Source organism: Streptomyces sp. NBC_00096 (assembly GCF_045041305.1).
Classification (GTDB): domain Bacteria; phylum Actinomycetota; class Actinomycetes; order Streptomycetales; family Streptomycetaceae; genus Streptomyces.
In genome coordinates this window covers 5597883-5655072 of sequence record NZ_CP108221.1, presented here as the reverse complement: position 1 = coordinate 5655072, position 57190 = coordinate 5597883, and the positions used below count along the sequence as shown (strand labels likewise).

General features: G+C 72.5%; 47 protein-coding genes and 1 pseudogene (1 of these 48 running past the window's edge). 26 read left to right on the top strand and 22 right to left on the bottom strand.

Annotated elements, in window-relative coordinates; all coding sequences use genetic code 11:
* Positions 1 to 100: 100 nt before the first annotated feature.
* Entirely contained in the window at positions 101 to 646 is a 546-nt protein-coding gene (locus OG904_RS24960) for a hypothetical protein (RefSeq protein ID WP_405494564.1), read from the bottom strand.
* A 553-nt stretch (positions 647 to 1199) separates the two neighbouring features.
* Between OG904_RS24960 and hmgA the strand changes: the two genes are divergently transcribed.
* Together hmgA and OG904_RS24950 are read left to right on the top strand one after the other, a co-directional pair.
* A complete protein-coding gene (gene hmgA / locus OG904_RS24955) occupies positions 1200 to 2534 on the top strand; it encodes a homogentisate 1,2-dioxygenase (RefSeq protein ID WP_405494562.1) in 1335 nt (444 codons plus the stop codon).
* A gap of 79 nt (positions 2535 to 2613) precedes the next feature.
* Entirely contained in the window at positions 2614 to 3363 is a 750-nt protein-coding gene (locus OG904_RS24950) for a GntR family transcriptional regulator (protein ID WP_405494560.1), read from the top strand.
* Positions 3364 to 3593: 230 nt separating this feature from the next.
* Here OG904_RS24950 and OG904_RS24945 read toward each other — a convergent pair whose 3' ends face one another.
* Complete coding sequence (locus tag OG904_RS24945) at positions 3594 to 3755, bottom strand: hypothetical protein (protein ID WP_405494558.1); 162 nt, start codon at positions 3753 to 3755, stop codon at positions 3594 to 3596.
* A 161-nt stretch (positions 3756 to 3916) separates the two neighbouring features.
* On the opposite strand from OG904_RS24945, the gene OG904_RS24940 reads away from it, so the two are divergent.
* Both OG904_RS24940 and OG904_RS24935 read left to right on the top strand, forming a co-directional pair.
* Entirely contained in the window at positions 3917 to 5074 is a 1158-nt protein-coding gene (locus OG904_RS24940) for a type ISP restriction/modification enzyme (protein ID WP_405498246.1), read from the top strand.
* A 257-nt stretch (positions 5075 to 5331) separates the two neighbouring features.
* Complete coding sequence (locus OG904_RS24935) at positions 5332 to 6552, top strand: CaiB/BaiF CoA transferase family protein (protein ID WP_405494556.1); 1221 nt, start codon at positions 5332 to 5334, stop codon at positions 6550 to 6552.
* 63 nt (positions 6553 to 6615) lie between these two features.
* Here OG904_RS24935 and OG904_RS24930 read toward each other — a convergent pair whose 3' ends face one another.
* Positions 6616 to 6885, bottom strand: coding sequence for a hypothetical protein (locus tag OG904_RS24930; RefSeq protein WP_030720225.1), 270 nt, complete (start codon positions 6883 to 6885; stop codon positions 6616 to 6618).
* A 301-nt stretch (positions 6886 to 7186) separates the two neighbouring features.
* Between OG904_RS24930 and OG904_RS24925 the strand changes: the two genes are divergently transcribed.
* Positions 7187 to 8884, top strand: coding sequence for a serine/threonine-protein kinase (locus OG904_RS24925; protein WP_405494554.1), 1698 nt, complete (start codon positions 7187 to 7189; stop codon positions 8882 to 8884).
* Positions 8885 to 8962: 78 nt separating this feature from the next.
* On the opposite strand, the gene OG904_RS24920 is transcribed toward OG904_RS24925, so the two are convergent.
* A complete protein-coding gene (locus tag OG904_RS24920; protein ID WP_405494552.1) occupies positions 8963 to 9763 on the bottom strand; it encodes an SGNH/GDSL hydrolase family protein in 801 nt (266 codons plus the stop codon).
* Positions 9764 to 9982: 219 nt separating this feature from the next.
* Here OG904_RS24920 and OG904_RS24915 point away from each other — a divergent pair, with 219 nt between their 5' ends.
* Positions 9983 to 11089 (top strand): DUF5925 domain-containing protein, encoded by a 1107-nt coding sequence (locus OG904_RS24915; RefSeq protein WP_405494550.1) that lies wholly within the window; start codon positions 9983 to 9985, stop codon positions 11087 to 11089.
* 161 nt (positions 11090 to 11250) lie between these two features.
* The gene (locus OG904_RS24910) at positions 11251 to 11793 is read left to right on the top strand and encodes an FABP family protein (RefSeq protein ID WP_405494548.1); all 543 of its coding nucleotides are present in this window, start codon (positions 11251 to 11253) and stop codon (positions 11791 to 11793) included.
* Positions 11794 to 12034: 241 nt separating this feature from the next.
* Here OG904_RS24910 and OG904_RS24905 read toward each other — a convergent pair whose 3' ends face one another.
* On the bottom strand, positions 12035 to 12427 hold the full coding sequence (locus OG904_RS24905; RefSeq protein WP_405494547.1) for a GntR family transcriptional regulator: 393 nt from the start codon (positions 12425 to 12427) through the stop codon (positions 12035 to 12037).
* A 72-nt stretch (positions 12428 to 12499) separates the two neighbouring features.
* Between OG904_RS24905 and OG904_RS24900 the strand changes: the two genes are divergently transcribed.
* From OG904_RS24900 to OG904_RS24890, 3 genes are all read left to right on the top strand, one after another.
* Complete coding sequence (locus OG904_RS24900; RefSeq protein ID WP_405494545.1) at positions 12500 to 13444, top strand: GNAT family N-acetyltransferase; 945 nt, start codon at positions 12500 to 12502, stop codon at positions 13442 to 13444.
* Positions 13441 to 13923 (top strand): DUF402 domain-containing protein, encoded by a 483-nt coding sequence (locus tag OG904_RS24895; RefSeq protein WP_405494543.1) that lies wholly within the window; start codon positions 13441 to 13443, stop codon positions 13921 to 13923. Before OG904_RS24900 ends, OG904_RS24895 begins: the two co-directional genes overlap by 4 nt.
* 253 nt (positions 13924 to 14176) lie before the next feature.
* Positions 14177 to 15232, top strand: coding sequence for a lytic polysaccharide monooxygenase (locus OG904_RS24890; protein WP_405494541.1), 1056 nt, complete (start codon positions 14177 to 14179; stop codon positions 15230 to 15232).
* A gap of 152 nt (positions 15233 to 15384) precedes the next feature.
* Here the strand turns inward: OG904_RS24890 and OG904_RS24885 are convergent, their stop codons facing one another.
* Positions 15385 to 16245, bottom strand: coding sequence for an esterase/lipase family protein (locus tag OG904_RS24885; RefSeq protein WP_405494539.1), 861 nt, complete (start codon positions 16243 to 16245; stop codon positions 15385 to 15387).
* A gap of 247 nt (positions 16246 to 16492) precedes the next feature.
* Here OG904_RS24885 and OG904_RS24880 point away from each other — a divergent pair, with 247 nt between their 5' ends.
* From OG904_RS24880 to OG904_RS24870, 3 genes are all read left to right on the top strand, one after another.
* Complete coding sequence (locus tag OG904_RS24880) at positions 16493 to 17611, top strand: DUF3533 domain-containing protein (RefSeq protein ID WP_405494537.1); 1119 nt, start codon at positions 16493 to 16495, stop codon at positions 17609 to 17611.
* Complete coding sequence (locus OG904_RS24875; protein WP_405494535.1) at positions 17608 to 18270, top strand: acetate uptake transporter; 663 nt, start codon at positions 17608 to 17610, stop codon at positions 18268 to 18270. Before OG904_RS24880 ends, OG904_RS24875 begins: the two co-directional genes overlap by 4 nt.
* Positions 18271 to 18394: 124 nt before the next feature.
* Positions 18395 to 19579 carry an AAA family ATPase gene (locus OG904_RS24870; RefSeq protein WP_405494533.1) on the top strand — a complete coding sequence of 395 codons (1185 nt, stop codon included), beginning with the start codon at positions 18395 to 18397 and terminating at the stop codon, positions 19577 to 19579.
* 134 nt (positions 19580 to 19713) lie between these two features.
* Here OG904_RS24870 and OG904_RS24865 read toward each other — a convergent pair whose 3' ends face one another.
* The 3 genes from OG904_RS24865 to OG904_RS24855 all read right to left on the bottom strand — a co-directional run bounded on the left by OG904_RS24865 (position 19714) and on the right by OG904_RS24855 (position 24475).
* A complete protein-coding gene (locus OG904_RS24865; protein WP_405494531.1) occupies positions 19714 to 21129 on the bottom strand; it encodes an MFS transporter in 1416 nt (471 codons plus the stop codon).
* 246 nt (positions 21130 to 21375) lie between these two features.
* Complete coding sequence (locus OG904_RS24860) at positions 21376 to 23028, bottom strand: amidohydrolase (protein ID WP_405494529.1); 1653 nt, start codon at positions 23026 to 23028, stop codon at positions 21376 to 21378.
* A 49-nt stretch (positions 23029 to 23077) separates the two neighbouring features.
* Positions 23078 to 24475, bottom strand: a complete 1398-nt coding sequence (locus OG904_RS24855; RefSeq protein ID WP_405494527.1) for a purine-cytosine permease family protein — start codon at positions 24473 to 24475, stop codon at positions 23078 to 23080.
* A 222-nt stretch (positions 24476 to 24697) separates the two neighbouring features.
* Between OG904_RS24855 and OG904_RS24850 the strand changes: the two genes are divergently transcribed.
* Positions 24698 to 25255, top strand: a complete 558-nt coding sequence (locus OG904_RS24850) for a TetR/AcrR family transcriptional regulator (protein WP_405498244.1) — start codon at positions 24698 to 24700, stop codon at positions 25253 to 25255.
* A 164-nt stretch (positions 25256 to 25419) separates the two neighbouring features.
* Here OG904_RS24850 and adhE read toward each other — a convergent pair whose 3' ends face one another.
* Positions 25420 to 28053 (bottom strand): bifunctional acetaldehyde-CoA/alcohol dehydrogenase, encoded by a 2634-nt coding sequence (gene adhE / locus OG904_RS24845; RefSeq protein WP_405494525.1) that lies wholly within the window; start codon positions 28051 to 28053, stop codon positions 25420 to 25422.
* 300 nt (positions 28054 to 28353) lie between these two features.
* On the opposite strand from adhE, the gene OG904_RS24840 reads away from it, so the two are divergent.
* The 8 genes from OG904_RS24840 to OG904_RS24805 all read left to right on the top strand — a co-directional run bounded on the left by OG904_RS24840 (position 28354) and on the right by OG904_RS24805 (position 40412).
* On the top strand, positions 28354 to 29256 hold the full coding sequence (locus OG904_RS24840) for an alpha/beta fold hydrolase (protein ID WP_405494523.1): 903 nt from the start codon (positions 28354 to 28356) through the stop codon (positions 29254 to 29256).
* Between the two features lie 732 nt (positions 29257 to 29988).
* Positions 29989 to 30204 (top strand): hypothetical protein, encoded by a 216-nt coding sequence (locus tag OG904_RS24835; protein ID WP_405494521.1) that lies wholly within the window; start codon positions 29989 to 29991, stop codon positions 30202 to 30204.
* A gap of 361 nt (positions 30205 to 30565) precedes the next feature.
* Positions 30566 to 30730 (top strand): FxSxx-COOH cyclophane-containing RiPP peptide, encoded by a 165-nt coding sequence (fxsA, locus tag OG904_RS24830; protein WP_405494519.1) that lies wholly within the window; start codon positions 30566 to 30568, stop codon positions 30728 to 30730.
* A 29-nt stretch (positions 30731 to 30759) separates the two neighbouring features.
* Positions 30760 to 33036, top strand: coding sequence for a radical SAM/SPASM protein FxsBH, inactivated beta-hydroxylase extension form (gene fxsBH, locus OG904_RS24825; RefSeq protein WP_405494517.1), 2277 nt, complete (start codon positions 30760 to 30762; stop codon positions 33034 to 33036).
* Positions 33033 to 33947 (top strand): aminoglycoside N(3)-acetyltransferase, encoded by a 915-nt coding sequence (locus OG904_RS24820; protein WP_405494515.1) that lies wholly within the window; start codon positions 33033 to 33035, stop codon positions 33945 to 33947. The genes fxsBH and OG904_RS24820 overlap by 4 nt, the downstream gene beginning before the upstream one ends.
* Positions 33948 to 33990: 43 nt before the next feature.
* On the top strand, positions 33991 to 35424 hold the full coding sequence (locus tag OG904_RS24815) for a TIR-like protein FxsC (RefSeq protein ID WP_405498242.1): 1434 nt from the start codon (positions 33991 to 33993) through the stop codon (positions 35422 to 35424).
* Complete coding sequence (gene fxsT, locus OG904_RS24810) at positions 35408 to 39424, top strand: FxSxx-COOH system tetratricopeptide repeat protein (RefSeq protein ID WP_405494513.1); 4017 nt, start codon at positions 35408 to 35410, stop codon at positions 39422 to 39424. The genes OG904_RS24815 and fxsT overlap by 17 nt, the downstream gene beginning before the upstream one ends.
* A 91-nt stretch (positions 39425 to 39515) precedes the next feature.
* Complete coding sequence (locus tag OG904_RS24805) at positions 39516 to 40412, top strand: DUF4231 domain-containing protein (RefSeq protein WP_405494511.1); 897 nt, start codon at positions 39516 to 39518, stop codon at positions 40410 to 40412.
* Between the two features lie 18 nt (positions 40413 to 40430).
* On the opposite strand, the gene OG904_RS24800 is transcribed toward OG904_RS24805, so the two are convergent.
* From OG904_RS24800 to OG904_RS24780, 5 genes and pseudogenes are all read right to left on the bottom strand, one after another.
* On the bottom strand, positions 40431 to 40910 hold the full coding sequence (locus OG904_RS24800; RefSeq protein ID WP_405494509.1) for a hypothetical protein: 480 nt from the start codon (positions 40908 to 40910) through the stop codon (positions 40431 to 40433).
* Between the two features lie 101 nt (positions 40911 to 41011).
* Positions 41012 to 41835, bottom strand: a pseudogene (locus tag OG904_RS24795) (S1 family peptidase).
* Positions 41836 to 42036: 201 nt separating this feature from the next.
* Positions 42037 to 42882 (bottom strand): DUF1684 domain-containing protein, encoded by an 846-nt coding sequence (locus tag OG904_RS24790; RefSeq protein WP_405494507.1) that lies wholly within the window; start codon positions 42880 to 42882, stop codon positions 42037 to 42039.
* A gap of 123 nt (positions 42883 to 43005) precedes the next feature.
* Positions 43006 to 43839, bottom strand: a complete 834-nt coding sequence (locus OG904_RS24785; RefSeq protein ID WP_405498240.1) for a S1 family peptidase — start codon at positions 43837 to 43839, stop codon at positions 43006 to 43008.
* 405 nt (positions 43840 to 44244) lie between these two features.
* Positions 44245 to 45399, bottom strand: a complete 1155-nt coding sequence (locus OG904_RS24780; RefSeq protein WP_405494505.1) for a DUF5685 family protein — start codon at positions 45397 to 45399, stop codon at positions 44245 to 44247.
* A 283-nt stretch (positions 45400 to 45682) separates the two neighbouring features.
* Between OG904_RS24780 and OG904_RS24775 the strand changes: the two genes are divergently transcribed.
* Positions 45683 to 46135: a cell division protein SepF gene (locus tag OG904_RS24775; RefSeq protein ID WP_405494503.1), complete on the top strand. Its 453-nt coding sequence runs from the start codon at positions 45683 to 45685 to the stop codon at positions 46133 to 46135.
* A gap of 37 nt (positions 46136 to 46172) precedes the next feature.
* Here the strand turns inward: OG904_RS24775 and OG904_RS24770 are convergent, their stop codons facing one another.
* From OG904_RS24770 to OG904_RS24760, 3 genes are all read right to left on the bottom strand, one after another.
* Positions 46173 to 47342: an acyl-CoA dehydrogenase family protein gene (locus OG904_RS24770; protein ID WP_405494501.1), complete on the bottom strand. Its 1170-nt coding sequence runs from the start codon at positions 47340 to 47342 to the stop codon at positions 46173 to 46175.
* Positions 47343 to 47884: 542 nt separating this feature from the next.
* A complete protein-coding gene (locus tag OG904_RS24765; protein WP_405494499.1) occupies positions 47885 to 49012 on the bottom strand; it encodes a phosphatase PAP2 family protein in 1128 nt (375 codons plus the stop codon).
* Between the two features lie 237 nt (positions 49013 to 49249).
* Entirely contained in the window at positions 49250 to 50365 is a 1116-nt protein-coding gene (locus OG904_RS24760; RefSeq protein ID WP_405494497.1) for a hypothetical protein, read from the bottom strand.
* 267 nt (positions 50366 to 50632) lie between these two features.
* Between OG904_RS24760 and OG904_RS24755 the strand changes: the two genes are divergently transcribed.
* On the top strand, positions 50633 to 52336 hold the full coding sequence (locus OG904_RS24755; protein WP_405494495.1) for an MFS transporter: 1704 nt from the start codon (positions 50633 to 50635) through the stop codon (positions 52334 to 52336).
* A 168-nt stretch (positions 52337 to 52504) separates the two neighbouring features.
* Here OG904_RS24755 and OG904_RS24750 read toward each other — a convergent pair whose 3' ends face one another.
* The gene (locus OG904_RS24750) at positions 52505 to 53221 is read right to left on the bottom strand and encodes a transglycosylase family protein (protein WP_405494493.1); all 717 of its coding nucleotides are present in this window, start codon (positions 53219 to 53221) and stop codon (positions 52505 to 52507) included.
* 286 nt (positions 53222 to 53507) lie between these two features.
* Here OG904_RS24750 and OG904_RS24745 point away from each other — a divergent pair, with 286 nt between their 5' ends.
* Together OG904_RS24745 and OG904_RS24740 are read left to right on the top strand one after the other, a co-directional pair.
* Positions 53508 to 54302, top strand: coding sequence for a hypothetical protein (locus tag OG904_RS24745; protein ID WP_405494491.1), 795 nt, complete (start codon positions 53508 to 53510; stop codon positions 54300 to 54302).
* A gap of 216 nt (positions 54303 to 54518) precedes the next feature.
* Positions 54519 to 54992, top strand: coding sequence for a hypothetical protein (locus tag OG904_RS24740; RefSeq protein WP_405494489.1), 474 nt, complete (start codon positions 54519 to 54521; stop codon positions 54990 to 54992).
* An 11-nt stretch (positions 54993 to 55003) separates the two neighbouring features.
* Here OG904_RS24740 and der read toward each other — a convergent pair whose 3' ends face one another.
* From der to cmk, 3 genes are all read right to left on the bottom strand, one after another.
* A complete protein-coding gene (gene der / locus OG904_RS24735) occupies positions 55004 to 56464 on the bottom strand; it encodes a ribosome biogenesis GTPase Der (protein WP_405494487.1) in 1461 nt (486 codons plus the stop codon).
* 75 nt (positions 56465 to 56539) lie between these two features.
* Positions 56540 to 57187 carry a lysophospholipid acyltransferase family protein gene (locus OG904_RS24730; protein ID WP_405494485.1) on the bottom strand — a complete coding sequence of 216 codons (648 nt, stop codon included), beginning with the start codon at positions 57185 to 57187 and terminating at the stop codon, positions 56540 to 56542.
* Positions 57184 to 57190: the end of a (d)CMP kinase gene (gene cmk, locus OG904_RS24725; RefSeq protein ID WP_405494483.1), read on the bottom strand. 728 nt of this gene lie beyond the right edge of the window; only the last 7 of its 735 coding nucleotides appear in the window; its start codon lies beyond the right edge, outside the window; it ends in the stop codon at positions 57184 to 57186. The genes OG904_RS24730 and cmk overlap by 4 nt, the downstream gene beginning before the upstream one ends.

Sequence of the window (57190 nt, the reverse complement as noted above, 5' to 3'; positions counted from 1 at the left end):
GGGGGCCGGGGGCCGGGGGGCCGGGGGGGCCGGGGGGCCGGGGGGGCCGGGGGCCCGGGGGCCCCGGGGTGGTGCGGAGCGGTGGACCAGTGCGTGGGGCCTACTCGGGGGCTCCCGGTCGGTGGCGTGGGGTGCGGTGGCGGCGGTGGTAGGAGAACGTGACCGCGGCGAGGAGCGGGCCCCAGAGGAACATCGGTTGGTAGAGGATGCCGACGACGAGGTTTCCGGTGGGCGTCATGTCCTCGTGCGGGAAGGTCCACCACCAGGGGGTGGCGGCCCAGAGTGCGGTCAGGGTCGCCGCGCCGAGGGCGGCGGGGACCACGGCGGCGACGGGGCGGACCGTTCGCCCTCCGATCAGCGGTATCCAGTGGGGCGTGACCTCGCCCCATGGCCGTACCAACCCGATCGTGAGGAAGGCCGCGAGCTCGCAGAGCACGCTGAGCGTCAGCATCCACGCCTTCGCGCCGATCGTCTGGAAGCTTTCGAAGCCGGCCTCGGTGTATCCGGCCGGGTATCCGAGCACCAGGGCGATGCGCCACAGTCCGCTCGGCAGCACCACCCAGGTCGTCAGACGCGCGGCGCAGACAGCCCAGCGGGGCGGCGCTGCGGCGGAGCCGACCGTCGAGTCGCTCGCTTGAATGCTCATGTCACACATCGTCACGCGCCGCCGACCGGACTTCGTCAGCCTGCGCGGCGGACCCGGACGGGCCTGTGGAGCGAGAAGGGAGGGTGGCCTCCCCCGTGCGGGGGAAGCCACGGTCATCCCCCGTGGCCATGCCCCGGCCCCAGCCCCCGCATCAACATCCACAGCCGCCGGATTCGCACCCGTACGGCCACCGGCCCTGCGATTGCGCGCCCCGGCACCGGTCGCTCCGCCCGCACCACGACCGAGTGAGGACCGAGTCGCGAAAACCCAAGTGAGGACCCCTGACCGCAGAACGCCCCGCCTCTGCCGACGCCGCAGCCCACAGAAGGGACGGCCCCACCGGCCGGGCCCGCACCGCACCGCACCGCACCGACCCACACCGCGCTGCCCCGCCCGTACCGCCCGACACCACACCACGCCACGCCACGCCACGCCACGAACCCCGCACCGCCCCACCCCGCCCCGGCCGACTGACCGGAATCTCCCGTTGACGTGTCGCCCCAGGAATCCTACTGTCAGGCATAGGATTCCTTCGGCAGACCGGGAGCGTGCAATGAGCGTCGGCAGCAGCGGCGGCAGCGAGCAGGCGAGGAAGACGGCGGAGGCGTTGGAGTACCTCACCGGATTCGGCAACGAGCACAGCTCGGAGGCGGTTCCCGGCGCGCTCCCGGTCGGGCGGAACTCGCCCCAGCGCTCCCCCCTCGGGCTCTACGCGGAGCAGCTCAGCGGAAGCGCGTTCACCGAGCCGCGCTCCCACAACCGCCGCTCCTGGCTCTACCGGATCCGCCCTTCGGCAGCGCACCCGCCCTTCACCCGGACCGGGAACGGCGCCCTGCGCACCGCGCCCTTCACCGAGGCCCCGGCGGACCCCAACCGGCTCCGCTGGAACCCGCTGCCCGAGCCGGCCCCCGGCACGGACTTCCTGGCCGGCCTCTGGACCCTGGGCGGCAACGGCGACGCCGCCCAGCGCACCGGCATGGCCATCCACCTCTACTCCGCCAACTCCCCCATGACCGACCGGGTGTTCAGCGACTCCGACGGCGAGCTGCTGATCGTCCCCGAGCAGGGCGGCCTGCTGCTGCGCACCGAGTTCGGCCTGCTGAGCGCCCGCCCGGGCGAGGTGGCCCTGATCCCGCGCGGGGTCCGCTTCCGTGTGGAGCTCCAGGACGAGACCGCCCGCGGCTACGTCTGCGAGAACTACGGGCAGCCCTTCGAGCTGCCCGGCCTGGGCCCCATCGGCGCCAACGGCCTCGCCGCCGCCCGCGATTTCCGGGCGCCCGTGGCCTCGTACGAGGACAGCGAGCGTCCGACCGAGGTGGTCAACAAGTTCTGCGGCAACCTCTGGACCGCGACCTACGACCACTCCCCGCTCGACGTGGTCGCCTGGTACGGCACGCACGTCCCGTACGTCTACGACCTGCACCGTTTCAACGTCCTGGGCTCGATCAGCTACGACCACCCCGACCCGTCCATCTTCACCGTGCTGACCTCGCCCTCCGACACCGCGGGCCTGGCGGGCGTGGACTTCGTGGTCTTCGCGCCGCGCTGGCTGGTCGGCGAGGACACCTTCCGCCCGCCGTACTTCCACCGGAACGTGATGAGCGAGTACATGGGGCTCATCGAGGGCGCCTACGACGCCAAGGCGGAAGGGTTCGTCCCCGGCGGCGGTTCGCTGCACAACATGATGTCCGCGCACGGACCCGACCGGGAGACCTTCGACCGGGCGAGCGCCGCGGAACTGAAGCCGCAGAAGATCGACGACGGGCTGGCCTTCATGTTCGAAACGCGCTGGCCGATCACGGCGACGGCCCAGGCCGCCGGCGCGGACCACCTCCAGAGCGGATACGACGACGTCTGGCAGGGGCTCCAGCGCCACTTCCGCGCCTAACATCACGAGCACGCCGCGCGGCCCCGCCACCGCGCGCGCCGTGCCCACCGCGCCCGCCCCGTCGTACGGAGAACCACCCGTGACCGCCTTCGCCCCCGACTCGCTGGTACTGAACCGGAAGCTGCCGCTCTGGTACCAGGTCTCCCAGTCGCTGCGCGCCTCGATACTCGGGCGCACCGCGGACGCCTCGCTGCGCCTGCCCACCGAGGAGCAGCTCGCCGAGCACTACGGGGTGAGCGTGCTGACCATGCGGCAGGCCCTCAAGGAGCTGGAGACCGAGGGGCTCATCAGCCGCCACCGGCGGCGCGGGACCTTCATCGAGCCGGGGGCGGTGCGCGGGGCCCCGGTCCGTCTCCTCGGCTCGGTCGACGCGATCGTGGCGCAGCAGTCGGGCGACCGTACGACGATCCTCGGCCGCGAGCGGACGCCCGTGTCCGGGGAGCTGCTGGAGCACTTCCCGGACACGCCCGAGGTGGTCACGTACCGCAGGCTGCGGCACGACAGCGAGAGCGGCGAGCCGACCAACTGGGCGGAGAACGCGGTGCGTCCGGAGCTCGCGGACTCCATCGACCTGGCCGATCTGGAGCGTTGGCCGATGACGAAGGTGCTGCGCGACATCGTGAAGGTCGACATCAGCCGGATCACCGACACCGTGGAGGCGCGGCTCGCGGACCCGCTCACGGCCGAGCTGCTCCAAGTGCCGCTGCTGAGCCCGATCCTGCACTACACGGGCGTGACGTACGACGGCAGCGGCCGGGTGGTGGACGTGGCGCGGATCCGCTACCGCGGCGACCGCTTCTCCTTCACGGTGACCGTCGACGCCCACTGACCGGACCCGGGCAGAGAGCAGAGACACGAGCAGGGGCAAGGCCACGGGCACGGGCAGGGGCACGGGCACGGGCAGGGGCACGGGCACGGGCACAGACACGAGCGCGGGCGCAGGCACGGACACAGGCCCGAGCACGAACACGGGCGCAGGCACAGACCCGGCGGGGACGCGAGCCCGTGCACCGGCCCGGCCGCCCGAACGGCCACCCGCCACCCGCCACCCGCCACCCGCTACTGCCGGTCGTCCTCCGCTCCCCGCTCCCCCTCCGCCTGGGAGGGAGTGGTGCGCGTCGTCTGGGCGTGGCGCAGCTTGCGCTGCTTCTCGTCCAGGTCCTCGTCGAGCCGCTCCCCCTCGGCCTGCGACGGGGTCGAGTACTCGTCGTACTGGCTCATGACCGCCTCCCGGGGCGCCTGGTTCGGCGCAGATCGCGCAGATCCATACATATGGAGCCTAACTCTCCGGCCTGGACACGGCCCGGCCGCCGACCGGCGTCGCTACCATCGGCCGGGTGAGCTCTGACGCACTTGGGCGGGACCCGCTGCTGGACGAACTGATGCCCTGGAGCGTGGGCTCCCTGCGCCTGGGCCGGTCCTGGGTCGCGGCCCCCGACCCGGCGACCCTGCGGGCCCGCTGGGCGACCCTGGCCGCCGCCGACGGCCCCGAACGGGAGCGGCTGTTCCGCCCGACCCGGGCCCGGACCCCCGCCGCCGGGGCAGCCGCGCTGCCGGGCCAGCGCGCGGGCTCCACGGCCCGCTTCGCGGACGTGCCCGGCCCCCGCCCCGACCCCGTACGGATCCTGCGCGAGCCCTTCGACGAGCAGTGGCTGCTGCCCGACCAGCGGCTCATCGACCTGGCCCGCCCGGAGCTGTGGCGGGTCCTGGACGAGCACCAGCTGTTCGCCGTGGAGCCCCCGCAGACCCCGCGGAGCGCGGCGCTGCTGGTCACCGCACACCTCCCGGCCGGGCGGCTCGGCCGGATCCGCCCGCTGCACCGCCGCCCGGGCGGCGCCGAGCCCAATCTCGCCCCCGGGCTGCAGCACGTGCTGGGCGAGCGCTACGGGACCTGGGTCACCCCCGAGGACGTGCTCTGCTGGATCCTGGCCGCCGGCCGCCCCGGCCCCCGGGGGTACGAGGTCCCGCTCACCGCCGACGCAGGGCGCTGGCGGGCCGGGCTGGAGCTGGGGCACCGGCTGCTCTCCGTCCAGCTGCGCGGGGCGCGCGGCGGCGAGGCACCCCGGCTGCCCGGCGGACGCAGGCCCTACGTCCGCTCCGCGCTGCCGGCCTGGCCGCGCGAGCTCTCGTACGACCCGGAGAGCGAGACGCTGAGCATCGGCGACGGTGCCGGGGACCCCGGCACCGTCTCGCCGGTCCCCGCCGCGGCGTGGGAGTACGAGGTCCAGGGGGTCCGCGTCCTGGAGGCGTGGTTCGCCGCCCGTCTCGCCCACCGGGACCCGGCCGCGGAGGGACTGGACGCGCTGGGCCCGGCCCAGTGGCCGCAGGGCTGGACCTCGGAGCTGCTGGCCCTGGTGACGACCCTGGCGCTGCTGACCGAACTGGACCCGGAGCGCGCCGCGTTCGAACCCGGTCCGCCGCTGACCGCCGCCGGGCTCCGGGCTGCCGGTGTGCTGCCGGCCCCGGCCTGGGCGCGCCGCCCGGCCTCGGTCCTGGACCACCAGGAGGAGGGGCCGGGCGGCCAGTTCGCGCTGCTCTGAGCCGCACGGCCGGCCCCCGGGACGGGCCCCCTCGAGCCGCCACCCCGGCCACCCCGGCCACCCCGGCCCCCTCGAGCCGCCACCCCAGCCGCCCGACCCGGCGCTCCGGCCCACCCAGCCCGGCGCTCAGACCCACCCAGGCCGCACTCAGATCCACCCGGCCCAGCGCTCAGACCCACCCCGCCCCGCGCTCCGATCCACCCCCGGCCGCGCGGCCGGGGGTGACAGCCGGGGTTCCGATCGAGTAGGCAGGGCCCATGGCTACCGATCCCCTCCCCGGACCCGCCCCCGAGCCCCTGCCCCTCGACGGCATCACCGTCGTCACCGTCGAGCAGGCGGTCTCCGCCCCCTTCGCCACCCGTCAGCTCGCCGACCTGGGCGCCAGGGTGATCAAGGTCGAGCGGCCCGACGGCGGTGATTTCGCCCGCGGCTACGACACCGCCGCGCACGGCCTGGCCTCGCACTTCGTGTGGGCCAACCGGGGCAAGGAGTCGATCGCGCTCGACCTCAAGGACCCGCGCGGCCGCAAGGTCCTGCACGGGCTGCTCGACGGCGCCGACGTGTTCGTACAGAACCTCGCCCAGGGGGCCGCCGCCCGGCTCGGGCTCGACTCGGCCGCGCTGTGCGCGCGTTACGCCCGGCTGGTCGCCGTGGACGTCTCCGGGTACGGACCCGAAGGCCCGTACGCCCACAAGCGCGCCTACGACATGCTCGTGCAGTGCGAGGCCGGTCTGGTCTCGGTGACCGGAACCCCGGAGCGGCCCGTGAAGGCGGGGATCCCGGCAGCGGACATCGCGGCCGCCATGTACGCCTTCTCGGGGGTGCTCGCGGCCCTGCTGCGGCGCGGGACCACGGGGCGCGGGGGCCGGGTGGAGGTGTCGATGCTGGACGCGCTCGCCGAGTGGATGGGGCATCCGCTGCACCACACGATGCACGGCGGGGAGCAGCCGGTGCGCACCGGGCTCGCGCACGCGGTGATCGCGCCCTACGACGCCTACGCGACGGCGGACGGGGACAGGGTGCTGCTGTCGGTGCAGAACGACCGGGAATGGCGGCGCCTGGCGGAACAGGTACTGGAGCGGCCGGAGTTGGCGGAGGATCCCGGGTACGCGACGAACTCGGCGCGCACCGCGAACCGGGAGAAGACCGACGCGGTGGTGGCCGACGCCCTGGGCCGGCTGGGCGCGGACGCGGCGATCGCGCGGCTGGAGGCGGCGGGCATCGCCTGCGCGCGGCTGAACTCGGTGGCGCAGCTGGTGGCGCACCCCCAGCTGGAGGCCCGGGACCGCTGGCGGGAGGTGGGCTCGCCTGCGGGCCCGCTGCGGGCCCTGCTGCCGCCGATCGGGCTGCCCGGCGGCGCGGCACCGCACATGGGTGCGGTGCCCGCGCTCGGCGAGCACACCGAACCGCTGCTGCGCGCCCTGGGGATGACGGGCGAACAGATCACGGCGTTGCGCCGGGACGGCGTGGTCCGCTGACCGGGAAGGGTCGATCGGGCCGGGAACGAACGGCGGCGGCGCCGCCGGGTCGGACGGGGACGGTTACGAACGGCGACTGCCGAAGAGCGTGCGCCGCAGCCTGCGCAGGGGCGCGAAGAGCGACACGCGCGCACTCCGGCTCCGCAGACGGTGCGTGTGGTCGCGCGAGGTCAGCTCGCGCATGAGCAGAGTCGCCTCGGCGGTCTCGCGGTGCGGGACGGCGGGACCGCCCAGCACGGCGAGGTGGCGGTCGAGGCGCGAACTGGTCGCACCGCTGCCGCAAGTGATGGCAGGCACGCGTGGCGGCCTGCTGCGCATTGCTATCTGTTCCATGTCTCTCCCCACCCGTACGAGGGCACCCGGCCCACCGGGCAGGGTAACCCTATCGTCCCCACGTCGTGCGCGTGTATCCCGGTCGTGTGAATTGCCCGTGTGGCGAGCGGGAGTTGACGATTACTCAGCGGAGTCGACCGTCACTCTCCGCGAAATTTCCGATGGGGCCGGGACGCCGTCCGCCCGCACCGGAGACGAGCGGCCGACTCCTGTCGCGACCGGCGCCACGCGACGCCCTCTGCGCTAACTTGGAGTGATCGTCCGGTAACGCTCCTGGGGGCGCGCGTGAATGAGGCTCGCGGTGACTGATTCTGCGTCATACGAAGGCGGCAGCGCCGAGAGGGTCATCGCCGGGCGCTACCGCCTGCTGGGCCCGCTGGGCCGCGGCGGGATGGGATTGGTGTGGCGGGCCCGGGACGAGGTCCTGGGCCGCGAGGTGGCGGTCAAGGAGGTGCACGCGCCGGCCGGGATGGACGAGGCCGAGGTGGCCCGGATGTACCGGCGCCTGGAGCGGGAGGCCTGGGCCGCGGCCCGCGTCTCGCACCGGGGCGTCGTCACCGTCTACGACGTGGTCACCGAGGACGGCCGGCCCTGGATCGTGATGGAGATCGTACGGGGACTCTCGCTCGCGGAGGTCCTGGAGGGCGACGGGCCGCTCACCCCGCAGCGGACCGCGCACATCGGCGAGCAGGTGCTGGCCGCGCTGCGCTCCGCGCACGACGCGGGGGTGCTGCACCGGGACGTCAAGCCCGGCAACGTGCTGATCGCCAACGACGGCCGGGTGGTGCTCGGCGACTTCGGGATCGCGAGCCTGGAGGGTTCCACCGCCATCACCATGACGGGCGAGGTGGTCGGCTCCCCCGAATTCCTGCCGCCGGAAAGGGCGTTGGGGCAGGAGCCCGGCCCCGAGTCGGACCTGTGGGCGCTCGGGGTGATGCTGTACATGGCCGTCGAGGGGGTATCCCCCTTCCGCAAGGACACCCCGGTGGCCACGCTGCGGGCCGTGGTGGACGCGGGGTTCCCGCCGCCGTTGCGGGCCGGGCCGCTGACGCCCGTACTGGAGGGGCTGCTGGTCAAGGACCCCGCGGGGCGGCTGTCCGCGGCGGAGGCGGCCCGGATGCTGCGCATCGTCGGCGCGGGCGGGACCGTACGGAGCTCCGGCGGGCCGGGGTCCGGGCCCGTATCGGGTCCGGCGGCGGGGCCGGTGCCGGGGGCGGGGGCGGACGCCCCGACCTCCGTCGCACGGCACGGGCACGGGCACCCCACCCCGCCGCTGCCGGTGCCTCCCGCGACCGCGGCGGCTCCGATGGGGACCGCTGCGCCCGGGCCCCGGCAGAACCGGGCGGGGCTGGTGCTGACCGGCGGGATCGTGGTGCTGCTCGCGGTGGTGGTGCTGCTGGGCTGGCTCCTGCTGAAGGGGCGCGGCTCCGGCACGGACACCGGAGCGGGCCGGACGCCCACCCCGGCCGTGACGCAGAGCGATCCGGCCTCACCCAGCCCCTCGCCGAGCGCGTCGCCCTCCCCCACGCCTTCGCCCTCCCCCTCTCCTTCTCCTTCCGCCACGCCCCCGCCGAACATCACCGTGTCCGCCGTCCAGGCCGTCCGGGACGCCTACCGCGGGACCTGCCCCGCCCCCGCCGCCCAGGCGCCCGCCTTCACCGCGACGGTCGCGGTGGACCGCACCCCGACGGTGGTCGAGTACCGGTGGGCCACGCGCAGCGGGCAGACCTCCGGTCCCGGCTGGCAGACCCTCACGTACCCGGCGGGAGGACCGGGGAGCGTACGGCTCGACCACACGGAGCTGACGCACTATCCGGGCGCCACCTTCGAGGACGCGGTGCGCCTGGAGATCCGGACACCGGCGGAGGCGGCTTCGGCCTGGCTGGAGTTCTCGGTGACGTGCGAGGAGGAGACCCCGACGAGCGGGGCCTCCTCCCCCGGCGCCTCCGGACCGACCGGTTCCCCGTCACCCGAGCCGGGGCCGACCCTCAGTCCGTGAGCGCCGTCAGTGCGTGGGCGCCGTCAGTGCGTTGGCGCCCTCAGCACGTTGGGGCCGTCAGCACGCGCCCCTCCTCCCTCAGGACGCGCCGGTGAAGGCGGGCAGGTAGCCGCCGGACTGCCCGGCGGCGTTGGGGTGGTACGACTCGCCGATGTTCAGCCAGTTGAGGCTGTGCAGCCACTCGCTGCCGGAGCAGATCTCGTGGCCGGTGAAGGTGCCGGCGACCGAGGCGAAGGCGAAGCCGTGGTTGGCGGCGCGTTTGGCGAGGGCGGCGTTGAGGTAGTCCGAGCCGCCGTTGATGGCGGTGCGTTCGCCTTCCGTGAGTCCGGCAACGCAGTTGCCGTTCAGCTTGTAGAAACGGGGATAGCCGAGGACGACCACGCGGGCGCCCGGGGATCGGCTGTGGATGGCGTTGTAGACCTGGTCGAGCTGGCCGGGGAGCGTGGAGTCCACGTACGCCTTGGCCTGGTTGACCCGGCTGACGCAGGTGGACTCGGACTGGAGCACGCAGGTGGTCATGACGTCGGAGAATCCGGCGTCATTGCCGCCGATGGTGATGCTGACCAGGTCGGTGCCGGTGTTCAGCGGTCCGAGCTGGTTGTTCATCACATCGCCGGTACGGGCGCCCGAGCAGGCGACGAAGGAGAAGGTCTGCGGGGAGTGCGCGGCGGCCCAGAGCGCTGGGTAGGCGCGGGCCGTGCGCTTGCAATCTCCGCTGGAGCTGTCGTAGTTGCCGGCGCCGACGCCGGAGGAGTACGAGTCGCCGAGGGCGACGTAGCCGAAATCGGCGGCGGCGGTGGCCTGGCCGGCACCGAACAGGGCCGCGCCCGCGGCGAGTAACAGTGCGGAGGCCGAGGCGGCGAATCTTGGCATTCTCATGCTCATGTGTGCGGCTCCTCGTGGGGGGGGTGCGCCGGAGTTACTCCTGAGTCCGTGGTACAAGGAGCCGAGGTCCGCTGGAAGTGTTCATGCCAAGAATATTCGGCGCAGAGATGCGGCCGGAATCTTCACCCGCACGGCGTTTGAAGAGGGAATTCCGCCACCCGATCCGGCGAAACACGGGTGCATGAGGGCAGTTCGTGCCGGATCATGGGCGCCATGCCAGCCAACCCTCAGGACGCACTGCCGATCAGGCTCAACGTCGACGACAGCGACTCCCCGTCGGACGTCGTCGACGCGCTGTTCCTCGGCCGCTTCGCGTCCGGCGAGCAGCCGTACTCGCACAGCGTGTCGATCGACCGGGTCAAACCCGGCGCGACCCTGCTGCCGCCCGCGGCCACGGTGCTGCGCTCGGCCCGCGACAGCGACCGCAGCGCGACGCTCGCCGAGGGCGAGGGGTGGACCATGCTGGTCTCCCGCTGGAGCCGGGGCGCGGACGTCACGGTGACGGCGGTCAGCGACGAACTCGCCGCCGGCGTGCTGGGCGAGGCCACCGAGGACGCACAGGACGAACCCGAACCGCAGCCCACGAGCGTCGCGATGGGGTTCTGGTACGTCTCCCCGCGCCGCGGTCCCTACCGCACGACCCGGCAGATCGCGGCCGGCACCTGGGCGGAGGTGCGGCCCAACTACACGGCTCCGGTGGCCGGGGCGATGGACCGGCTGATGAAGGTCACCCCGGACGACATCGCCGGGCGGCTGCTCCTGCTCCACGGCCCTCCCGGCACCGGGAAGACCTCGGCCCTGCGCACGCTCGCCCGGTCCTGGCGGGACTGGTGCCAGGTGGACTGCGTACTGGACCCGGAGCGGCTGTTCAACGACATCGGCTACCTCATGGACATCGCGATCGGCGAGGACGAGGGCACGGCGAAGAGCCGCTGGCGGCTGCTGCTGCTGGAGGACTGCGACGAGCTGATCCGCGGCGAGGCCCGGCACACCGCCGGGCAGGCGCTGTCCCGGCTGCTCAACCTCACGGACGGCCTGCTCGGTCAGGGCCGCAACGTCCTGGTGGGCGTCACGACCAACGAGGACCTGGAGCGGCTCCACCCGGCGGTGGTCCGGCCGGGGCGCTGTCTGGCCCGCATCGAGATCGGCAAGCTGACCCACCGGGAGGCGGTGGACTGGCTCGGCACCGACGAGGGCGTCTCCCGCGAGGGCGCGACGCTGGCGGAGCTCTACGCCCTGCGCCGCGGCGCCTCGGGCCCCTCCGCGCTCCTCCCGTTGCAGGGTCACGACTCCTCCTCCGAGGCGGGCCTCTACCTGTAGGGCCGGCACCTGCGGAGCCTCCCGCGCCGAACGTGCGGGGTGTACGGCGTGTGCGGGGCGCGCGCGGGTCCGGCGCGCGCGGCGACGACAATGGGGGCGCGGCCGGAGGCCCCCGCCGGCCGCGCGCACCCCCGGGGACCCACGAATCAGGAGAACGCACCGTGCTCGAACCGGCGCAGGAGAATCCCTTCCCCGACAGCCACGTCCTCGGGGAGGGCCCCGAGCCGCATCCGCAGCTCCAGCCGGTGCTCGGCCTCATCGGACGCTGGCACGGGCAGGGCAGCGGCGAGTACCCGACCCTGGAGCACGGTTTCCGGTACGAGCAGGAGCTCACCTTCAGCCACGACGGCAGGCCCTTCCTCCGCTACGAGTCCCGCGCGTGGCTGATCGACGGCTCCGGGGCGGCCCTGCGCCCCGCGGGGCGGGAGAGCGGGTGGTGGCGGATCCTCCCGGACGCCTCCGTCGAGGTCACGCTCGCCCACCCCACCGGCATCACCGAGACGTACACCGGCCGCGCGTCCGGTGCGGAGATCGAGATGGAGACCGGGACCGTGGGGCTGACGCCCCGGGCCAAGGAGGTCACCGGCATGCGACGCCGGTACGTGCTCCAGGACGGCGAGCTGACGATCGTGCAGGAGATGGCCGCGGTGGGGCAGCCCATGCAGCACCACCTCCGGGCGCACCTGCTGCGCCGCAAGGACTGACGGCCAGGGAGCCGAGTCCCGCGGGGCCAACCCGGCAGGGCGTGGGCCCGAGCGGCCCGCCCGGCAGGGCGTGGGCCCTGTAGGCCTCCGCCCGGCGCAGCACCAGCCCGAGTGGCCGGCCCAGCAGGGCGTCGGCCCGATCGAGCCTCCGCCCGGCAGAGCACCAGCCCGCGCGGCCGGCCCGGTAGGGCGTCGGCCGGGTCGACCCCCGGCCCGGCAGGGCGGCGCGCCCGGCAGGGTCTCAGCCCGCGTACCGTGCGCGCAGCGCCTCCAGGGCCGCCGCGGTCGCCTCTTCGAAGGTCAGGCCCAGCCGCCGGGCCCGCTCCGCGTAAGCCTGCGCGGCGGTGGCCGCCTCCCGGGCGGGACCGTCGCCGACCGCCGCCACGAAGCTGCCGGCCCGGCCGCGCGTCTCGATGACGCCGTCCGACTCCAGTGCCCGGTACGCCTTCGCGACCGTGTTCGCCGCCAGTCCCAGCTCCTCGGCGAGACCGCGCACCGTCGGCAGTTTGAACCCGGCCGGCAGCCGCCCCGTCCGCGCGCCCGCCGCGATCTGGGCGCGCAACTGCTCGTAGGGAGCGGCAGCGCCCGCCGCGCCGTCGATGCGGATCTTCAGGTGCGTGGGAGTCGGGGTCACGCGGCCGATTCTCCCCCATCGGCCGTGAAATTCGCAGGCGCTCTCTGCCCTGCCGCCCATACCGTCACACACATGACCACAACCATCCGCGACCTGCGCCCGGACGACCCGGACGACGCCGGGGCCGTCGTAGGGGTGCGCCGCGCGGCCCTCCCCTTCATGATCAGCACCGCCCGCGGGGTGGCCTTCGAAGTGACCTCGGCCCACCCCGACAAGCGCTACCGCCTGCTCGTCGCCGAGAACGGCGAGGGCCTGGTCATCGGCACCGCCCAGGTCGGCATCGTCCACGACAGCCCCGAGCCCGGCCAGGGATTCGTCAACGCCTACGTGGACCCCGCCCACCGCGGGCTCGGCGCCGGGAGCGCGCTGCTGCGCACGGCCGAGGAACACCTGGCGGCCGAGCGCGCGAAGGACTCGTACGCCTGGGTCCTCGACGAGCCGCCGCACCGCGCCTTCGCAGAGCGCCACGGGTACCGCGCCTCCCGCTCCGCGCACTTCCTTCGGCGCGACCTGACCGCGGCCGGGCTGCCGGCCCTCCCGGGGAACCTGCCGGCCGGGGTGGAACTGCGCACCGGCTCGGCCTTCGCCGCCGATCCGCGCCCCCTCTTCCAGGCCGACGCGGCGGCGAGCCTGGACGAACCGGGCGACACTCCGACGGAGCTCGACGACTACGAGGACTGGCTGCGGCACGTCTGGAACCACCCGTACCTGGACCGGGAACTCACCACCGTGGTCCTGGTGAACGGCCAGGTGGCCGCCTTCACCGCCGCCCACACCGACGGAGCCACCCGCTACTCCTCCGCCATGACCGGCACCCTGCGCGCGTTCCGCGGACTGGGTCTGGCCCGGCTCGCCAAGAACGACTCGCTGCTGCGGGCGCGTGCGGCCGGCTACACGGAGGCGTTCACCGGCAACGACACCGGCAACGCGCCGATGCTCGCCGTCAACACCTGGCTCGGCTACGGGGTCTGCGCCACCGAGACCCGCTTCACGAAACCACTGGAGACTGCGCGATGAGCGACCGGCTGACGGTAACCCTCACCAAGGCGGGCCGCACCAAGATCCGCTACCCGGCCGAGCTGGTGGCCGACTCGGGTACCCGCATCACCGTCCGGGCCCCCTGGGCGGCCCCGGGTGTACGGGACTTCGGGTTCGTGCGCTTCGAGCCCGGTGACGTGTTCACCGAACACTTCTGGCGCGACCGCTGGTACGCGGTGAAGGAGGTGCGGACCGGCGGGGGCGTCCTCAAGGGCTGGTACTGCGACGTGACCCGTCCGGCCTCGGTGGCGGACGGCGTGATCCTGGTCGAGGACCTGGACCTCGACCTGTGGGTGTCGGCCGACGGGACCTGCGTACTGCGGCTCGACGAGGACGAGTTCGCCGCGAGCGGGCTCGCCGCCACCGACCCCGAGGCGGCCGCACAGGCCGTACGGGCCCTCGACGCCCTGGAGGCCCGGGCCCGCTCGGCCGCCGGACCGGCCGCGCTGCTGAGCTGACCGGCGACGTGATCGGTGACCTGATCGGGGCTCTTTCTGTGGGCCCGCTTAGTGGCTCCTTAAGTGCGCCCTAAGGATCGGGGCCCGGGGCGTCGACCCGGTGGAACACGGGTTCCGGGCGGTTAGTTTGGCTGGGCCAGGGAGGGCCGGAGGCGGCGCCGCGCACCCGTGAGGGGGCGGCGCCGCACTGCCCCGCCCCTCCGGCCCAGCCACCACTCGCGCTGCCCTGTGCCGTGCCCAGAGGAGATCCGCCATGCCCGCACGCCGTACCGCCGCCCGCATCGCCGCCGCCGGCCTCGCCCCGCTCGCCGTGGCCGCGTACGCCACCGCGCCCGCGGCCGCCCACGGCTCGATGACGGACCCGGTCAGCCGGGTGGCGGCGTGCTACGCGGAGGGGCCCGAGGCCCCGAAGTCGGCGGCCTGCAAGGCGGCGGTCGCGGCGAGCGGGGCGCAGGCGTTCTACGACTGGAACGCGGTGAACATCGCCAACGCGGCCGGGCAGAGCAAGGCCCTGATCCCGGACGGGAAGCTGTGCTCCGCGGGCAACGACAAGTACCGGGGCCTGGATCTGGCGCGCGCCGACTGGCCGGCGAGCCCGATGGCCGCGGGCCCGCACACCTTCCGTTACAAGGGGACCGCCCCGCACAAGGGCTCATTCGAGCTGTACGTCACCAAGGACGGCTACGACCCGTCGAAGCCGCTGAAGTGGTCCGACCTGGAGCCGGCGCCCTTCGTGAAGGTCTCCGACCCGGGGATGCAGAACGGCGACTACGTCTTCTCCGGCACCGTCCCGAACAAGAGCGGCCGGCACCTGATCTACAGCATCTGGCAGCGCTCGGACAGCCCGGAGGCCTTCTACACCTGCTCGGACGTGGTCTTCGGCAAGGACAACGGCGGGAGCGGCGCGGGCACCGGCACGGGCACCGGCACGGGCACCGGCGGTGCCACGGGCGGTACGGGCACCAAGCCGGGCGCGAAGCCCGGTTCCACGCCTTCGCAGCAGCCCTCGCAGCAGCCTTCGCAGGAGCCCGCCGAACGGCCTTCGGCCCCCACCGACCAGCAGATCTCCGACGGCGCCGGCAAGTCCACGGTGGAGCACAACGGGCACGGGGACAACGACCCGAAGACGAACGGCGACGCGACCCCGTCCCCGATCCCCCCGAAGGTCGGGAGCGACCTCGCGGAGACGGGTGGCAGCAGCGCCACCCCGGTGATCGCGATCGCCGGGGCCGGCACCCTGGCCATCGGCGCGGCCGTGCTGTTCGGGCTGGCCCGCCGCCGTGCGACCCCGGGCCGCCACGGCCGCTGACGGCCGCTGCGGGCCGCTGCGGGCCGCTGCGGGCCGCTGACGAGGCTGACGAGGCTGACGAGGCTGACGAGGCTGACGAGGCTGACGAGGCTGACGGAGGCGGGATGCCCGCCTCCGTCAGCCGTCATTCGTCATTCGTCATTCGTCAGCCGTCACTCGAAGACCGAGGCGCAGGTGGTCCGTTCGGCGTGCGCCGGGTCGAGGGCGTTGGCCGCCTCGTGCCAGGCGATCCGGTCGGTGAGGCCGATGGCCACGTGCTCCGACAGGTCCAGTGCGCACAGGTCCTGGAGCAGCACGTTGTGGACGTTCGCCCCGGCGAGGAACTGGCTCCGGTAGGGGGTCACCACCTCGTCGTAGCGGGTGGCGATCACCGTGTAGGCGACGCCGGGGACGGTGTCCCCGCCCGCGTTCAGCTTGTTTTGGAAGGCCGATCCGGCGATCTGGTCGGCGAGCCCCGGGGTGGCGGTGCTGATCAGGTCCCCGGCCCCGGGGAAGTACGGGAGGAGCTGGGTCAGGCCGTCGAGGGTGGTCCCGTGGTTGTCGGGCGCGAGTCCGACCAGGGCGTTGACCTTGGCGGCGCCGCCGAGGAACTTCAGGTAGTAGCGCGGCATCATGCCGCCCTGGGAGTGGCCGACCACGTCGGCCTCGGGGGCGCCGGTGGAGGCGAGCACCTTGTCGACGAAGACGTCGAGCTGCCCGGCGGACTTGTCGATGGGGCCGAGCCCGTTGAAGAAGGGGACGCCGGGCAGTTGCCCGTAGTCGAGGGAGTAGACGCAGTAGCCCCGGTGGACGAGGTACGGCGCGAAGCCCAGCCAGTTGTCGACGGAGTTCCCGAAGGTTCCGTGGACGAGGACCACGGGCCGGGGGTGGGCGGCGGACGGTTTGCAGGACCAGTTGTTCCAGCCGCTGCTCGGCGCCGGGGCGGCCTGGGCCGCGCCGGTGGGGGCGACGAGGGCGGCGGTGGTCAGGGTGAGGACGGCCAGCGGGCGGAGCAGTCGTCTCCAGGGCAGCATCGTGTGATCTCCTTGCGGCTCAAGGGGAGTAACGAGGGATGGCGCGGGAAGTTCGTGGGGGTTCATCCCGTGATCCGGATCACAAGGGGTGCTTGCTGCAGCCGTTAAATTACGGGCGAGTAGCAAGACTGGGAAGTTACGCGTCGGTAAAAGATGGGCCGGGTTCCGGGGCGATCACCCGGAACGGCGTCATCCGTTCGGCCCACCCCTGCTGCGCGCCGCCCCCGGTACGCCGAGCGTGTGAGACATGACCCAGCCCACGAACACAGACTCAGGGCAGTCCGGCGGGTTCCTCGCCGAGATCAAGGACGCCGTGACCACCCGGGCCGCCCTGCTGGTCCTGGGCGTGCTCGCGCTCCAGCTCGCCTTCATCACCTCGTACGTCGGGGCCTTCCACCACCCCGAACCGAGCGAGATCCCGATCGCCGTCTCGGCGCCCGCCCGAGCGCTCTCCGAGCAGTCCGCGAAGAAGCTCGCCGCCCTGCCCGGCAAGCCCCTCGATCCCCGCGCGGTCGAGGACGAGGCGACGGCGCTGAAGCAGATCCGCAACCGGGACGTGGACGGCGCGCTGGTCATCGACCCGGCCGGCAAGACCGACAGGCTGCTGGTCGCGAGCGGCGGCGGGGCCTCCCTGTCGCAGGCGCTCGCAGAGGTCGTCGGACTCGTCGAGACCGCCCAGGAGCGCACCGTCCGGGTGGTCGACGTGGCGCCGACGGCCAAGGGCGACGCCCGCGGCCTGAGCTCCTTCTACCTGGTGGTCGGCTGGTGCGTGGGCGGCTACCTGTGCGCCGCGATCCTCGCGATCAGCGCCGGCGCCAGGCCCGCGAACATCCACCGCGCCGTCATCCGGCTCGGCGCGCTGCTGGTGTACTCCATCGCGGCCGGTCTGCTCGGGGCGGTCATCGCGGGTCCGGTCCTGGGCGCGCTGCCCGGCAGCATCATGGGCCTGTGGGGGCTCGGCACCCTCGTCGTCTTCGCGGTCGGCGCGATCACCCTGGCCTTCCAGGGCCTGGCGGGCGTGGTCGGCATCGGTCTGGCGATCCTGCTGGTGGTGGTGTTCGGCAATCCGAGCGCCGGCGGCGCCTACCCGTACCCGCTGCTGCCGCCGTTCTGGAAGGCCATCGGCCCGGCCCTGCCGCCGGGCGCGGGCACGTACGCCGCGCGCTCGATCGCGTACTTCAAGGGCAATGGCGTCACCGGTCCGCTGCTGGTCCTGAGCGGCTGGGCGGTGCTCGGCTCGGCCGTCACCCTGGCCTGCGCGGTGTTCCGCAGGGGCAAGTCCGGGGCGGCCGTGGGCAGCGGGCTCCCCGACGGACCGGACGACCCGGACCTCTCCGATTCGTCCGCGACGGCGGCCGGGCGGTGAACGGTCCGATCCACCGCAACCGCCAGGGACCGGCCGAACAGGCCGTCTCCGTCAAGCGGATGGAGCCCAGCGCCCAGGCCCAGCTGGGCGCGCTCGGGCTCACCGGCTTCATCGTCGTCACCACCCTCGCCACCGGCATCGACGCCGGGATCTTCCCGGAGAAGCTCAGCCACTCCGTGCTGCCGCTCGTCGGATTCTTCATCGGCGGGCTCGCCCAGCTGCTGGCCGGGCTCTTCCAGGCGCAGCGCGGCGACACCTGGCACGCCACGGTCTTCGCGGGCTTCGGGTTGTTCTGGATGGCGAAGGCCCTGCTGCTCCAGTGGGTGCTGCCGGCCACCGATCCCGCGCTGCGCGGGGACGTCAGCGGGCTGTTCGCGCTGCCGTGGGTGTTCGTGGTGTTCGTGCTGTGGATCGGCAGCTGGCGGATCCACCTGGTGCTGCTGTCGACGTTCACGTGCGTGCTGTTGGTCTTCATCGGCATGACGGTCAGCGGGTTCACCGGCTCGGTGGTCTGGAACCGGATCACCGGCTGGAGCGGCCTGCTGGCCGCGCTCGGAGCCACGTACCTGCTCGCCGGGCAGATCATGGCGAGCACCTGGGGCCGCCAAGTGCTCCCGATGGGCCGTTTCCTGGCTCCCGAGGAGCACCCGGAGACATGAGCGCACGTGATCCCGAGGCATGATTCCGGACGTGGTCCCGAGCGTGATCCCGAGGTGTGATCCCGAGGTGTGATTCCGAGGCGTGATTCCGAAGGCCTGATCCCGAAGGCGTGATTCCGAAGACATGATCACCACGCTGGCCGTCGAGAACTACCGCTCGCTGCGCAAGCTGATCGTCCCGCTCGGCCGGCTCACGGTGGTGACCGGGGCGAACGGCACGGGCAAGTCGAGCCTCTACCGGTCGCTGCGGCTGCTGGCCGATTCGGCGCGGGGCGGCGCCGTCGCGGCGCTGGCCCGGGAGGGCGGGCTGCCCTCCACGCTGTGGGCGGGCCCGGAGAAGACCGGGCGGGCCGTACGGGAGGGGCGGTACGCCGTCCAGCCGACGGTCCGCTCCGAACCGGTGAGCCTGCGGCTCGGCTTCGCCGGGGACGAGTTCGGGTACGCGGTGGACTTCGGCCATCCGCAGCCGGTCGCGGGTTCGCTCTTCGGCCTGGACCCCGAGATCAAACGCGAGTGCACCTGGGCCGGTCCCGTCCTGCGTCCGGCCGCCCTGCTCTCGGACCGCGCGGGCCCCGCCGTGCGGACCCGGACGGCGGACGGCGGCTGGCACCGCACGCAGGGCGCCCTGCGCCCGTACGACTCCATGCTCAGCGAACTCGCGGACCCGCAGCTGGCTCCGGACCTGCTCGCCCTGCGCGAGCTGATCCGCTCCTGGCGGTTCTACGACCACGTCCGCACGGACGCCGACGCGCCGGCCCGCAGCCCGCGCGTGGGAACCCGTACGCCGGTGCTCGCCGCGGACGGCTCCGACCTGCCGGCCGCGCTCCAGACGATCCGGGAGACCGGCGACGACGCCGCCCTGGACGCGGCCGTCGAGGCGGCCTTCCCGGGCAGCCGCGTGGCCGTCGCGGAGCGGGACGGCCGGTTCGAGCTGGAGCTCCACCAGCACGGGCTGCTGCGCCCGCTGGGCGCGGCGGAACTCTCCGACGGGACACTGCGTTACCTGCTGTGGACGGCTGCCCTGCTGACCCCGCGCCCGCCTGCCCTGATGGTGCTCAACGAGCCGGAGACCAGCCTGCATCCGGATCTGCTGGAGCCCCTCGCCGATCTGATCCTGACCGTGGGCCGCAGCACCCAGACGGTGGTCGTCACGCACGCCGCTCCCCTGGCGGACGCCCTCGCGGCGGGCACCCGCCGCCACCGGGTGGACCTCCGGACGATCACCCTGGTCAAGGACTTCGGCCAGACCGAGGTCGCCGGGCGCGAAGGTCCCCTGGACGAACCCCTCTGGTACTGGCCCAAGCGCTAGACCGGGACGGACAGGACGGACAGGACGGACAGGACGGACGGGACTGGCAGACGCCGACGCGGACGGGCAGCGACGACCCCGCCCTGAGACGGGGTCGCTGGAGTGAGCGCCTTGCTGTGGTCGTGCCGGCGTCCTCAGGCGGTCCGCGTGGCAGGAGCGGGCCGGGCGACGGCGCAGCACGCGAGGCCGATCAGGAGCATTGCGACGGGGAAGACGAGGGCTGCCTGGGTGGCGCTGGTCGGGGTGCTTCCGAGGTGGGCCTGGAGGAGTGCGCCGGTGGCCGCGCTGCCGAGGGCTCCGCCGAGCTGTCGGGTGGTGTTGAAGACCCCTGACGCCGCGCCGACCAGGGAGGGCTCCAGGCCGCGGGTCGCGATGCCGGCGAGCGGCGCGGAGACCATACCGATCCCGACGCCGGTGACGAGCAGCGGGGGCGTCAGTGTCCACAGTCCGATGCCCGGGTGCAGCAGCAGGGTCAGGGAGCCGACCCCGGCGATCAGGAGCAGAAAGCCGAGGGCCGCGAGCAGCCGCGGGCTGGTGGTGTCGGACCGCTTGCCGGCGAGGCGCGCGCACAGCGAGGACAGGGCGAACATGGGGACGGTGGCGGCGCCCGCGGCCGGCGCGCTGTAGCCGAGGTCGCTCTGCAGGTAGATCATCAGGGGCAGGAACATGCCGATCATGGCGGCCCCCATGGCCCCGCCGGCCGTGGCGGCCGCCGAGAAGGCGCGGTTGCGCAGGAGCCGCAGCGGCAGGAGCGGCTCGCGCGTGTTGCGGTGCTGCCACCACACGAACGCCGTCAGGCACACGGCGCCGAAGGCCAGCACCGAGGGGATCGTGACCGGCCCGGCCACGGTGCCCCAGTCGTAGGCCTCGCCGCTCTGTACGCCGAAGACCAGCGCGGTCAGCCCCAGCCCGCTGAGCACGATGCCCCACAGGTCGAGCCGGTGGTCCTTGGCCGGTCGCCAGTCGGGCAGCAGACGGCAGGCGGCGATCCACCCGGCGACGCCGACGGGCAGGTTGATCAGGAAGATGCCCCGCCAGCCGGTCCAGGCGACGAGCAGCCCGCCGACCACGGGCCCCGCAGCCATGGCCGCGCCGCCGACCGCACCGAACACGCCCAGCGCCCGGCCCCGCCGCTCGGCGGGGAACAGGTGCACGATGAGCGACATGATCTGCGGCGCGATCAGCGCCGCGGCCAGGCCCTGGACGGCCCGGGTGGCGATCAGCACCGGAGCGTCCGGAGCCAGCGCACAGGCCAGTGAGGCCAGGGTGAAACCGGCCAGACCGGCCAGGAAGAGCCGCTTGGGTCCGTACCGGTCGCCGAGCCGGCCCGCGAGGACCAGCGGGACGGCGTAGCAGAGCGCGTAGGCGCTGTTGACCCAGACGGCGTCGTTGAGCGAGGCCGCGAGGGACGTACGGATGTCGGGCAGGGCCACGTTCACGACCGTGGCGTCCAGGCAGATCATGAAGAAGCTGACGCACAGCGCGTACAGCGCCGACCGGGGGCTCGCGGACGGGCCGGAAGAAGAGGGGTTACGGAACAGGCGTTGCAATGTCGGTCGTGTCCTTCGAGTGCCCGCCCCGGCCGCGCGTGACGGCGCGGAGAACCGAAGCGGGGAACGGGAGCCCTTCGCGGGCCATGGCGTTCACACGCGCTTCGATCAGCACAGCGGGACTCCCGGGGAACTCGACGAAACCGGCTGCCTCGATCGGCACCTCTCCGATCATCGCTGTCGGCACTCGCCTGCGGCATCCCCCGGTCAGCCGATTCGCCGGGGGATGCCCGTGGGGTGTGCGGATCAGGCGGCCCGGTGGACCACTTCCCCCGCGACCACTACGACCTCCGCGACCGTGCCCGGGATCCGTTCCGGGGCCACCTTGAGGATGTCCCGGGACAGCACCACGAAGTCCGCCGCCTTGCCCACCGTCAGGGAACCCCGGTCCTCGTCGAGGAAGTTGGCGTAGGCCGAGCCCATCGTGTAGCCGTGGACCGCCGTCGCGGCGTCCACCGTCTCCTCCGCCTGCCAGGGGTCGCCGCCGACCAGCGGGCGCCGGGTCAGCGCCGTGTAGATGCCGATCATCGGGTCCATCTCGGCGACGTTCCAGTCGCTGGAGAAGGCCAGTACCGCCCCGGCCTCGGAGAGGCTCCGCATGGGCCACGCCTTGTGCCAGCGCTCCTCGCCCACGTTCTCCGCCCAGTCCTGCCCGGGGCCCGCGATCTCGGGCGCGCAGTGCCTGGGCTGCATGCAGGCCACCACGCCGAGCCGCTCGAAGCGCGGGACGTCCTCGGGGTCCAGGCACTCCACGTGCACCACCTGGTGGCGGGCGTCGCGCGGGCCGTTGACCGCCCGGGCGTGCTCGACGGCGTCGAGGACCGTACGGATGCCCCGGTCGCCCGTGGCGTGGACGAAGCACTGGAAGCCGCGTGCGTCCAGCCGCGCGAGGAGCTCCGCGAACTCCTCCGCCGGATAGAAGGTCTCGCCCCGGTGCGCCCCGCAGCCGGTGTACGGCTCGAGCAGCGCGGCCGTGCGCGGCTCCACCACGTCGTCGATGTAGAGCTTGAGGGGGCCGACCCGGAAGCGGTCCCCCGCGTGCACGCGGGCCGCCGCCTCGAAGAGGTCGAGGTCCTCCTCGGTGGTGCCGCGCGGGTGGAACAGCGCGGCGACGATCCGTGAGCGCAGCCGTCCCTCGGCGCGGGCCCGGTCGTACAGTTCCAGGTCGTCCAGGGAGTTCTGCGGCTCCACGACCGTGGTGATGCCGAAGCCGATCGCGTCGTCGAGGCTCTTGGCGAGGCGGCCGTACTGCCGGTCGGGCGAGGCCCACGGCACGCCCAGGTCGCGCAGGGCGCGGTGGCCGTCGCGGGAGAGGCCCTTGATCGCGAAGTCCTTGACGAAGCCGGTGGGTTCCCCGGTCCGCGGGTCGGTGGCGGCCGTGCCGAAGGGCAGGTCGGTACGGTCCTTCGCGACTCCGAGCCGGCGCATGGCCGCCGTGTTCAGCCAGGCCGTGTGCACGTCGTACGAGAGCACGATCGCCGGGGTGTCCCCGGTGACCGCGTCCAGGTCGGCGGCGGTGGGCATGCGCCCGCCGGGGATCGCGGAGTAGTCGAAGGCCTCGGCCTCGATCCACGCGGCGTCCGGGTTGGCTTCCTTCCATTCGCCGATCCGGTCGAGGATGGCGTCGAGGGTCCGCACCCCGGCGAGCTGCACGCACGCGTCGTCGGAGCCGAGCCGGACGTGGTTGTGGGCGTCGATGAAGCCCGGCAGCACGAGCCGGCCGCCCGCGTCGATCCGCTCGGTGTCCGGGCCCGCCCAGTCGGCGGCCTCCGCGTCCGGGCCGACCCAGACGATCCGCCCGTCGCGCACGGCGATGGCCTCGGCCTCGGGCAGCGCGGGGTCGACGGTGTGGACGCGGGCTCCGGTGAGGAGCAGATCGGCGGGGCTGGGGTGCGACATGGGGTGGTGCTCCTGTGCGGCAGAGGGGATGCGGGTAGGGGAAGGGGACTCAGGCGGCCGGGACGTACGCGGGCACCCGCCGGGCGAGCGCCCAGTACGTCACTGCGGAGACGACCGAGCCGAGCAGCGTGAGGTCGGCGCCGCCGAGCGGGGCCACGAGGGGCCCGGTCCACAGCTCGGAATCGCAGGTCAGGGCGGCGAAGCCGATACCGGCGAGCAGGGCCGCCATCCCGGCCGGGTGGTAGCCGGCGCGGTACCAGTACGCGCCCGCGCTCCCGGCGTGCAGCGCGTCGGAGTCGTAGCGGCAGCGGCGCAGCAGCATGTCGGCGAGGAAGACGCCGCCCCAGGGGGCGAACACGATGATCAGCAGCGAGAGGAAGGACAGCAGGGAGGTGGTGAAGTCGGTCAGGAAGAGCGCGCCGAGCGATCCGGCGGCGGTCACTGCGGCACTGATCACGATGGCCCGGGCCCGGCTCCACGGGATGCCGAGGACCTGGAGGTTCAGGCTGGAGGAGTAGAGCGTGATGATCGAGTTGGTGACGGAGCCGCCCAGTACGAGGGCCAGGAACAGCGGCTGGAACCAGCCGGGCACCAGGCTCTCGGCCCCGGCGACGGCATCGGTCATGTCGGTCTGCGTGGCGGCGGCGACGCCGGCGATCCCGAGGGCGACGGAGGAGACGAAGCCGCCGAGGGCGCCCATCCAGGTGATCGACTTCAGCGAGGTGGTGCGGGGCAGGTAGCGGGTGTAGTCGGCGGGCATCGGCAGGTACGAGAACGGCCCTGCCAGCATCACGACGAAGGCCAGGCTCCAGCCGGACAGGCCCGGGGCGACGGCGTCGGCCGGTGCGGTGGTCTCGGCGCCGGGCAGGACGAAGACCAGCAGCGCGCCGAAGCCGACGGCGAGGACGTAGGCCATCCAGCGCTCGGCGAACTGCACGGTGGCGTGGCCCCACATGGCGACGGCGAAGGTGAGCGCGAGGGTGACGGCGAGGGCCAGGGCCCGCATCGGGGTCCCTTCGCCCAGGCCGGTCTCCGCGAAGAAGACCTCCAGTGCCAGGGTGCCGACGACGGTGTTGACGATGGTGTAGCCGATGCTCACCACCCAGTTGAGGACGCCGGCCGGCCAGTTGCCGCGTACGCCGAAGGCGGCCCGGGAGATGACCAGGGTGGCGGTGCCGGTGCGGATGCCGCTGAGCCCGGCGGCGCTGACCGCGAAGAAGGACAGCCCGCTGATCACGACGACGGCGGTGGCCTGCCAGAAGGAGAGGCCGAAGGCGACGGCGAGGGCTCCGTTGATCACGTAGGTGAAGGTCAGGTTGGAGCCGAACCAGAGCCAGAACAGGTCCTTGGCCCCGCCGTGGCGCTCGGCGTCGGGAATGGGGTCGATGCCGTGCGTCTCGACTCTGAAGACCTCGTCGACGTCGGCCGTCGTCTCCTGGTGTGCCATGTGCCTGCCCCTGACCTTCGTACCCGGCGAACCGCGAGCGAGCTTGAACGCCGTTCTAAGTTCTTGAATGGCATTCAAGATGCGCTGCCGACCCGGAGCCCGTCAAGACCCTGTCCGGGATAAGGTCGGCCCACGAAGATCAGGAAGGCGGCACGGGTGGCAGGAGCAGCGGGGGCGGCCGGGGCGGCCAGGCGGCGCGACGGGCAGATCGCCCAGGAGCGGATGCTGGAGGAGGCCATGGCGGCGATCGCCGAGGACGGACTGGCGACGCTCACCATGTCCGCGCTCGCCGAACGGCTCGGCACCAGCGGCGGCCACATCCTGTACTACTTCGGCAGCAAGGACCGGCTGCTGCTGGCCGCACTGCGCTGGAGCGAGCAGCAACTGGCTGCCGAGCGCGCTGAGTTGCTCGGCCGCCGGGTCACCGCCCACCGCAAGCTCGCGCTCTTCCTGGACCTGTACCTGCCGCGCGGCCCCCGCGATCCGCGCTGGACCCTGTGGATCGAGCTGTGGGCCCGCATCCCCTCGAACGAGCCGCTGCGCGCCGCCCAGCAGGAGATCGACGACGGCTGGCAGCAGGACCTGGAGGCGCTGCTCGCCAAGGGCGTGGACCAGGGCCGCTTCGCCGCCGGCCTGGACGTCCCGGCCCGCGCCTCGGAGCTGCTCGCCCTGCTGGACGGGCTGAGCACCCGCGTGGTGCTGGGCCAGCGCGGCGCCGACCGGACCGCGTCACTGGAGCGCGCCCGTTCGGCGGCGGCCCTGCTGATCCCGCACACCTGACCGCCCCCGGAGCGGGCGCCCGGACACGCGGAAGCCCGCCCGGACACGCGGAAAGCCCGCCCGGACACGCGGAAAGCCTGCCCGGACACGCGGAAAGCCCGCCCGGGCCTTGGCGCCCCGGACGGGCTTTTCCGCTCCTTGGCGGAGCTTCTCGGGAAGAAGCGTTACTTCTTCTTGGTGGCCTTCTTGGCCGGCGCGCCCTCGGCGTTGCCGTAGTACGCCTGGAGCATCAGCTGCTTCAGGTCGTCGATCATCGGCATCCGCGGGTTGGCGGGGGCGCACTGGTCGGCGTAGGCGTTCATGGCCTGGGTGGGCAGGGCCTCGATGAAGGCCTGCTCGTCCACACCCTCCTCGGCGAAGGAGGCGGTGATCCCGCACTTGGCGCGCAGCTCCTCGACGGCCTTGGCGTAGGACTCGACGCCCTCGGCCGCGGTGGCGGCCGGCAGCCCCAGCATCTTCGCGATCTCCTGGAAGCGCTCCGGCGCCCGGTAGACCTCGGCCTTGGGCCACGGGGTGGCCTTGTGGGTGACCGTGCCGTTGTGACGGATCACGTGCGGCAGGAGCAGCGCGTTGGTGCGGCCGTGGGCGACGTGGAAGGTGTTGCCCAGGGTGTGCGCCATGGCGTGCACCATGCCCAGGAAGGCGTTGGCGAAGGCCATGCCCGCCACCGTGGAGGCGTTGTGCATCTTCTCGCGGGCCTCGGGGTCGTTCGGACCGTCGACCACGCAGCGCTGCAGGTTTTCGAAGATGAGCTTGATGGCCTGGAGGCACAGACCGTCGGTGTAGTCGTTCGAGTAGGCGGAGACGTAGGCCTCGGTGGCGTGCGTCAGGGCGTCGAAGCCGGAGTCGGCGGTCACCTTGGGCGGGAGGCCCATCGGCAGCATCGGGTCGACGATGGCCACGTTCGGGGTCAGCGCGTAGTCGGCGAGCGGGTACTTCTGGGCCGCGGCCGGGTCGGAGATGACGGCGAAGGGGGTGACTTCGGAGCCGGTGCCCGAGGTGGTCGGGATGGCGACCATCTTGGCCTTCTCGCCGAGCGAGGGGAACTTGTAGGCGCGCTTGCGGACGTCGAAGAACTTCTCCTTCGTGTCGCCGAACTCCACCTCCGGACGCTCGTACATCAGCCACATGATCTTCGCGGCGTCCATCGGCGAGCCGCCGCCGAGGCCGATGATCGTGTCGGGCTTGAAGTCGCGCATCATCGCGGCGCCGGCCTGGACGGTGGCGAGTTCCGGGTTGGGCTCGACGTTGTCGATGACCTGGATCGACACGGCGCCCTCGCGGGCCTGCAGGATGTCGACGACCTTCTGGACGAAGCCGATGGCGACCATGGTCTTGTCGGTGACGATCGAGACGCGGCTGATGCCGTCCATCTCACCGAGGTAGCGGATGGAGTTGCGCTCGAAGTAGATCTTCGGCGGGACCTTGAACCACTGCATGTTGGTGTTGCGCCGTCCGATCCGCTTGACGTTGATCAGGTTGACCGCGGTGACGTTGTTCGACACCGAGTTGTGCCCGTAAGAGCCGCAGCCGAGGGTGAGCGAGGGGAGGAAGGCGTTGTAGACGTCGCCGATCCCGCCGAAGGTGGAGGGCGAGTTGGCGATGACGCGGATCGCCTTGACCTTCCTGCCGAACTCCTCGACGAGCTCCTCGTCCTCGGCGTGGATGGCGGCGCTGTGGCCCAGGCCGTGGAATTCGACCATCGCGGCGGCCAGTTCGAGGCCGTGCTCGGTGTCGGAGGCCTTCAGGGCGGCCAGGATCGGGGAGAGCTTCTCGCGGGTCAGCGGCTCGTTCTCGCCGACCTCGTTGCACTCCGCGAGGAGGATCGAGGCGTCGGCGGGCACGGTGAAGCCGGCCTGCTCGGCGATCCACTGCGGGGACTTGCCGACGACCGCCGGGTTCAGCTTGGCGCCGGAGGTGTCGGCCGCGTAGGCGGTGGTGCCGAAGACGAACTGCTCCAGCTTGGTCTTCTCGGCGGCGGAGACCACGTGGGCACCGAGCCGCTTGAACTCGGCGAGGCCCTTCTCGTAGATCTCGGCGTCGAGGATGACGGCCTGCTCGGAGGCGCAGATCATGCCGTTGTCGAAGGCCTTGGAGAGCACGATGTCGTGGATCGCGCGGCCGAGCTTGGCGCTCTTGTGGACGTACGCCGGGACGTTGCCCGCGCCCACGCCCAGGGCCGGCTTGCCGCATGAGTAGGCGGCCTTGACCATGGCGTTTCCGCCGGTCGCGAGGATGGTGGAGACGCCCGGGTGGTTCATGAGGGCGCCGGTGGCCTCCATGGAGGGGGCGGTGACCCACTGGACGCAGTTCTCGGGGGCTCCGGCGGCGACGGCCGCGTCGCGGACGATGCGGGCGGCCTCGGCCGAGCAGTTCTGGGCGGAGGGGTGGAAGGCGAAGATGATCGGGTTGCGGGTCTTCAGCGCGATCAGCGCCTTGAAGATCGTGGTGGAGGTCGGGTTGGTGACCGGGGTCATCGCGCAGACGACACCGACGGGCTCGGCGATCTCCGTGATGCCGTTCAGCTCGTCGCGGCGGATGACGCCCGCGGTCTTCAGTCCGCGCATCGAGTTCACGACGTGCTCGCAGGCGAAGAGGTTCTTGACCGCCTTGTCCTCGAACAGTCCGCGGCCGGTCTCCCCGACGGCGAGCTGGGCGAGCTCACCGTGCTGGCTCAGCGCGGCCAGCGAGGCCTTCTTGACGATGTGGTCGACCTGCTCCTGGTTGAACGACGAGAACTGGTCGAGCGCGGTGAGCGCTCCCTGGACCAGTCCATCCACCATCTCGTTCGCCTGCATGGCAGGAACTCCTTCATTTCGACTCAACCTGAACCGCTTTCCTGATGACTCAATTCGACACCCAAAAGCGGAAGCCACGGTGCCGAAAAAGCCCTTTCCCGCCGGGCCGAAGGACCGTTCACACCGGTTCACACCTCCAGCATCACCGGTCTGAACTGCACAAACACTCCGGGACCTAAGACCCCTGTGCGCTTGTGAAAACTTTCACAAGAATTTCGGACGAAGTGCGCCCTACCGCACTCCTCCCCCAGCGAGCACAATCACCGTGACGAGTCGCGTCGACCGTGAGGGAGGGAGCGCGTGCGCAGTCAGGTGCGCGTCGCGGACGGACGGAATCTGACGCTCGAGCGCTGGGGAGACCCGCACGGCAAACCCGTTTTCCTGCTCCACGGCACGCCCGGCAGCAGGCTGGGCCCCGCCCCGCGCGGCATGGTCCTCTACCAGCGCCGGATGCAGCTCATCGCCTACGACCGGCCCGGCTACGGAGGCTCCGACCGCCACCCGGGCCGCACCGTCGCCGACGTGGCCGCGGAGGTGGCCGCGATCGCCGATTCCCTGGGCCTGGACACCTTCGCCGTGGCCGGCCGCTCCGGCGGCGCCCCGGGCGCGCTGGCCTGCGCGGCCCTGCTCCCCGACCGGGTCACCCGGACCGCGGCCCTGGTCTCCCTGGCCCCCCGGGACGCCGAGAACCTGGACTGGTTCGAGGGCATGTCCCCGTCGAACATCCGGGAGCACTCCACCGCCGGCCGGGACCCCGAGGAGCTCGCCGCGCGGCTGATCCCGCGCGCCGCCGGCATCGCCCAGGACCCCGGCCGGCTCCTGGACGAGCTGCGCCGCGAGCTCACCGACAGCGACCGCATGATCGTCGCGGACGCGGGCCTGCGGGCCATGCTGCTGCGCAACTACCGCGAGGGGGTCCGCACCTCCGCCTACGGCTGGATCGACGACGCCATCGCCTTCAGCAGCCCCTGGGGCTTCGACCCGGCGGACATCCGCTGTCCGGTGCTGATCTGGCACGGGGAACTCGACGTGTTCTCGCCCGTGGGCCACTCCCGCTGGCTTGCGAGCCGCATCCCGGGAGCCACCACGAACATCGACCCCGCCGCCGCGCACTTCGCGGCGCTGCGCGCCCTGCCCGACGTACTGACGTGGCTGCTCAGGGAGGTGCCGGCGCCTCCCGTCAACGAGCAGCAGCCGGCTTAGGCCGTCCCTTTCGGATCTTGCCGGGCCCGCGGTGTCCGGCACCGCGCCTGGGCGCGCTGCCGGGGCGACCGGGTACGTCCAGTGCCCGGACGCCCCGGCAGCACGCCCGCGCAGGGCACCAGACGCCCCGGCTCGACCGGCAAGATCCGGAGCGGCGGCCCTGCGGCGGCGCGGAGGTCCCGCACCGCCCGTGCCGCCCGGCACCGCCCCACCGCCCGCACCGCCCGCACCGCCTACACCGCCTACACCGCCCAGGCCGCCCAGGCCGCCCGGCACCGCCGGTGGGCCCGCCGCCGCATGATGAACCCGCACCGAACCGGCCTCCCCTCACCAGGAATTGACCCTCGCGGTCGCCAACTCGGCGGCGCCCCATCCCGCATGCACTTTCGCGGGCTGCGCCGAACACCGGGCGGTAGAGTTCGGCTCGACGGCAACGCATCGCGCCACCACCCCACCATCGACGGAGTCCGGCGACTCCAACTCCGCACGCTGACCCTGAAGTACGCCCTCCGGACGGGCACCACGGCCGATCCGACCGGACACCCGATCACCACCGGGTCCGCGAACACGCGGACCGGATCCGGCAGGGCCGGCCGAGAACGATCTCGCCGAGCGCGCCCCCGGCCACCCCCGGCCCCGTACCCGAGCACCACGCCAGCCTGCTCCGCCATGACCGCAGAACAGTCGTCTCTCCCGATCGGGGTCGACCGTCCCCGGTGAGGAGCGATGAACGTGGACACCAAAGCGGATCCCGGCGTGGACACCCACGCGGACACCGGCAAGAGCACCAATGCGAGCACCGACACGGAGGCCCAAGGGGATGGCGGACCGCCCCTGAAGCGCAAGGACAGGAGGAAGCGGAACCGCAGGATCGCCGTCCGGGCATTCGGCTGGCTGACGCTCCAGGCCCTCGGGGGCCTGATCCGCCGCTGGATCGAAGCCGCGTAGGGGATTCAGGGCAGGCAGGGAATCCAGGCCGTCTCTTTCGGATCTCACCGGCCCCGGAACCTGCCGCGGCGTCAGCTCCGTCGTCACCGCCGGTCCGGGGTGACGACCGGCGGCCGCGGCAGGCCCCTCGAATAGAAAGGATCTTGCCGTAAGGCAAACGGCCGAATACGGGATCCGGGCGAATTCGATCATGTTTACCACCGACCCCCGATCGGCCCTGCACAGGACCTCACTCTGTAGCAACCACCTGGGCAGTTCGGCACGCCGAAGGGCACCCGGGCAGGTAAAGTCCGCGCCAGACACTGGCTTCTCGCCAATGTCAACCCTGCCCATTCCCCATGACCTCCCCGAGGACGGCGTCATGAACACCTCCGCAACCCCCCCGACCAGCACCGTCAAGGCCCGCCGCGTCCCGCTCGACCGGATCGATGTGCGCGGCGCGCGCGCGAGCGCGACCCTGGGCCGCGTCCTGCAGACGGAATCCGGTCGAAAGGTTCAGACGCCGATCTTCAACTCCGCACTCTGACCCTGAAGTCCGCGCTCTAGACTGGTGGAATGACCGGCCTGATCGCTTTTCGCGAGATCGTCCTGAAAGTTCACAGCAGATGCGATCTTGCTTGTGATCATTGCTATGTCTACGAACACGCAGATCAGAGCTGGCGTGGCCGGCCGAAAGTGATCTCCCCCGAGGTCATTTCACAGACCGCGTCGCGGCTCGCCGAACACGCAAGGGCACACGCACTCCCCTCCGTCACGGTCATCCTTCACGGAGGGGAACCGCTTCTCGCGGGGACCCCCCGGCTCCGCCTCGTGTGCGAGGAATTCACCCGCGCCCTCGACGGGATCGCCGCCCTCGACCTGCGCATCCACACCAACGGGCTCCAGCTCGGCACCCGCACCCTCGACCTCTTCGTCGAGTACGGCCTCAAGGTGAGCGTCTCCCTCGACGGGGACCGCGCGGCCAACGACCGCCACCGCCGTTTCGCCGACGGACGCACCAGCCACCCCCTGGTCCTGGCCGCCGTGGACCTGCTGCGCACCGAGCCCTACCGCCACCTCTACCAGGGCCTGCTCTGCACCGTCGACGTGGCCAACGATCCCGTCGCCGTCCTCGACGCCCTCGTCGAACTGGAACCCCCGCGGGTGGACTTCCTCCTCCCCCACGCGACCTGGCAGACGCCCCCGGTCCGGCCCGACGAGGCGCCCGACACCTACGCGCGCTGGCTGCTGCGGGTCTTCGACCACTGGGAGCGCCGCGGCCGCCCGGTCCCCGTACGGCTCTTCGACTCGCTGTTCTCCACCCTGGGCGGCGGGCCCAGCCTCACCGAGGCCCTGGGCCTGGCGCCCACCGATCTCGTGGTGGTGGAGACCGACGGGACCCTCGAACAGGTCGACTCCCTCAAGAGCGCCTTCGAGGGAGCCGCCGCCACCGGGTTCAACGTCTTCGACCACGCCTTCGACCAGGTCGCGGCCCATCCAGGGGTCCGCGCCCGGCAGCTGGGCCTGGCGGGCGTCAGCGACACGTGCCGCCGGTGCCCCGTCGTACGTTCGTGCGGCGGCGGGCTCTACACGCACCGCTACAAGGCCGATCCGGCCGACCCGGCCGGCGCCGGGGACTTCGACAACCCCTCCGTCTACTGCACCGATCTGCGCGAGCTCGTCGACGGCGTCGAGGGCCGTACGGGCGCCCGCGCGAGCGCCCCGGAGCTGTCCGATCCGGCCGAACTCACCGGCTCCCAGGAGCAGCTGACCCGGGACATGCTCGCCCTCCTGAACGACGGCCGGACGGGTGATTCCGAATGGCGGCGGGCCTGGCAGCTGCTGGGTGACGTGGAGCGGTCCGGGGACGCGGGCGCGGACGCACTGGACGCCGTCCTGTCCCACCCCTTCACCCGCACCTGGATCAGGGCCTCGCTCGACGCCGGGCGGACGGGCCCCGGCGACGCCCCGGAGGCGACCCGCAGGCTGACGGCACTGGCTGCCGCCGCCGTCCTGCGCGGCGGGCTCGACCTGCCCGCCGAGGTGGTCTACCGGGACGGCGAGGTGTACCTGCCGACGCTCGGCCTGCTGCGCCTGGGCGAGCCCGGCACCGACGGGCGGGCCGCGCTGCACGCCACCGGCGAGGGGTACGCCGTACGGGAGGAGGGCCGCCCCGAGCACCGCTTCGGCCCCGCCGCGGGCGACGCGCGCTGGCAGCCCGTACGCACCTGGTCGCCGGGGCCCGACGAGGCCCCGGTGGCGCTGGAGGACCTGGACCCGCACCGCAACTGCTTCGCCCGCCCGCCCCGGCTGCGGCTCGGCGCCGGGGAGGCCGAGGAGTGGCGGGAGCGGCTGGACGCGGCGTGGGCGCTGCTGCACGCCTCGGTGCCGGAGTTCGCGCGGGCGGCGGCCGTCGGGCTGACCACGCTGACCCCGCTCGCGGGCGGTCCGCGGACCGCCGGCTGGGGCGAGGCCGGGCGGCACGGTCCGGGCGCGCTCGGAGTGCCGTACGCGGCCGGGGTTTCGGAGACGGCGCTCGCGCTGCTGACCGGGCGGCGGCGGGCCCGGCTGCAGGCGCTGACCGAGGTGGCCGACCTGTACGCGCTCGACGGCGAGTGGCAGCACCCCTCGCCGTGGCGGGAGCGCCCTGTGCCGGTGTCCCGGCTGCTGGCCGACGTGCACGAGCGGGTGGCCGTGGAGGCCTACCGGCGGGCGACCGCCGCGGCGGAGCCGGGCGGGACGGACCGCATCAACCGGGCGCTGGACCGGCTGTCGGAGGCGGCGGAGCTGACGAGCACCGGCAAGCGGCTGGTGGAGCAGCTGCGCTGGGAACTGAAGGCGGTCGACGCATGACCCGCGCGCCCGGCCCCGGCCCGGGCGGCGCACTCCACGACCCAGCCGGCCCGCTCCACGACCCAGCCGGCCCGCTCCCGGACCCCGCCGGCCCGCTCCCCGGCCCCGCCGGCCCGCTCCCCGGCCCCGCCGGCCCGCTCCACAGCCTCGGCGTCCGACCCGGCATGCGCCTCCTGGTCCATGCCGCGCTCGGCGGCACCGGCCTGCGCGCCGAGGCCCTGCGCGACGCCCTCCTCGGGGCCCTCGGCCCGCACGGCACCCTGGCGGTCCCGGCCTTCACCCCGGAGAACTCCAAGACCTCCAGCGCGCACCTGGCCCGGACCGCGGGCCTCTCGGAGGAGGAGGTACGGGCCTTCCGCGAACGGATGCCCGCCTTCGACGCGGCCCGCACCCCGAGCCACGGCATGGGCGTCCTGGCCGAGGCGGTGCGCACCGCCCCGGGCGCGGCCCGCAGCGCGCATCCGCAGACCTCCTTCGCGGCCATCGGGGAAGGCGCCCGGGAACTCTGCGCGGAACACCCGCTGACCAGCCATTTGGGTGAGGAATCACCTCTGGGAAGGATGTGCGGGAAGGGGTGGAAGGTACTCATGATCAATGTGGGATTTTCCGTCTGCACCGCTTTCCACCTCGCGGAGTATCGAATTCCGAAGCCCCCCTTGCGCATGTACGAGTGTGTGGTGAAGGTGAACCTTCCGGGGCTTCCGGGGGGGCAGCCCGGAAAGCCGAAGGGGGAAGGGTGGACCGCGTACGAGGACATCGCGCTGGATGACAGCGATTTCGCCGAGATCGGCAGGGCGTTCCCGCAGGAGCGGGTACACCGGGGGCAGATCGGCGGAGCATCGACCATGCTCTTCGCCCTTCCGCATGCCGTCGATCACGCGCTTGAATGGATGACCGAAAACAGACGCTGATTGACTGAACGATGAGGGGATGTGGTGGAGCAGCTCCGGAATGATGTTTCTTCGCTCGCATCTTCGGGACGGGGGTCGTGTGCCCGCATCAGTGCAGCCGTACTTTTTTCTCAGTTATGCGCATACACCGAGGTTCGGGGCGGGAGGACCCGACCCCGACATGTGGGTGGAGCGCCTGTTCCGCGATCTCTGCAGCCATGTCATGGCGCTGACGAATCTGCCCGCCGGAGCCGAGGCCGGCTTCATGGACCGGGAGATACGCAGCGGTGAGGGCTGGTCGGAACGGCTCGGGGCGGCTCTCGCCACCTGCCGGGTCTTCGTCCCCCTGTTCTCGCCGCGCTACTTCGCCAGCGAAATGTGCGGGAAGGAGTGGTTCGCCTTCGCGCAGCGCACCATCCACCACGTGGCGCTCAGCAACCAGCCTGCCGAAGCCATCGTGCCCGCCTTATGGGTGCCGGTACCGCCCTCCCAACTCCCGCTCCCCGCAGAGCGGTTGCAGTTCAACCACAACACCTTCGGTGAGCGGTACGTCACCGACGGGCTGTACGGCCTGATCAAACTGCGCGGGTACGCCGAGCAGTACGAGAGCGCCGTGTACGAGCTCGCCAAACGCATCGTCCGGGTCGCCGAGACCGTCCGGCTCGACCCGATCCGCCCACTGGACTACCGGCTGGTGCCCAGCGCCTTCGGCTCCCCGAGCAGTACCCCCAGCAGCACCGTCCGCTCCCTGCACGTCAGCGTGGCCGCCTCCTCCCGGCACGACCTGCCGGAGGGCCGCAGTCCCGAGTACTACGGGGACAGCGCGCTGGACTGGAATCCGTACCACCCGGTCTCCCAGCGGCCCATCGCCTACGTGGCCGAGGACCTGGTCCGCAACCTCAACTACCAGACGACGGTGGGGTCGTTCGACGACGAGGCCGGACACTTCGACTCCAAACAGCCGCCGACCCGGCCCGAGATCCTCATCGTCGACCGGTGGGCGGTGGAGGACGAGCAGCGCCGCCAGCGCCTCGCCGCCTTCGACCAGGAGTCCCGGCCGTGGATCAACGTGGTCGTGCCGTGGAACCGGTACGACCACCAGAGCCGCGCGAAGGAGGGCGAGTTGGCCCACCGGCTCGAGGACACCATGCCCGTCAAGATGAGCCAGGGCCGGGCCGCCTGCCGGGCCGCCGCCAACGGCGTGGCCAACATGGAGACGCTCGGGCAGATCCTGCCGCAGGTGGTGGAGGCGGCGGCCCAGCAGTTCCTCAGACACGCCCAGGTCTATCCGCCGGCCGGCAGTCCCGTGGCCGGCACCGAACGGCCCCGGCTGCTCGGCCCGATGGGGATGAACGGACCGCCGGCCCCACCGCCAGCCCCCTTCCCGCCCACCGCGGGCGCCGGCGGATCCGACGGGCAGGACGGGCAGGACGGGCAGGACGGGGCCGACCACATCAACGACAACGACCGGGGGGACGCGGATGACTTCCAATCGTGACAGCCAGAGTCGTGACAGCCAGCACAGCAGCCGTGACGATCGCCGCGAGGGGCACATCGTCACCTTCTACTCGTACAAGGGCGGCACGGGCCGCACGATGGCGCTGGCCAACACCGCCTGGATCCTCGCCGCCAACGGCAAGCGGGTCCTCGCCGTGGACTGGGACCTGGAGGCTCCCGGCCTGCACCGCTTCTTCCACCCGTTCCTCGACCCCTCCACCCTCGGTGCCACCACCGGGGTCATCGACCTGATCAGCGAGTACGCGTGGGCGGCCACCAGCCCGGTGCAGCGCCCCGACGACTGGCACAAGGACTACGCGCGGATCCAGCCGCACGCGGTCTCCCTCACCCCCGAGACCCTGGGCTGGGAGTTCCCCGACGGCGGCACGCTCGACTTCGTCTCGGCGGGCCGGCAGAACCGCGAGTACTCGGCGACCGTCTCCACCTTCGACTGGGACAACTTCTACGACCGGCTCGGCGGCGGCCTCTTCTTCGACGCCTTAAGGGCCGACATGAAGCGGAACTACGACTACGTCCTGATCGACAGCCGCACCGGCCTCTCCGACATAGCCGACATCTGCACCGTCCACCTCCCGGACGTGCTGGTCGACTGCTTCACCCTCTCCGACCAGTCCATCGACGGCGCCGCCTCCGTGGCCCGGCAGATCGACGAACGGTTCAACGACCGCGGCATCAAGATCTACCCGGTCCCGATGCGCATCGACGAGGGCGAGAAGGAGAAGGCGGACGCCGGCCGCGCGCTGGCCCGGATCAAGTTCGACCGCTTCCCCAACGGCCTGATCGGGGACGACCTCACCTCCTACTGGGGCGCGGTGGAGATCCCGTACCGCCCCTACTACGCCTACGAGGAGACCCTGGCCACCTTCGGGGACGAGGCCGGGCTCACCAACTCCCTGCTCTCCGCCTTCGAACGGCTCACCGCCGTGGTCACCGAGGGCGACGTCACCTCCATGCCCGCGATCGGCGAGGAGGTGCGCCTGCGCATCCGCGACGCCTTCACGCGGCGCCGCCCCGCCCTGCCCGCCGACCTCTTCCTCTCCTACGTCGCCGAGAACCGCATGTGGGCCGACTGGATCGAATCGGTGCTCACCCGGGCCGGATTCCGCGTCGTACCGAAGGACGTCTCCGCCGAGCGGGCCCCGGCCCCGGCCGCCGGGGACACCCTGGGCGGCGCCGGCATCAGCGTGGACAACGCCGCGCGCACCGTGGTGCTGCTCTCCAGCGCCTACCTCAAGTCCGCCCGCGCGGTGGACGTGTGGGAGCGGGCCGCCGCCGAGGACCCGACCGGGGGCCGGCGCCAGCTGGTGCCGCTGAGGGTGGGCGACGTACGCCTGTCCACCCCGTACATCGACCGCAATCCGGTGGACCTGTTCCGCCTCGACGAGGTGCACGCCACGACCGCGCTGCTGCGCGCCGTGGAACGGCCGATGGCCCTGCCCGACACCGTGGCCAGCGCCTCGGCGCCCGGCCCCCGCTTCCCGGGGACGGTCCCGAAGATCTGGAACGCACCGCCCCGCAACCCCGGTTTCACCGGACGCTCCATCGTGCTGGAGCGGATGCGCGACCAGCTCGGCGGCGGCATATCCGTGGTGCTGCCGCAGCCGCAGACCCTGTTCGGGCTCGGCGGCGTGGGCAAGACGCAGGTGGCGCTGGAGTACGTCCACCGGTTCATGGCCGACTACGACCTGGTCTGGTGGATCTCCGCCGAGCAGACCGACGACGTGGTCGCGGCCCTCGCGGAACTGGCCGTACGCCTGGGCGCGCAGACCGGCGAGGACATGTCGGCCGCCTCCCAGGAGGCGATCGACCTGCTGCGGCGCGGGGTTCCCTCCTCGCGCTGGCTGCTGGTCTTCGACAACGCCGACGATCCCGAGACCCTCAAGCGGTACTTCCCGCCGGGCGGCCCGGGACACGTGCTCGTCACCTCCCGCAACCAGTCGTGGTCCCAGTACGGCGACGCCCTCCCGGTGGACGTGTTCCTGCGCGAGGAGTCCATCGAGCACCTCCAGCGCCGGGCCCCCGGGCTCAGCAAGGACGACGCCGAGCAGGTGGCCGTCGCGGTCGGCGACCTGCCACTGGCCGTGGAGCAGGCGGGTGCCTGGATCGCGGAGACCGCGACCCCGGTGTCCGCGTACATCGAGCAGCTGGCCCAGCAGGCCGCCCGGGTGCTGGCGCTGAACCAGCCGCCCGGCTACCCGGAGCCGGTGGCCGCCACCTGGAACGTCTCCATAGAGCGGCTCCAGTCCCGCTCGCCCGCGGCCGTACGGCTGCTCCAGCTGTGCGCCTTCTTCGCCCCGGAGCCGATCTCGGCGAACCTGCTCTACAGCAAGGAGATGATCGACGCCCTCAAGCCGTACGACTCCTCCCTCCAGGAGAAGCTGGTACTGGGCCGCGTCATCCGGGAGATCGGCCGGTTCGCGCTCGCCAAGGTCGACCAGGTCAGCAACAGCATCCAGGTGCACCGCCTGGTGCAGGCCGTGATCCGGGCGCAGCTGTCCGAGGAGGAGCAGCGCGAGGCCCGGCACGCGGTGCACCGGATCCTCGCGGGTGCCCGGCCGGACGACGACGAGCCGATAGACAACCCGGAGACCTGGCCGCGGTTCAACACCATCTGGCCGCACCTGACCCCCTCCGAGGCCCGGTTCTGCAAGGAGCCGGAGACCCGCCGGCTGCTGATCGACCGCGTCCGCTACCTCTGGAAGCGCGGTGACTTCAAGGCCGCGTACGCGCTGGGCGAGGAGCTGCGCGAGACCTGGCGGGAGACCCTGGGCGGCGACGACCTGCAGTACCTGTACCTGCGGTTCCACCTCTCCAACATCCTGCGCTCGCAGGGCCGGTTCGTGGAGGCGATGGAGCTGGACGAGGGCACGCTGGAGCGCCAGCAGGCGGCGCTGGGCGCCTCTCATCCGCACACGTACATGACCACGAGCGGTCTGGCGATGGACCTGGGCGCGCTCGGCCGGTACGGCGAGGCGATGGAACTGGCCACGGCCGCGCACGAGGGCTTCGGGCAGATCTTCCACGAGGCCCACCCGCGCACCCTGGCCGCCGCGAACAACCTGGCGCTGAACCTGCGCATGATCGGGCAGTACGCGCGGGCCAGGGAGATCGACCAGGAGGTCTTCGACCGGCGCACCGAGGTGCTGGGCACGGACCACCCGTACACCCTGTCCTCGGCGCAGAACCTGGCGCGCGACCTGCGCGAAGTGGGCCGGTACGACGATTCGGTGCAACTGCTGGCCCGGACGTACGAGATCTACAAGCGGACCCTGGGCCGGGCCTTCCCCGGCACCCTGTCGGCGGCCAAGAACCTGGCGGTGTCGCTGCGCAGGGCGGGGGACGTGGAGGACGCGCTGCGGCTGACGACCGCGACCCGCAACCGGTACCGGGCCAAGTACACCTCGGTCAACCCGGACCTCCTGGCCTGCGAACTGAACCTGGCCGCGGACCTGTTCGCGACCGGGGACCCGGGGGCGGCGCGGGACCTGGCCCAGGAGGTGGTGGACGAGTACGTCAAGGTGCCGGGCGAGCGGCACCCGTACACGCTGGCCGCGGTCAACAACCTCGCGGTGTTCCACTGGGGCACGGGGGCGGCCGAGACCGCCGATCCGCTGCTGCGCCAGACCATCCACCACATGCGCGAGGTGCTGGGCGACAACCACCCGCACACCATCTTCGCCAACCTCAACCTGGCCAATGCCCGGGCCGATCTGGGCGATCCGGAGGGCGCCCTGGAACTGGAGCGGATCTCGGTGATGCGGCTGCGCGAGGCGCTGGGCGTGCACCACCCGGAGACGCTGGCGAGCTCCTCCAACATGGCGGTCAGCCTGGACATGATGGGCCGCAAGGAAGAGGCGAACCGGGTCCGGGCCGAGGCGGTGGCCGAACTGACGCGGCTGCTCGGCGAGGACCACGGGCTGACGCGGTACGCCCGCGACGAGCGGCGGGTCCACCGGGACCTGGAGCCGCTGGCGGTGTGATCCGCGGGGGCGGCTCCCGCCGGGGGCCGCCCCCGCACCTCCCCGATACACGTACGACCAGCAGACTGGGGGGTTCGCTGTGAGTGACAGCATGACCTTTCGCAACGAGGACCTGCCGGCCCTCTTCCACCACACCGACCAGGCGGCGATCTCCCGGCAGCGGGAGTCCACGCAGGCCACCCGCGCCCAGCTGATGCTGCTCGTCGCGGCAGCGGGGGCCGCCGCCCTGCCCGAGGGGCCGAAGCTCGGCTCGATGTACCTGACCGGGCTGTTCAGCGTGCTCGCCTACGCCGGGGTGCTGGCCGTGGGGGTACGGGCCACCAGGCGCCGGGCCCGCCCGCAGTGGCAGCTCAACCGCAGCGCCGCGGAGTTCATCAAATCGCTGGCCTGGCGGTACGCCGTCCACGGCGCCCCCTTCGGCAGTGATGTGCCGGGGGCCGAGGAGACGTACCGGACCCGGCTGGAGGCGGGGCTGAACGAGCTGCGGAAGATGGGCTGGGAGGATCCGCGGACCGCCGGGCTGGTGCCGGAGGGCGGCGAGATCACGGGTGCGATGTTCCGGCTGCGGGGGCTGGACTACCAGGTCCGCAGGGAGACCTACGTCCGGGACCGGCTGATCGAGCAGCGCAACTGGTACCAGCGCAAGACGGAGGTGTCCCGGCGGGCGACGGCCCTGTGGTCGTGGTCGATCGTGCTGCTGACCTGTCTGGCGCTGCTGTTCGCCCTCTTCGGATCGTTCGGCTCGGGTCCGGGGCCGACGCTGACCGCGCTCCTGAGCGCGGCGGCGACGGCCGGCATCGCCTGGAACGAGGTGCGGCGCCACCACCCGCTGATCGAGGCGCACACCCTGATCGAGCAGGACCTCTCCGCGATGATGGTCGTGATGCAGACGACGATCACCGAAACGCAGTGGCCGGGCGCGGTCTACGAGACCGAGCGGTACGTCTCCCCGCAGCACACGGACTGGCTGGCCCGGCACAGCAGTTGAGGCCGTGCGGCGTGGCCCTCAGTCCCGGGCCACGCCCTCGCGCCAGATCACGGTGACCGGTTTGCCGAGCGCGCGGGCGTAGGCGACGATCTCGGCGGTGCCGCCGTGCCCGCGGGCGGGCAGTCCGTCCCAGACGGCGACGAGCCGGTCGCAGGAGTCGGCTATGTAGGTGCCGGCCGCGTAGTAGGCCTCGTCGGTGGAGCGGGCGAAGTCCATCCGGACCTCCTGGGCGGCCCGGCGTTTGAGCCCCAGGTACCGGTCCAGGGCGCCGGGGTCCCCGAAGCCCTCCTCGTAGTCCCCGCTGGGGATGACCACGGTGAGGTCCGCGCCGCATTCCAGGGCGATGGCTGCGAACAGCTGGTCCGCTCCCTCGGCGAGGCTGGAGAGGGCCTCCAACGGCCCTTCGTGGCCTCCCAGTACGGCCCGCAGGCCCGCCTCCACATGGCCCAGCGCCTCGTCCGGAATCGACCGGTGTCCGGTCACGCCGATTCGCTTCATGCAGAAACCTGCTCCCCCCATGGACACGGACGCCCTGGACATCCTCCCAGAAGGCGGGAGGACGTCCAGGGGTGCGACGGGGGCGCACGGGTCGGGCGGGCCTAGTACACGCTGACCCCGTACGCGCTCAGTGCCTCGACGACGGGCTGGAAGAACGTGGTGCCGCCCGAGGAGCAGTTGCCGCTGCCGCCGGAGGTGAGGCCGACCGCGCGGGTGCCGGAGTAGAGCGGGCCGCCGCTGTCGCCGGGTTCGGCGCAGACGTTGGTCTTGATCATCCCGTAGACGATGTCGCCGCCGCCGTAGTTCACGGTGGCGTTGAGTCCGGTCACCGTTCCGCCGTGGATGCCGGTGGTGGAGCCGCGCCGGGTGACGGACATCCCGTTGGTGGCGTTGACGGCGCTGGTGATGTCCTGGCTGCCGACGGTGCCGGGCGGCACCGGGGAGTTGCTGGCGTACTTGATCAGGCCGTAGTCGTTGGTCGGGAAGCTGGAGCCGACGGTGGACCCGATGACCGTGGTGTGCGAGGAGCTGGTCCACCAGGTCCCGCGCCGTCGGTGCAGTGCCCGGCGGTCAGGACGTAGTAGGTGCTGCCGCTGCGGACGTTGAAGCCGAGCGAACAGCGCCAGCCGGAGGCGTAGATGGCGTCGCCGCCGGAGAGCAGCTTCGTCAGCTTGCCGGGGGTGCGTTCGATGCGCAGCGCGCCCGCGTCGGCTCCGGCCTCGCGGCGGATCCTGGCGAGGTCGGCCGTGGAGACGGTGGAGTCGGCGGTGACCACCAGGGTGCCGGTGGCGGGGTCGGTGTGCCAGGCGGTGCCGGCCACGTCGGCCCGCAGGACCGAGGCCCCGGCGGAGGCGAGCCGGTCGGCGCTGAAGCCGGCGTCCGCGTGCGCGGTGGCGGGGGCCGCGAGGGCGGCCACGGCGGTCATGCCCGTGGCCACGGCGAACAGTCTGGAACGGATGATGCGGGTGATCCTCACTTGTCGTCCTCCCGAAGGGGATCTGGGGCCCGGCCTGAGTGGGGTGCCGGAGCCCGTGGAGGGCGGCCGGGGGCACGGCGGACATCACTTCATTCGACGTGCCCCTGACAAGCCCCGAGAGACGCTGACGGGAGTTTCCTGGCGTCGGATTCAGCTGGCAAGGGCACCTTTCAGCCGCCGCTCGCCCGCCGCGATCTCGAAGGGCAGGGTGTTGCCGGGCGGCGGGAAGGGGCACACGAAGTGGTCCGCGAAGGCGCAGGGAGGCAGCTGGACCCGGTTGAGGTCCACGGTGATCGAGCCGTCGGCGGCCGGGGTGCCGGGCCTGAGGAACCGGAACCGGTAGCTGGAACGGCCGCCGGTGGCATCCCCGATGACCGCCCAGAGACTGCCGTCCCCCTCGTCCACCGCGACCTTCAGCGTGTGCCGGGCCCCCGCGAAGTCGAAGCTGAGCTCGCCGCCGAGGCCGAGCCCGCGCGAGCGGCCGTCGACGTTCTCGACCTGGACGGTCCGGTCCTCGCCGTACGGGCTGAAGTGCCCGGGCACCGCGTACGCCGGGTCGTGGGGGGTGGCCTCGATCCCGGTGAAGGCAGCGCGGCCCGGGGCGGCGGGGTCGAAGACCCTTACGGCCCAGTCGCCTTCGCGCCGGATCACCACGAGCCGTACCTCCCCGGCGCCGGTCCGGGAGCCGGCCGGCGGGGCCTCGTCGGCGGCGAGTACGGCGGATCCGGTGAAGGGCTCGCCGTCCAGGGTGATCCCGTCACCCGGGCCGGCGGTCAGGGTCACCCCGCCATCGGTGGCCCGCCAGTGCCCCGGAACGGCCGGAATTCGACCTTCCGGGTAATCGGCGAGCCAGTGGGTCCCGATCAGCGCCAGGGGCCCGTAAGGGGCGGACACGGTGGCCACCCGGTGCTCGTGCCACTGCTTCCAGGCGGTGGCGGGGTCAGCCGTGCCGTCCGGGTCTTCCACGTCGTCCACGTCCTCTGCGTCAGCGCTCATTCCGCCCAACCCTTCCACACGGGCCGCGCCGGAAACCCGGAAGGCCCGCCCATGGACACGAACGCACGGGACCTCCCCCCGGAAGGCGGGAGGAGGTCCACGTTCGAAGCGGGGTGCCCGGGTTTAGTAGACGGTCAGGCCCCAGTGGTTGAGCGCTTCCACGACGGGCTGGAAGTAGGTGGTGCCGCCCGCGGTGCAGTTGCCGCTGCCGCCGGACGTGATGCCGACCGCGCGGTTGCCCGAGTAGAGCGGGCCGCCGCTGTCGCCGGGCTCGGCGCAGACGTTGGTCCGGATCAGGCCGTAGACGATCTCGCCGTTGCCGTAGTTCACGGTGTAGTTGAGACCGGTCACCTTGCCGCTGTGGGTACCGGTGGTGGAACCGCGCCGCGTCACGGCGAGGCCGTTGGTGGCGTTGATGGCCTTGCTGATGTCCTGGCCCGCGACGGTTCCGCTGTGCTTGACGTTCTTGTTGTCGTAGCGGATGAGCCCGTAGTCGTTGACCGGGAAGCTGCCGCTCTGGGCCTGGCCGATCTTCTGCGAGCGCGAGGCGTTGGTGTACCACATGCCCGCACCGCTCGTGCAGTGACCGGCGGTCAGGATGTAGTACGTGTTGCCCTTGCGCACGTTGAAGCCGATGGAGCAGCGCCAGGACGTGGTGAATATCGCGTCACCACCGGTGGTCAGCTTCGACAGCTTGCCGTGGGTGCGCTCGATGCGCACCGCCGAGGCGTTCGCCCCGGCCTCCTTCTTGATCTTGTCCAGGTTCGCGTCCGAGACGGTGGAGTCGGCCGTGACCACGAGGGTGCCGGAGGCGGGGTCGGTGGCCCACGCGGTGCCCGGGACATCGGCGCGCAGAACCGAGGCCTCGACCGCAGCGAGGCGCTCGGCGTTGACGCCGCCGCCGTTCGGGGCCTCGGACGCCGACGCGGGAACCGCGAGGGTGGCCACGGCGGTCATACCGGCGGCCACGGCGAACAGCCTGGAACGGAAGATGCGCTTGATTGTCACTTATTGTCCTCCCGGAAGGGATCGAAGGCTCGGATGCAGGTGCGGTGCCTGAGCCTGTGCGAGTGTCCGGAGGCACGACGAACTGAACTCCGTTCGACGTGCCCCTGACAATCTTCGTAAATGCTATCGAATGTTTTCCGCCGTCAGATACCCACGGCGAGACCATCTTTTGGCCATCCAGGGCCTCCCAGGGCCCTCATCGGCATGTTCACGCCACACGAGCAGGGCTTCAGGGACCCCGAACGGCCGGAATTCGCCCTGTCGGGCAAGCAGGGGACAGCCCGGGGCAAGCAGCGGACGAGCGGGGGCAGCGGACGAGCCGGGGCAGCCGGCAGGCCGGTGGCCGGGCAGGGCTCAGCAGTCGCAGCCGCACCCGTCACAGCAGCAGCCGTCGCAGCAGCAGCCGTCCCCGCACCCGTCGCACGGGCAGTCGCAGTCGCACGCGTCGCACCAGGGGTCCCTCTTCTGCCGGGACCACGGCCCCTCGTGCTCCGTACAGCACAGCTGGCAGGTGCAGAACAGCCCCAGGGCCACCGCGCAGCCCGAGAGCAGGTCGCGCCGCGGCTTCTGCGGGGGCGGCGGCGGGCCGAAGCCCACCGGGGGCGGACCGAAGCCGCCCTGGCCGGCCGGGGCCGTCGCGGTGTGGGCGCAGCCGGCCGTCCCGAAGGCCCGGTCCACGGAGGTGCGCAGCTCGTGCACGAGCAGCCGGTGGGCGAGGCCCGCGTCGGCGAACTCCACCTCCCGCAGTGCCAGCCGGATGCCGTGCAGGGAGTCGTCGCAGAGCCTGCGCGCCTCGGCGCGGGAGGTCCCGGTGGCGGTCAGCGGGTTCCAGGCGCCCGCCGCGGCGTCGGCGGCCTGGTCCTCGACGGCGTCGAGGAGGTGCGCGAGCCTCCCGAAGTGGCGTCCCGCCTCGGCGAGCGCGGCGGCGTTGCCTGGCCGCCCGGCGAGGGTCGCGGTATGGGCGAAGGCGGCGGCCGTCGCGGTCTCGGTCGGCTCGGTCACCACGAGCACCGGGGTGCCCGCGCCCGCCAGGGTCTCGATGCCCGCCTGCCGGTCCACGGCGTCCACGAGGACGGCCGTGTCGAAGCCGAGCGAGGCTCCGGTGCGGGCGCCCGCCCGGTCCCAGCCCCGGGCCACCCGGCGCGCCGCGAGGGCGATCGGGGCGCGGGCCAACAGCCCGTCCCGGTCGGCCACGTGGTCCCGTACCTTCGCGGAGGCCAGGACCAGCGAGACGGCGGCGGCGAGCCTCGCCCCCTCGCCGTTGGCCACCGCGGCGGTGCGCATCCCGCGCAGTGGACAGGGCCCCGCGGTGCGCCGGGAGCTCGCGGCGGGTCCGGACTGAGCCTCCGTCAGGACGGAGACGAGCAGCCCGTCGTAGTTGGTCACGATCCTCGCGAACTGGCCGTGGTCACCCCTAAGTGCCAGGCACAGCCCGCAGAGATGGGCCATCCACTCCGTCTTGAACCGCTCTCCGAGCCGGTGCGTGCAAGGTCTGACGATGCCGAACAAAACGATTCCCCCGTGTGTCATACGCGTGCTCGACGGGCATCGTAGCGAGACCGCCCGTCACCCGTACGTCCCCCTCGGTCACCCGTACGGGCGCACTGGTCGTATTTTCACTCAGTCAGCAGCGGTAGCCGCCTGGATCCTTGACCGTGCAACGGATGTTCTGCACCAGTACCGTCACGAAACCCCTGCGCGGCGACTATCCACTTGGCGCGTTGTCAGCATCATGGACGACGATAGGGACGCGGAAGAGAAGACAGACTGACCGCGATGAAAGGAGGCGTCCATGGGTTCGGTGCGCAAGGCGAGTGCCTGGCTGGGTCTCGTAGAGGACAGCGACGACGAGCGTTACTACGACGACGACTACGCGGAGGCCCCGCAGGGGGGTTCGGTGGTCGGCCCCGGCGAGCAGTGGGTCACCGACCCGCGCGTCAAGGTGGCCTCGGAGTCCGCCGTCGAGCAGGGCCGCCGCATCGCGACGGTCACCCCGGACGGTTTCCGTGACGCGCGCGGCATCGGCGAGCTGTTCCGCGACGGTGTCCCGGTCATCGTGAACCTGTCCTCGATGGACCCGGGCGACGCGAAGCGCGTGGTCGACTTCGCGGCCGGTCTGACCTTCGGCCTGCGCGGCTCGATCGAGCGGGTGGCGACCAGGGTCTTCCTGCTGACCCCGGCCGACACCCAGATCGTGAGCGGCGAGTCCCCCGGCCGCTCGCGCGACTTCTTCAACCAGAGCTGAGCAGAGCCTCACCTGCCGCCTCCCGGCCCTCCCCGGCTCAACGGAAGGCGTCGAGCCCGGTGAGTGCCTTGCCCAGCACGAGCTGGTGCATCTCGACGGTGCCCTCGTAGGTGAGCACCGATTCGAGGTTGGTGGCGTGCCGCATGACGGGGTACTCGAGCGAGATCCCGTTGGCACCGAGGATCGTCCGCGCGGTGCGGCAGATGTCGATGGCCTCGCGGACGTTGTTGAGCTTGCCGAAACTGATCTGCTCCGGCCGCAGGGTGCCCGCGTCCATGCGCCGGCCCAGGTGGTGGGCGAGCAGGATCCCCTTGTGGAGTTCCAGCGCCATGTCCGCGAGCTTGGCCTGGGTGAGCTGGAAGCCGCCGATGGGCCTGCCGAACTGCTCGCGCGTCTTGGCGTAGCCGAGCGCCGCCTCGAAGCTGGCGCGCGCCGCGCCCATGGATCCCCACACGATCCCGTACCGCGCGTGGCTGAGGCAGCCGAGCGGCCCCTTGAGTCCGCTGACGCCCGGAAGCACCGCGTCGGCGGGCAGCCGTACGTCGTCCATGACCAGCTCACTGGTCACCGAGGCGCGCAGGGACCACTTGTGCTTGATCTCCGGAGCGGAGAAGCCGGCGGTGTCCGTGGGTACGGCGAACCCGCGGATCCCCTCCTCGGTCTGCGCCCAGACCACGGCCACGGCGGCCACCGAACCATTGGTGATCCACATCTTGCGGCCGTTGAGCACCCAGTCGGTTCCGTCGCGCTTGGCGTGCGTACGCATCGCGCCGGGGTCGGACCCCACGTCCGGCTCGGTGAGCCCGAAGCAGCCGATGAGCTCGCCGGCGGCCATGCCGGGCAGCCAGCGCTGCTTCTGCTCCTCGGAGCCGTACTTCCAGATCGCGTACATCGCGAGCGAGCCCTGTACGGAGACCAGGGAGCGGATCCCGGAGTCGGCGGCCTCCAGCTCCAGGCAGGCGAGCCCGTACTGGACGGCGCTCGCTCCGGCGCAGCCGTACCCCTGGAGCGACATCCCGAGCGCCCCGAGGGAGCCGAGCTCCTTCGCGATCTCCCGGATCGCGGGGAGCTCACCGTTCTCGTACCACTCGGCGATGTGCGGCAGCACCCGGTCGGCGGCCCAGCCGCGGACGGTGTCCCGGATCGCGAGGTCCTCGGGCGTGAGGAGCTCGTCGAGCCCGAGCGGGTCGGTGGGTACGAAGGACATGGAGCCTCCTGGCAGGCCGGGATCGCAAAACCTAGCGCCGCAAGTTTGTCGTCCCGCCCGGCCGCGGTCCACCCGCTCCGGGTGTGACCCCGGTCCTGTCTCCCCCGGGACGGACGGGGCGGCGGGCCCCGGCGTTCCCGCGATTCACATCCTCCCGTTCGGCTGTGAGTTCGAGGTCGCCGAACCTCAAGGGAACCTCCGGGAGGCCTCCCCGGAACCGCCGTGAAGTGAAGGAGATGTAAGGAAGCGGAGGGGGGCCGAAGTGGACTCCGGCCACAATTACGGGAAGTCCTGAAGGAATTCGAAAGAGAATTCACCCCGGGCGTGTCGCGTGACGGTAAATGAAAGGTCCGGACGAAGTCGGCGCCCACACGACTGTCGACAATCCGTGACACAAGCGTGACCCGGTACGGAGGAACGTCCGGGCGCGACGCTGACGCCCCGTGCTTTTCACCGCGGCGGGCCGGGCCGACGACCACGGCGGGCCCCGGTCCTCGACCGGGGCCCGCCGTGGGTGCGGAAGGTGTGCGTACCGTCCGGGGTCAGCCGCCGGTGGCCGGGCGGGCCGCCGTGCCGCGCACCGGGGCGCGTTCGGCGTGGACCGGGCGGCGGCTGCCGGCCGGCGTGGCGGGGGTCCGCTCGGACCGGATCAGGTGCGGGCGGGTGGAGACGTGCGCGGCGGGCCGGGCCGCCGGGTGGTGCCCGGCGGCCGGAGCGGCGGCGGAAGCCGCGACCCCGACCGGCACCGGGGCGGCGGGCTCCGCCGCTGCCGGGAGCGCCGCCTGCCGCACGGGCAGGAGGGGTTCGGTGGCCGCGGGCTCCAAGGGGGCGGGCGGGAGCCGCCACTTGCCGCCCGCGGAGAGCAGCGGGACGAGTACGCCGGTGAGGGGCTCGGGCACCTGCCCGGCCTCCACGCGGCTGCGCAGCCGTTCCCGTACGCCGAAGACGTAGGCCTCGACCCAGGCGGTGAGCGGCTCGCACCACGGCAGCGCCAGCAGTACGAGCAGACCCGCGGACCAGCCGAGCAGGACGTCGCTGACCCAGTGGGTGCCGAGGTACACGGTGGTGGCGCCGACGCTCAGGGAGACCACGGCCGACACCAGGGAGAGCACCCGGCGGGTGACCACGGTGGAGGCCAGGTAGGCCAGGATTCCCCAGGTCACCACGGCGTTGGCGGTGTGGCCGGAAGGAAATATATCGCCGCCCGCGAAGAGCTCGGCGGAGCCGATCTGCGTCGCGTAGTGCGGGCCGAGCCGGCCGAGGCCGAGCTTGACGGCGCCGACGGTGATGTTGAGCAGGAGCAGTGCCACGCCGAGGGTGATCAGCGGGCGCAGGGTGTGCTGCCGCCAGGAGCGCCAGCCGAGCCAGGCGGCGACCATGACCGCGGTGGGCCCGCGCTGGCCCAGGACGACGAGGTAGTCGAGGAAGGCGTGCAGCTGCGGCCACTGCTCGTAGGGCCGGAAGAACATGATCTGCCAGTCCAGGCGGACGAGCCAGGAGGTGGTCAGGACCGCGACCACGATCGCGAGGTAGAAGGCGAGGGTCGCTCCGAGGAGCACGACGCGGTGCCGACTCATCCGCGGTGTTTGCAGATGAGCCGGTCGCTCTGGTTCCCGGTCCAGCCGGGCGAACACCCGCTCCAGTCTGGGCAGGATTTGGTCGGTACGCACTCAATCGACGTTACCGCGCGTTGATGGGCGGCCCGGTCGAATCTCTGGCTTTGTGATGACCATGTGATGTGGAGTTGGTCTCACGCGGGACTTAATTCCCGGTATTCGGACTTTGGTTGGAGCCGCGCCGGTCGCTTCACCCGGCCATTTCTTCACATACTTAGGCGGCGTTTATCACTTCAGGTCAATTGTTTTGCTCAAAGATGGAACGGAATGATCCATTCCGTGATCCGGTGCCTACGGAGGTCCCGAGCCGTTCAGCCAGAAGGCCCCGTACACCGCCGAGGCGACGGCCCCCGCGCCCAGTACCGCGGCCGCCCGGCCCGTCCGCCACCCGGCCAGCGCCACCGCCGGCGGGAACACCAGCGGGAAGGCGGGCAGCAGCAGCCGGGGCTTGGAGCCGAAGTACCCGGACGCGCACAGGGCCAGCGCCACCACGATCCCGGCGTACACCAGCAGCGCGGCCGGCTGGCGCCGCCGTACGCAGAGCACGTACAGCCACACCACCAGCGCGACCCCCGCGATCAGCCCGATCCCGGCGGGGAAGGCCGGGGAGGCGAGCCGCGCCCCGATGAACCGGGCGAAGGCCCAGCCGCCGTCGAAACCGTTGCCCCAGCCGCCCTGGACGTCCAGGTACCCGGTCAGGCCGCCGCCGGTGCGCGCGCCCACCCACAGCACGTACGCCGCCGCCCCGAGCGGGGCCAGCAGCGCACCCGCCACCGGTCGCCAGGAGCGCACCCCGCCGCGCCGGGCCAGGGCGGCGGCCACCCACACCGCCGCGACCACCGCGGCCCCGACCGGGCGGGTCAGCCCGGCACCGGCCGCGAGCAGGCCGGCGGTGAGCCAGTGCCCGCGCAGGACCCCGTAGAGGCCCCAGGCGGCCAGCGCGGTGAACAGCGACTCGCTGTACGCCATCGACTCCACGATGCCGACGGGCAGCGCGGCCCAGATCCCGACGGCGAACACGCCGGCCCGGCGGCCGTGGACGAGCCCGGCGACCGCGAAGATCCCCCAGGCCGCGGCGAGCCCGGCCAGCGCCGACACCACCAGGCCCGCGGATCCGTGGCCGAGCCCGGTGACGGCGGAGACCAGCCGCTCCAGCCAGGGAAGCAGCGGGAAGAAGGCCAGGTTGGAGTGGACGCCGCCGTTCGGCAGCACCACCTCGTACCCGTACCCCTCGGCGGCGATCCGCGCGTACCAGAGCGAGTCCCAGCGCGCCGAGAGCAGGGTGTGCGCACTGCTGCCGGCCACCGCCCCCCACACCGCGAGCACGGCCAGCCCGAACAGGCGCACCGCCGCGAACACGGCCAGGGCGGGCGCGGCCCGACGAAATCCAAGATCCTTCACGGGCATGATTATCGAGGCCGGGAGTGGTCGCCCGGGCGAGGCCGGGGGCGAGGTGGAACGAGTGGCGGAACGAGTGGTGGAACGAGTGGCGCACACCACATGGCGGCCGGTGCCGGGATGAGAGCTTGACCACGTGTCGGAGAGCCGAACTCGCGTACGCTGACCCTTCACTCGCGTGTCGACGCCGGACCCCGTAGGACGCCACCCTCACCCCCGGTGGCTCCGAGAAACGCTGGTCCGCCGAGTGCGAGGGATCACCTGGGAGGTACATGCATGTCGACGAACGTGGCCGGCGACAGGATTCCTTCCCCCTGGCAGCGACTGCGGCGACTCGGCGCGGCCTCCGGCGGGGCCAACCGCTGGGCCGTCCTGGCGGTCCTCTGCGTGAGCCTGGTGCTCGTCGCTCTCGACGCGACGATCCTGCACGTCGCCGTCCCCTCCGTCACCGAAGACCTGCGGCCCGGCTCGATGGAGCTGCTGTGGATCGTCGACGCCTACCCCCTGGTGTGCGCCGCGCTCCTCATCCTCTTCGGGACCCTCGGTGACCGCGTCGGCCGCCGCCGCGTCCTGCTCCTCGGCTACGGACTCTTCGGCGCGGCCTCGGCCGTCGCCGCGCTCGCCGACAACGCCCAGGTCCTCATCGCCGCCCGCGCCCTGCTGGGCGTCGGCGGCGCGATGATCATGCCGGCCACCCTGTCGATCCTGCGCCAGGTCTTCCCCGACCGGCGCGAGCGGGCCCTCGCCATCGGGATCTGGACCGCGGTCGCCGCCATCGGCGCGGCCGGCGGACCGGTCCTCGGCGGCTTCCTGGTCCAGCACTTCTGGTGGGGCTCGGTCTTCCTCATCAACATCCCGCTCATGATCATGCTCCTGCCGCTGGGGCGGTGGCTGCTGCCCGAGTCCCGGGGATCCTCCGACGGGCCGTGGGACGTGCTCGGCGCCCTCATGGCCGCCGCCGGCGTGCTCGGCGCGGTGCTCGGGGTCAAGCGGATCGGCGCGGAGCGCCAGCTCGCCGACCCCCAGGCGCTGCTCCCGCTGCTGGTCGGGCTCGGGCTGCTGGTGCTCTTCGTACGGCGGCAGAAGCGGCGCGAGCACCCGCTGATCGACATGCGGATGTTCTCGCGGGCCGCCTTCACCACCTCGGTGGGCTGCATCGTGCTGGCCATGCTGGCGCTCGTCGGGCTGGAACTGATCGCCGTCCAGTACCTCCAGCTGGTGCTGCACCTGAGCCCCCTGGAGACCGGGCTGCGCCTGCTGCCGCTCACCTTCGCCGCGATGGCGGCGGGCGCGACCGGCTCGTACACGCTGGCCCGGACCGGGCCGCGCAGGATGGTCTCGCTGGGCTTCGTGCTCACGGCCTTCGCGGTGCTGCTGCTGACGTTCATGGGGCAGCACGACCGGCCGGTGCTGCTGACGGTGGGCTTCATCCTGCTCGGCTTCGGGCTCCAGACCACGCTTTTCGCGGCCTACGAGTCCATGCTGAGCGAGGCTCCGGCGGCGACGGCCGGCGGCGCCGCCTCGATCGGCGAGACCTCGTACCAGCTGGGCGCGGGCATGGGCATCGCCCTGCTGGGCAGCGTGATGAACGCGGCCTACGCGCCGGGTCTGGCAGCGGTCCCGGGGGTGTCCCCGGCCGACTCGGCCGGCGCCGCGCACTCACTGGGCGAGGCCTACCAGATCGCGGCTCGGCTCGGGGGGCCGGCGGGCGAGTCCCTGCACTCGGCCGCCCGGCACGCCTTCGTGCACGGACTGCACGTGACCCTGGTGGTGAGCGCGGCCCTGCTCCTGGCGGGCGCGGTGATGGCGCTGAAGCTGCCGCGCGCGATGGAGTTCGCGGAGTCCGACGCGGCCCGCGACACCGGGCCCGTACGCGTCCCCGCGCAACAGGGCCCCGAGGCCACCCCGTCCCCGACCGCCCCCCACATCCCGACCCAACCCTCCCCGAACCCCGACCCAGCCCTGGGCCACCGCGCCTGACCCCTTCGGGACCGGGTCCGGGCGGAGCAAATCCAGCCCGTCCGGCGTTTGAGGACCGGGTCCGGGCGGAGCCCGGGGAACGGGCGAAGGGCGGGTAGGGGACTTCGCCCCGCGCAGCGGCGCATCACCCGCACCCGCCCGCGCCCCGACCACCCCCCGGCCCGACGGCTACGCCCTCCCGGGCACGGACGCCACCGAACTCACGGCGGACACCGCCCCGGCGGCGGGCCCCGCACCAGCGGACGGCCCCGCCCCGGCGAACGGCACCGGACCGGCCGACGGCACGGCACCAGCGGACGGCACCGCAGGAGCCGAAGGAGCAACCGGCATCGCCGGCGGCAGCATCAACAGCGTCCCGATCCGCAACGCCTCCGGCCGCACCCCGATCACCACCCGGTTCGCCTCGTACAGCGCCTGCCAGCCACCCCTCACCCGGTGCCTGCGCGCGATCGCCACCAGCGTGTCCCCGCCGCGCACCACGTGCATCCGCCCCGCCAGCCCGTACCGCTTCGCGCACACGGGCCAGGCCTCCCATCCCTGGCTCCCCAGGACGTCCTCCCCCACCCTGATCTGCTGGTCCCGCGTCGCCAGGTCCGCCCTGCGCGCGAAGAGCAGCCCCCCGTGCTCCTCCCACGTCGGCTGCCAGAACTGCAGTCCGCCGTAGAAGCCGTTCCCCGTGTTCACCGCCCAGCGGCCCCCGCTCTCGCAGTCGGCCACGCAGTCCCACGGCCACTGCCCGCCGGGACCGCAGTCCACCGCCCGGCCGGACGCCCCCGGCGCGGGCGGGGGCGGCGCCGCGAACGCCACCGCCGACACCGATGCCGACGCCAGCGCGAGCAGCAGTGCCGCCGCGCCCACTGCACCCGGAACCCCGAAGTTGCGCATCGCGTCACGCTACGCAGCCCCGTACCGCCCCCCGGGTAAGCCACACCGCGCCCCTCGCGCCCCCACCCGCTCGGCCCACCGCCGAAACGGCCAGCACCGGCCATCAACTGCGCACAACCAAAAAAGAGTTGGCACGAAAACAACGGCCCGGTCGGACCGTTCACTCCTTCGGGGGTCTGGTTCGATTCCGTTCCCTCAAACGGCGTGACCCCGGCCGCCGCTCCCCCGTTGATCCCGGCGAGCCGGAACCCCCCGGCCCCGCACGCCTAGTCCGAGGAGCCACCCCGTGCCGCGCATGCTCGAAGTCAGTGATGAGGTACGTGCCGAGATCGGCGACGAGGAGGCCCAGCGGCTGCTGGCCGGTGACGGGTCCCCCGGCAGTTACGACTGCACTTCCTGCCGCACCCCGGGCGACTCCGAGCGCGAGCAGACCAGCACCGTCCTGTTCGTCGGCGACGAGACCGCGGTGCTCGCCTTCGCCCACGCCGGCTGCATCCCCTCGCAGGTCGTCTCCGTACCGGAGGCCGACCTCCAGGGCGCCGTCCGCTCCATCACCGGGGACAGCCCCGCCCCGGGCGCCCCCGGCGAGGACGTACCGCAGTCGGTGCCCGGCGGCCAGGCCGTACTCGGCATCACCAGCGGCCTGATCCTGATCAACGGCGAGCTGCACCCCGCCCTGGTCGTGGAGCCGACCGCGCCCATCGCCCGCCCCGGCACCACCGGTCCCGGCGACGACTTCCTCCCGCTCCTCATCGAGCAGGGCTTCATCCCCGTCACGGACACCGAGGAGATCCCGACCGCGCTGAGCGGCTGGTCGATCCTGCTCGCCGCCGGTCAGCTGCACTCCGTGCTCCAGCCCGGCCAGGTCGCCTGGTGGCAGGCGCACAAGCCGCTGTCGGTCACCGACGGCTGGCGGGCCGCCGTCAACAAGACCCAGCGCGTCCTGGTCTACGCCGCCCCGGTGGACTCCATCGGCCAGCAGCCCCGCGAGGACCTGCTCCGCGACGCCCTGGACAAGGCCGCCCGCAACGGGAAGCTGGTCGCCGCCTCGATGCCGCTGGCGGGCACCCCGGGCGCCTGACCCTCCCGGGCGCCCGCCGCCCCCGGGATCCCGTGGCCCCGGCCGCCCGGAATCCCCGTCAGTCTTCCGTCCCCGGAACGGCCGTCCGCCCCCCGCCCGGGGGGGGCCGGGCGGCGTGCGCCGGGGGTGCGCGGTCCGTCCCGCGCACCCCCGGCGATCTGCGTTTTCCGCCCCTGCACCCCGCATCCGAGGGGCGCCCGTTTCGTTGGCTGATACGTGCATTCCTACGATGTCTCCCGCGCCCCGTCCTATCCGAGCAGCGTCCCCCAGATGCGCCCCGTACGGGAACTGGAGAGCGCTCCGGCCGCCTCGCACACGCCCATCTACGACACGCTGTACTCGGAGTACCTGCGCGCCTTCCGGGCCCTCCCGGGCGACCGCACGGGCGAGGAGGACCTCGGCTTCACGGCGTTCTCCTACGGAGGCGCGTACGGACACGGCAGCGGCGCGTACGGCAGCGGCGGCGCGTACGGCACGGGCTCCGGGGGCTCCTCCTACGGGAGCGGCTGGAACGGTTCCTCATGGCAGCAGGCGGACGCCTGGCAGCCCTCCTACACCCCGCAGCCGCAGTACTCGTACGCGGGCGCCGCACCGGGCGCCGGATCCGGATACGCGAACGGGCGGCAGACCCAGACCGGGATGCAGCACATCCCGGCGGCCCTGCCGCCCGCTCCGCGCCGGGGGTACTAGCCCCGGCCCCGCTACATCTTTCGCTTGTGCTGCGCTCCGCGCTTCTCGCGCACGCGGACCGAGATGTGGATCGGGGTCCCCTCGAAGCCGAACTCCTCGCGCAGGCGGCGCTCGATGAAGCGGCGGTAGCCGTGCTCCAGGAAGCCCGAGGCGAAGAGGACGAACCGCGGCGGCTTGCTGCCCGCCTGCGTACCGAACAGGATGCGCGGCTGCTTGCCGCCACGGATCGGGTGCGGGTGGGCGGCGACGACCTCGCCGAGGAAGGCGTTCAGACGGCCGGTCGGGATGCGCGTCTCCCAGCCGGCGAGAGCGGTCTCGATGGCCGGGACCAGCTTCTCCATGTGACGGCCGGTGAGCGCCGAGACGTTCACCCGGGGCGCCCAGGCGACCTGCTGCATCTCGGTCTCGATCTCGCGCTCGAGGTAGTAGCGGCGCTCCTCGTCGAGCCCGTCCCACTTGTTGTACGCGATCACGATCGCGCGGCCCGCCTCGACGGCCATGGTGATGATGCGCTGGTCCTGGACGGAGATGTTCTCGGTCGTGTCGATCAGGATGACCGCGACCTCCGCCTTCTCCACGGCGGCGGCCGTACGCAGCGAGGCGTAGTAGTCGGCGCCCTGCTGGAGGTGGACCTTCTTGCGGATGCCCGCGGTGTCGATGAACTTCCAGGTGACCCCGCCCAGCTGGATCAGCTCGTCGACCGGGTCGCGGGTGGTGCCGGCCATCTCGTTGACGACGACCCGGTCCTCCTTGGCGACCTTGTTCAGGAGGGAGGACTTGCCGACGTTCGGGCGGCCGATGAGCGCGATCCGGCGGGGACCGCCGACGGCGGTGCCGAAGGTCTGCTCGGGCGCCTCGGGCAGGGCTTCGAGGACGGCGTCGAGCATGTCGCCGGTACCGCGGCCGTGCAGCGAGGAGACCGGGTGCGGGTAGCCGAGGCCCAGGGACCACAGGGCGGCCGCGTCGGACTCGCCGCTCTGGCCGTCGACCTTGTTGGCGCACAGCACCACGGGCTTGCCGGCCTTGCGCAGCAGGCGGACGACGGCCTCGTCGGTGTCGGTGGCGCCGACCTTGGCGTCCACCACGAAGACGACGGCGTCGCAGGCCTCGATGGCGTATTCGGCCTGGGCGGCGACGGAGGCGTCGATGCCGAGGACGTCCTGCTCCCAGCCGCCGGTGTCGACGACCTTGAAGCGGCGGCCGGCCCACTCGGCCTCGTAGGTGACGCGGTCGCGGGTGACGCCGGGCTTGTCCTCGACGACCGCCTCGCGGCGGCCGATGATCCGGTTCACCAGGGTCGACTTGCCGACGTTCGGGCGGCCGACGACGGCGAGGACGGGCAGCGGGCCGTGACCGGCCTCCTGCAGAGCGCCTTCGACGTCCTCGATGTCGAAGCCCTCTTCCGCGGCGAGCTCCATGAACTCCGCGTACTCGGCATCGCCAAGTGCTCCGTGGTCTTGCTGGTCGTTCATGAAGTCCGTTCCTCGTCGTTCGTGGTGATCGGTGGGGCCCGCGCAGCGCGGTTCCACTACTAGGTCAAGTCTCGCTCAGCGCCCGGTGAGGCGCTTGGCGTCGGCCAGGTGGGCGGTCAGCCGCTCCTGGATGCGTACGGTGGCCTGGTCCAGCGCGGTACGGGTACGGCGGCCACTGCCGTCCCCGGCGTCGAAGGCATCGCCGAAGACGATGTCGACCCTGCTCTTCAGCCGCGGCAGCGCCTTGACGACGCGACCGGAGCGCTCGGTGCTGCCCAGTACGGCGACCGGCACCACCGGGGCGCCGGAGCGGACCGCGAAGTACGCGAGGCCCGCGCGCAGCGAGGCGAAGTCGCCCTCGCCCCGGGTGCCCTCGGGGAAGATCCCCAGGGCCCCGCCGTTCTCCAGTACGCCCAGCGCGCGGCTTATGGCTCCGCGGTCGGCGCCGGAGCGGTCCACCTTCACCTGCCCGATCCCTTCGAGGAAGGGGCCGAGCGGACCGACGTACGCCTCCTTCTTGATCAGGAAGTGCAGCGGCCTGGGGGCGGTGCCCATGACCATGGGTCCGTCGATGTTGTGCGAATGGTTCACGGCCAGGATCACGGGGCCGGTGGCGGGGACCTTCCAGGCCCCCAGCACGCGCGGCTTCCAGAGGCCGTACATGAGCCCGATGCCGATCCGCCGGCCGATCGCCGCACCCTTGAGGGAGGGCGTATCGCTCACGAG

Excerpts from the sequence above, each read along its gene's own strand:
- fxsT (WP_405494513.1), top strand. The coding sequence starts at position 35,408 with ATGACTTCCAATCGTGACAGCCAGAGTCGTGACAGCCAGCACAGCAGC.
- OG904_RS24915 (WP_405494550.1), top strand. The coding sequence starts at position 9,983 with ATGCCAGCCAACCCTCAGGACGCACTGCCGATCAGGCTCAACGTCGAC.
- OG904_RS24760 (WP_405494497.1), bottom strand. The coding sequence starts at position 50,365 with ATGCCCGTGAAGGATCTTGGATTTCGTCGGGCCGCGCCCGCCCTGGCC.
- OG904_RS24945 (WP_405494558.1), bottom strand. The coding sequence starts at position 3,755 with ATGAGCCAGTACGACGAGTACTCGACCCCGTCGCAGGCCGAGGGGGAG.
- OG904_RS24855 (WP_405494527.1), bottom strand. The coding sequence starts at position 24,475 with ATGGCACACCAGGAGACGACGGCCGACGTCGACGAGGTCTTCAGAGTC.
- OG904_RS24870 (WP_405494533.1), top strand. The coding sequence starts at position 18,395 with ATGATCACCACGCTGGCCGTCGAGAACTACCGCTCGCTGCGCAAGCTG.
- OG904_RS24790 (WP_405494507.1), bottom strand. The coding sequence starts at position 42,882 with ATGAGCGCTGACGCAGAGGACGTGGACGACGTGGAAGACCCGGACGGC.
- der (WP_405494487.1), bottom strand. The coding sequence starts at position 56,464 with ATGAACGACCAGCAAGACCACGGAGCACTTGGCGATGCCGAGTACGCG.
- OG904_RS24920 (WP_405494552.1), bottom strand. The coding sequence starts at position 9,763 with ATGAGAATGCCAAGATTCGCCGCCTCGGCCTCCGCACTGTTACTCGCC.
- OG904_RS24785 (WP_405498240.1), bottom strand. The coding sequence starts at position 43,839 with ATGACCGCCGTGGCCACCCTCGCGGTTCCCGCGTCGGCGTCCGAGGCC.
- OG904_RS24770 (WP_405494501.1), bottom strand. The coding sequence starts at position 47,342 with ATGTCCTTCGTACCCACCGACCCGCTCGGGCTCGACGAGCTCCTCACG.
- OG904_RS24860 (WP_405494529.1), bottom strand. The coding sequence starts at position 23,028 with ATGTCGCACCCCAGCCCCGCCGATCTGCTCCTCACCGGAGCCCGCGTC.
- OG904_RS24750 (WP_405494493.1), bottom strand. The coding sequence starts at position 53,221 with ATGCGCAACTTCGGGGTTCCGGGTGCAGTGGGCGCGGCGGCACTGCTG.
- OG904_RS24890 (WP_405494541.1), top strand. The coding sequence starts at position 14,177 with ATGCCCGCACGCCGTACCGCCGCCCGCATCGCCGCCGCCGGCCTCGCC.
- OG904_RS24935 (WP_405494556.1), top strand. The coding sequence starts at position 5,332 with ATGGCTACCGATCCCCTCCCCGGACCCGCCCCCGAGCCCCTGCCCCTC.
- OG904_RS24880 (WP_405494537.1), top strand. The coding sequence starts at position 16,493 with ATGACCCAGCCCACGAACACAGACTCAGGGCAGTCCGGCGGGTTCCTC.
- OG904_RS24960 (WP_405494564.1), bottom strand. The coding sequence starts at position 646 with ATGAGCATTCAAGCGAGCGACTCGACGGTCGGCTCCGCCGCAGCGCCG.
- OG904_RS24930 (WP_030720225.1), bottom strand. The coding sequence starts at position 6,885 with ATGGAACAGATAGCAATGCGCAGCAGGCCGCCACGCGTGCCTGCCATC.
- fxsBH (WP_405494517.1), top strand. The coding sequence starts at position 30,760 with ATGACCGGCCTGATCGCTTTTCGCGAGATCGTCCTGAAAGTTCACAGC.
- OG904_RS24800 (WP_405494509.1), bottom strand. The coding sequence starts at position 40,910 with ATGAAGCGAATCGGCGTGACCGGACACCGGTCGATTCCGGACGAGGCG.
- fxsA (WP_405494519.1), top strand. The coding sequence starts at position 30,566 with ATGAACACCTCCGCAACCCCCCCGACCAGCACCGTCAAGGCCCGCCGC.
- OG904_RS24900 (WP_405494545.1), top strand. The coding sequence starts at position 12,500 with ATGACCACAACCATCCGCGACCTGCGCCCGGACGACCCGGACGACGCC.
- adhE (WP_405494525.1), bottom strand. The coding sequence starts at position 28,053 with ATGCAGGCGAACGAGATGGTGGATGGACTGGTCCAGGGAGCGCTCACC.
- OG904_RS24820 (WP_405494515.1), top strand. The coding sequence starts at position 33,033 with ATGACCCGCGCGCCCGGCCCCGGCCCGGGCGGCGCACTCCACGACCCA.
- OG904_RS24805 (WP_405494511.1), top strand. The coding sequence starts at position 39,516 with ATGACCTTTCGCAACGAGGACCTGCCGGCCCTCTTCCACCACACCGAC.
- OG904_RS24885 (WP_405494539.1), bottom strand. The coding sequence starts at position 16,245 with ATGCTGCCCTGGAGACGACTGCTCCGCCCGCTGGCCGTCCTCACCCTG.
- hmgA (WP_405494562.1), top strand. The coding sequence starts at position 1,200 with ATGAGCGTCGGCAGCAGCGGCGGCAGCGAGCAGGCGAGGAAGACGGCG.
- OG904_RS24895 (WP_405494543.1), top strand. The coding sequence starts at position 13,441 with ATGAGCGACCGGCTGACGGTAACCCTCACCAAGGCGGGCCGCACCAAG.
- OG904_RS24775 (WP_405494503.1), top strand. The coding sequence starts at position 45,683 with ATGGGTTCGGTGCGCAAGGCGAGTGCCTGGCTGGGTCTCGTAGAGGAC.
- OG904_RS24815 (WP_405498242.1), top strand. The coding sequence starts at position 33,991 with ATGTTTCTTCGCTCGCATCTTCGGGACGGGGGTCGTGTGCCCGCATCA.
- OG904_RS24850 (WP_405498244.1), top strand. The coding sequence starts at position 24,698 with ATGCTGGAGGAGGCCATGGCGGCGATCGCCGAGGACGGACTGGCGACG.
- OG904_RS24755 (WP_405494495.1), top strand. The coding sequence starts at position 50,633 with ATGTCGACGAACGTGGCCGGCGACAGGATTCCTTCCCCCTGGCAGCGA.
- OG904_RS24940 (WP_405498246.1), top strand. The coding sequence starts at position 3,917 with ATGCCCTGGAGCGTGGGCTCCCTGCGCCTGGGCCGGTCCTGGGTCGCG.